The organism is Streptomyces sp. NPDC058401 (genome assembly GCF_042722885.1).
Taxonomy (GTDB): domain Bacteria; phylum Actinomycetota; class Actinomycetes; order Streptomycetales; family Streptomycetaceae; genus Streptomyces.
Map to the genome: position 1 here is coordinate 1 of NZ_JBHXKA010000063.1, position 43,559 is coordinate 43,559.

At 71.2% G+C, this 43,559-nt stretch carries 36 protein-coding genes, 3 tRNA genes and 2 pseudogenes; 16 read left to right on the top strand and 25 right to left on the bottom strand.

Annotated features, from left to right (window positions below; genetic code table 11):
• The 15 genes from ACFWNV_RS22875 to ACFWNV_RS22945 all read right to left on the bottom strand — a co-directional run.
• A partial coding sequence (locus ACFWNV_RS22875; RefSeq protein WP_383950052.1) for an S-adenosylmethionine synthetase N-terminal domain-containing protein occupies positions 1-599 on the bottom strand: 599 nt, incomplete at its 3' end.
• On the bottom strand, positions 596-1,963 hold the full coding sequence (locus ACFWNV_RS22880; RefSeq protein WP_383950055.1) for a PLP-dependent aminotransferase family protein: 1,368 nt from the start codon (positions 1,961-1,963) through the stop codon (positions 596-598). The genes ACFWNV_RS22880 and ACFWNV_RS22875, both read right to left, overlap by 4 nt.
• Before the next feature lie 107 nt (positions 1,964-2,070).
• Positions 2,071-3,300, bottom strand: a complete 1,230-nt coding sequence (locus tag ACFWNV_RS22885) for an acetyl-CoA carboxylase biotin carboxylase subunit family protein (protein ID WP_383950058.1) — start codon at positions 3,298-3,300, stop codon at positions 2,071-2,073.
• Positions 3,297-4,565, bottom strand: coding sequence for an ATP-grasp domain-containing protein (locus ACFWNV_RS22890; RefSeq protein WP_383950061.1), 1,269 nt, complete (start codon positions 4,563-4,565; stop codon positions 3,297-3,299). The genes ACFWNV_RS22885 and ACFWNV_RS22890 overlap by 4 nt, the downstream gene beginning before the upstream one ends.
• A gap of 79 nt (positions 4,566-4,644) precedes the next feature.
• A complete protein-coding gene (locus ACFWNV_RS22895) occupies positions 4,645-5,766 on the bottom strand; it encodes a peptidogalycan biosysnthesis protein (protein ID WP_383950064.1) in 1,122 nt (373 codons plus the stop codon).
• 23 nt (positions 5,767-5,789) lie between these two features.
• Positions 5,790-6,884: an NAD(P)/FAD-dependent oxidoreductase gene (locus tag ACFWNV_RS22900; protein WP_383950067.1), complete on the bottom strand. Its 1,095-nt coding sequence runs from the start codon at positions 6,882-6,884 to the stop codon at positions 5,790-5,792.
• Positions 6,881-7,228: a cupin domain-containing protein gene (locus ACFWNV_RS22905; protein WP_383950070.1), complete on the bottom strand. Its 348-nt coding sequence runs from the start codon at positions 7,226-7,228 to the stop codon at positions 6,881-6,883. The genes ACFWNV_RS22900 and ACFWNV_RS22905 overlap by 4 nt, the downstream gene beginning before the upstream one ends.
• A 58-nt stretch (positions 7,229-7,286) precedes the next feature.
• Entirely contained in the window at positions 7,287-8,585 is a 1,299-nt protein-coding gene (locus tag ACFWNV_RS22910; protein ID WP_383950073.1) for a lysine N(6)-hydroxylase/L-ornithine N(5)-oxygenase family protein, read from the bottom strand.
• A gap of 137 nt (positions 8,586-8,722) precedes the next feature.
• A complete protein-coding gene (locus ACFWNV_RS22915) occupies positions 8,723-10,363 on the bottom strand; it encodes a methionine--tRNA ligase (RefSeq protein WP_383950075.1) in 1,641 nt (546 codons plus the stop codon).
• Between the two features lie 111 nt (positions 10,364-10,474).
• The gene (locus tag ACFWNV_RS22920) at positions 10,475-11,878 is read right to left on the bottom strand and encodes a KamA family radical SAM protein (protein WP_383950078.1); all 1,404 of its coding nucleotides are present in this window, start codon (positions 11,876-11,878) and stop codon (positions 10,475-10,477) included.
• Between the two features lie 102 nt (positions 11,879-11,980).
• Positions 11,981-12,595, bottom strand: coding sequence for an SET domain-containing protein (locus ACFWNV_RS22925; RefSeq protein WP_383950081.1), 615 nt, complete (start codon positions 12,593-12,595; stop codon positions 11,981-11,983).
• Between the two features lie 4 nt (positions 12,596-12,599).
• On the bottom strand, positions 12,600-13,886 hold the full coding sequence (locus ACFWNV_RS22930; protein ID WP_383950084.1) for a peptide ligase PGM1-related protein: 1,287 nt from the start codon (positions 13,884-13,886) through the stop codon (positions 12,600-12,602).
• Positions 13,887-13,896: 10 nt separating this feature from the next.
• Positions 13,897-14,625, bottom strand: a complete 729-nt coding sequence (locus ACFWNV_RS22935; RefSeq protein WP_383950087.1) for a class I SAM-dependent methyltransferase — start codon at positions 14,623-14,625, stop codon at positions 13,897-13,899.
• Positions 14,622-15,485 (bottom strand): alpha/beta hydrolase, encoded by an 864-nt coding sequence (locus tag ACFWNV_RS22940; RefSeq protein ID WP_383950090.1) that lies wholly within the window; start codon positions 15,483-15,485, stop codon positions 14,622-14,624. The genes ACFWNV_RS22935 and ACFWNV_RS22940 overlap by 4 nt, the downstream gene beginning before the upstream one ends.
• A complete protein-coding gene (locus ACFWNV_RS22945) occupies positions 15,482-16,660 on the bottom strand; it encodes an MFS transporter (RefSeq protein WP_383950093.1) in 1,179 nt (392 codons plus the stop codon). The genes ACFWNV_RS22940 and ACFWNV_RS22945 overlap by 4 nt, the downstream gene beginning before the upstream one ends.
• A gap of 509 nt (positions 16,661-17,169) precedes the next feature.
• Between ACFWNV_RS22945 and ACFWNV_RS22950 the strand changes: the two genes are divergently transcribed.
• Complete coding sequence (locus tag ACFWNV_RS22950; RefSeq protein ID WP_383950095.1) at positions 17,170-18,111, top strand: LuxR C-terminal-related transcriptional regulator; 942 nt, start codon at positions 17,170-17,172, stop codon at positions 18,109-18,111.
• A 778-nt stretch (positions 18,112-18,889) separates the two neighbouring features.
• Here the strand turns inward: ACFWNV_RS22950 and ACFWNV_RS22955 are convergent.
• Complete coding sequence (locus ACFWNV_RS22955) at positions 18,890-19,342, bottom strand: response regulator transcription factor (RefSeq protein WP_383950149.1); 453 nt, start codon at positions 19,340-19,342, stop codon at positions 18,890-18,892.
• A gap of 218 nt (positions 19,343-19,560) precedes the next feature.
• On the opposite strand from ACFWNV_RS22955, the gene ACFWNV_RS22960 reads away from it, so the two are divergent.
• Complete coding sequence (locus ACFWNV_RS22960; protein ID WP_383950151.1) at positions 19,561-19,797, top strand: hypothetical protein; 237 nt, start codon at positions 19,561-19,563, stop codon at positions 19,795-19,797.
• On the opposite strand, the pseudogene ACFWNV_RS22965 reads toward ACFWNV_RS22960, so the two are convergent.
• Positions 19,726-19,968: pseudogene (locus ACFWNV_RS22965) on the bottom strand (histidine kinase); the annotation flags it as partial. The gene ACFWNV_RS22960 and the pseudogene ACFWNV_RS22965 sit on opposite strands and share 72 nt — an antisense overlap.
• On the opposite strand from ACFWNV_RS22965, the gene ACFWNV_RS22970 reads away from it, so the two are divergent.
• Entirely contained in the window at positions 19,967-20,158 is a 192-nt protein-coding gene (locus ACFWNV_RS22970; protein ID WP_383950154.1) for a hypothetical protein, read from the top strand. The pseudogene ACFWNV_RS22965 and the gene ACFWNV_RS22970 overlap by 2 nt on opposite strands.
• A 718-nt stretch (positions 20,159-20,876) precedes the next feature.
• Here ACFWNV_RS22970 and ACFWNV_RS22975 read toward each other — a convergent pair.
• The 3 genes from ACFWNV_RS22975 to ACFWNV_RS22985 form a co-directional block, all read right to left on the bottom strand.
• Positions 20,877-20,953: transfer RNA gene (locus tag ACFWNV_RS22975), tRNA-Ile, on the bottom strand.
• A 188-nt stretch (positions 20,954-21,141) separates the two neighbouring features.
• Positions 21,142-21,214 (bottom strand) — tRNA-Asn (locus tag ACFWNV_RS22980).
• 5 nt (positions 21,215-21,219) lie between these two features.
• Positions 21,220-21,292, bottom strand: a tRNA-Asn gene (locus tag ACFWNV_RS22985).
• Positions 21,293-21,438: 146 nt separating this feature from the next.
• Here ACFWNV_RS22985 and ACFWNV_RS22990 point away from each other — a divergent pair.
• The 4 genes from ACFWNV_RS22990 to ACFWNV_RS23005 all read left to right on the top strand — a co-directional run bounded on the left by ACFWNV_RS22990 (position 21,439) and on the right by ACFWNV_RS23005 (position 27,156).
• Positions 21,439-21,747 (top strand): YtxH domain-containing protein, encoded by a 309-nt coding sequence (locus ACFWNV_RS22990; RefSeq protein ID WP_274552054.1) that lies wholly within the window; start codon positions 21,439-21,441, stop codon positions 21,745-21,747.
• Between the two features lie 172 nt (positions 21,748-21,919).
• A complete protein-coding gene (locus ACFWNV_RS22995) occupies positions 21,920-23,371 on the top strand; it encodes an FGGY family carbohydrate kinase (RefSeq protein WP_383950099.1) in 1,452 nt (483 codons plus the stop codon).
• A 129-nt stretch (positions 23,372-23,500) separates the two neighbouring features.
• Positions 23,501-25,234, top strand: coding sequence for an ABC transporter ATP-binding protein (locus ACFWNV_RS23000; RefSeq protein WP_383950102.1), 1,734 nt, complete (start codon positions 23,501-23,503; stop codon positions 25,232-25,234).
• Positions 25,231-27,156, top strand: coding sequence for an ABC transporter ATP-binding protein (locus ACFWNV_RS23005; RefSeq protein ID WP_383950105.1), 1,926 nt, complete (start codon positions 25,231-25,233; stop codon positions 27,154-27,156). Before ACFWNV_RS23000 ends, ACFWNV_RS23005 begins: the two co-directional genes overlap by 4 nt.
• A gap of 79 nt (positions 27,157-27,235) precedes the next feature.
• On the opposite strand, the gene ACFWNV_RS23010 is transcribed toward ACFWNV_RS23005, so the two are convergent.
• Complete coding sequence (locus tag ACFWNV_RS23010) at positions 27,236-28,441, bottom strand: RNA polymerase sigma factor (protein ID WP_383950107.1); 1,206 nt, start codon at positions 28,439-28,441, stop codon at positions 27,236-27,238.
• Between the two features lie 64 nt (positions 28,442-28,505).
• Here ACFWNV_RS23010 and ACFWNV_RS23015 point away from each other — a divergent pair, with 64 nt between their 5' ends.
• Together ACFWNV_RS23015 and ACFWNV_RS23020 are read left to right on the top strand one after the other, a co-directional pair.
• Entirely contained in the window at positions 28,506-29,108 is a 603-nt protein-coding gene (locus ACFWNV_RS23015) for a hypothetical protein (protein WP_383950110.1), read from the top strand.
• Positions 29,105-30,109 carry a nucleotidyl transferase AbiEii/AbiGii toxin family protein gene (locus ACFWNV_RS23020; RefSeq protein WP_383950113.1) on the top strand — a complete coding sequence of 335 codons (1,005 nt, stop codon included), beginning with the start codon at positions 29,105-29,107 and terminating at the stop codon, positions 30,107-30,109. The genes ACFWNV_RS23015 and ACFWNV_RS23020 overlap by 4 nt, the downstream gene beginning before the upstream one ends.
• On the opposite strand, the gene ACFWNV_RS23025 is transcribed toward ACFWNV_RS23020, so the two are convergent.
• The 3 genes from ACFWNV_RS23025 to ACFWNV_RS23035 form a co-directional block, all read right to left on the bottom strand.
• Positions 30,075-32,258: a molybdopterin oxidoreductase family protein gene (locus ACFWNV_RS23025; RefSeq protein ID WP_383950119.1), complete on the bottom strand. Its 2,184-nt coding sequence runs from the start codon at positions 32,256-32,258 to the stop codon at positions 30,075-30,077. The genes ACFWNV_RS23020 and ACFWNV_RS23025 overlap by 35 nt on opposite strands.
• Positions 32,259-32,468: 210 nt before the next feature.
• Positions 32,469-33,290 (bottom strand): glucose 1-dehydrogenase, encoded by an 822-nt coding sequence (locus ACFWNV_RS23030; RefSeq protein WP_383950122.1) that lies wholly within the window; start codon positions 33,288-33,290, stop codon positions 32,469-32,471.
• Positions 33,291-33,305: 15 nt separating this feature from the next.
• A complete protein-coding gene (locus ACFWNV_RS23035; protein ID WP_383950125.1) occupies positions 33,306-34,034 on the bottom strand; it encodes a vancomycin high temperature exclusion protein in 729 nt (242 codons plus the stop codon).
• A 217-nt stretch (positions 34,035-34,251) separates the two neighbouring features.
• Between ACFWNV_RS23035 and ACFWNV_RS23040 the strand changes: the two are divergent.
• From ACFWNV_RS23040 to dnaG, 4 genes and pseudogenes are all read left to right on the top strand, one after another.
• Positions 34,252-35,177, top strand: a pseudogene (locus tag ACFWNV_RS23040) (sirohydrochlorin chelatase).
• A gap of 77 nt (positions 35,178-35,254) precedes the next feature.
• Positions 35,255-36,598: a deoxyguanosinetriphosphate triphosphohydrolase gene (locus ACFWNV_RS23045; RefSeq protein ID WP_383950127.1), complete on the top strand. Its 1,344-nt coding sequence runs from the start codon at positions 35,255-35,257 to the stop codon at positions 36,596-36,598.
• Between the two features lie 93 nt (positions 36,599-36,691).
• Positions 36,692-37,966 (top strand): NAD(P)/FAD-dependent oxidoreductase, encoded by a 1,275-nt coding sequence (locus tag ACFWNV_RS23050; protein ID WP_383950130.1) that lies wholly within the window; start codon positions 36,692-36,694, stop codon positions 37,964-37,966.
• A gap of 34 nt (positions 37,967-38,000) precedes the next feature.
• On the top strand, positions 38,001-39,923 hold the full coding sequence (gene dnaG / locus ACFWNV_RS23055; RefSeq protein ID WP_383950133.1) for a DNA primase: 1,923 nt from the start codon (positions 38,001-38,003) through the stop codon (positions 39,921-39,923).
• 4 nt (positions 39,924-39,927) lie between these two features.
• Here dnaG and ACFWNV_RS23060 read toward each other — a convergent pair whose 3' ends face one another.
• Entirely contained in the window at positions 39,928-40,452 is a 525-nt protein-coding gene (locus ACFWNV_RS23060) for a gamma-glutamylcyclotransferase family protein (RefSeq protein ID WP_383950137.1), read from the bottom strand.
• Positions 40,453-40,654: 202 nt separating this feature from the next.
• Here ACFWNV_RS23060 and ACFWNV_RS23065 point away from each other — a divergent pair, with 202 nt between their 5' ends.
• From ACFWNV_RS23065 to ACFWNV_RS23075, 3 genes are all read left to right on the top strand, one after another.
• On the top strand, positions 40,655-41,401 hold the full coding sequence (locus ACFWNV_RS23065; RefSeq protein WP_383950140.1) for a hypothetical protein: 747 nt from the start codon (positions 40,655-40,657) through the stop codon (positions 41,399-41,401).
• Positions 41,402-41,406: 5 nt separating this feature from the next.
• Entirely contained in the window at positions 41,407-42,684 is a 1,278-nt protein-coding gene (locus ACFWNV_RS23070; RefSeq protein WP_383950143.1) for an ATP-binding protein, read from the top strand.
• Between the two features lie 213 nt (positions 42,685-42,897).
• Complete coding sequence (locus ACFWNV_RS23075; protein WP_383950146.1) at positions 42,898-43,461, top strand: hypothetical protein; 564 nt, start codon at positions 42,898-42,900, stop codon at positions 43,459-43,461.
• The last annotated feature ends 98 nt before the right edge of the window (positions 43,462-43,559 follow it).

Genomic DNA, 43,559 nt, shown 5'->3' on the forward strand with positions numbered 1-43,559 from the left:
CGGACGGCCTTGTCACCGTCGTACTCGATGGTCACCTGGGTCTTGCCGTCGGGACGCAGGTACGGGATGGTCCCGTTCTTGCGGACCTCGGACAGGCGCTTGGAGAGACGGTGCGCGATGTGGATCGGGAGCGGCATGAGCTCGGGCGTCTCGTCGCAGGCGTAGCCGAACATCAGGCCCTGGTCGCCGGCACCCTGCTTGTCGAGCTCGTCGCCTTCCTCACCTGCGGCGGCACCCTCGACCCGCTTCTCGTACGCGGTGTCGACGCCCTGCGCGATGTCCGGGGACTGCGCGCCGATGGACACCGACACGCCGCAGGAAGCACCGTCGAAGCCCTTCTTCGAGGAGTCGTAGCCGATCTCGAGGATCTTGTCGCGGACGAGCTGCGCGATCGGCGCGTACGCCTTCGTCGTCACCTCTCCCGCAATGTGGACGAGACCGGTGGTGATCAGCGTCTCCACGGCGACGCGCGAGTGCGGGTCCTCCCGCAGCAGGGCGTCGAGGATGGTGTCGCTGATCTGGTCGGCGATCTTGTCGGGGTGCCCCTCGGTCACGGACTCCGAGGTGAACAGGCGGTTGGCGGTCATCGTGGCGCTCATCTCTTGGTGGTGCGATCGTGAACGAGTGCGGCAAGTCGGGCCAGGCCCAGGTCGATCCGTTCGGAGTCCAGGACGCTGAAGGACAGCCGGATCTGGTGCGTGCCGCCGACCCCGGCGTAGAAGTGCCGCATCGGCGTCCACAGCACCCCGAAGCGGGCCGCGGAGTATTCGAGCATCGCGTCGTCGGCCTCGAAGGGCAGGGTGAGCACCGCGAACATTCCGCCGCCCGGGATGTTCCAGGTGACCTGCGCTCCGGGCGCGGGGAAGTGGCGGTGCAGGCCGTCGAGCAGGGTCCGTAGATTGCGGGCGTACACCTCGGCTTCGCGCCGGGTGGCGGAGGCCATGCTTCCCTCGTTCGCCAGGAGTTTGCCGCCGATGACGGCTTGCGAGATGGTCGAGGTGTTCAGCGTCAGCATGCTCTTCAGCTTGGCGAGCTGATCGGCGAGGAGGGGGCCCTCCCCGCTGGTCACCCCCTCGACGAGCTGGTCGGCGACGACGTAGCCGACGCGGGCGCCGGGAAAGGCCGTCTTGGCGAACGAGCCGACGTAGACGACGCTCCGGCGCCGGTCCAGGGACTTGAGGGTGGGCAGCCGCCGCCCGTCGGCGTTGAAGAGGGAGTACGGATTGTCCTCGATGAGGAGGACGGATTCCGCGGCGGCGACCTCCAGCAGCCGCTCCCGGTCGGCCAGGCTCATGCTCAGCCCGCTGGGGTTGGCGAAGTCCGGCACCACGTAGCAGGCGCGCGGCCGTAGCCCCTCCGCCCGGGCTCGCCGGATCTGGGTGACGAGGTCGTCGACGTCGATGCCTCCCGCGCCCTCCCGCACCGGGCGTACCGGCATGTCCATCAGCCGGGCGGCCCCGAGGAACCCCACATAGGTGGGGGCGGGGGCCAGGATGACATCGCGGTCGTCCGTGCGCAGGGCGCGCAGCAGGAGGATCATCGCCTCCTGGCAGCCGGTGGTGACCACGATCGACTCGGGGTCGGCGGTGATGCCCTCGTCCACCGCGAGGTTCTGGACGAGCAGGTCGGTCAGCAAGCCCTTGGTGTGCCCGTACTGGAAGAGGGCCGTGCGGACCTGTTCCGGTGTCCGGCCCAGGTCCTCCTCCAGGTGGCGGGTGAACAGCTCCAGGTAGAGGTGCAGTTGGGCGGGGTCGTAGAACTTCTCGTACGGACGTCCCGCCGCGAAGGAGACCGCTTCGGGGTAGCGGCCGGCGATCTCGTTGAGCAGGGTCATCGAGCCCAGTACCGGGTCGGACAGGGAGCCGTGCAGCTCGTCCAGCCGGAGGGGCTTCGGGGTCTCGTACCCGGTCGGTTCCTGCTTCCCGGGCTGCGCCTGGGGGGTACTCAGGATGGTGGTCGTCATGGGGCGGCCCCTTCGGACGCTGCGTTGGAGTTGGCTCCGGAGTTGGTGTGCGTGCCGGATCGGACTGCGTGCTGCAGCAGCCGTGCCGCGGCCGAGCGGTTCGGGCCCTACTCGACGGTGTACCGCAGAGTCGCCCGTACCCGTCGTTCGGCCTCCTGGAGCTCCGGAAGGTCCTCCCCGCCGAGCAGGAACCCGGCGAAGAAGTTCTCTTCATGGGCCGAGGTGAAATCGTCCTCGTCGAGGTAGCAGTCGAGGACCCCGGGGAGCGCCTTGAGCTCCGCCTCGGGCGTCTCCACCCTGACGCGGCCCGTGCGGGTCGTCTCGATGTCCAGCAGCCCGACCGTCTCCGTGCTCCTGCGGACCGATCCCAGCGTGCCGGGGTCGAACCCCGGCAGGGCCATCAGGACCGCCGTTCCGACCGGGTCGATCCCGCAGGTGCGGATGGTCGCGGACTGGTACATGCCGCCGCCCGGACGCGGATTGATTTCGATCAGGCCGACCGTGCCGTCCCGCAGGACCCGGCCCTCGACGTGCAGCCAGCACCGGTCCAGGCCCAGGTCCGTGCAGAGGGCGTCCAGGACCGGCCCGAAGGCCCCTACGGCAGCTGCGACCCGCGCGTTCTGCGGTGGCGACACGCGAATGCCCGAGTCGTGGTGGCGCTGTTCGTCGTGGAAGGGCTTCTCCACGACGAACAGCGGAGTGAAGCCGCCCCGGAGCACCGGACCGTCCACCGAGAACTCGGTCCCCTCCAGGTACTCCTCCACCACGATCTCCATCGCACTGAGGCCGGCCTCCGTCAGTTCCCTCTGGTAGGCGGCCAGTTCCTCCGGCGAATCGACCCGTCGGACCCATCGGGACCCCCCGGAATCCTGGGAGGGTTTGGCGATCGCCGGAAAGAACGTGGGCCCGCCCTCCGCGAGTTCGTCCTCCGTGAGCCGCGCCGCCGGCCCGCCGGTGAAGCGCATCGGGGAGAGCCCGGACTCGCGCATCTGCCGACGCACCAGCAGCTTGCTCAGCAAGACGGCCAGGCCGGAGCTCGCCCCCGGCAGCCCGAACTGCTCGGCGAGTGCTATCTGCCAAGGGATCAGCGGTTCCACGAGGTTGACCACGGCCACCGGCTCGATCCCGCGCTCCTTGAGCCGCAGGAGCAGGTCCTCCAGGGATTCGGTGTCCCAGTCGAGGAGGACGTGCTCGTCGCAGTACGCGCGGTAGCGGTCGTCGGGCAGTGCGGACACCAGGACGGGACGCAGTCCCAGCCTCCTGAGCTGGGTACCGATCAGCCCGACTCCGCCCGCCTCCCGCTTGGACAGCACCAGAACGTCTCCGGCGGAACTCATCGGGTGATCCCTTCTGCCGTGGCCACCCGGGCCCGGGTGGGGAACCATGCGGCGAGCTCTCTGAGCCGTGCGTCCGCTCCTTCGGCGTCCTCCCCGTGGGCGGCGAGCCGGGCCACTCGGATGTGGGAGCCCGAGGTGAGGTCCGGAACCGGTTCGCCGGCCTTTCCCGAGACCTGGGCCAGCACCACACCCGGCTGCTCCATGAGGTCGTCCACCCCGGGCAGGTACTCGATGCGCCCGGCCGGAACGGGGAGGTTGACCCAGCCGTACGAGGCGTTCGAGAACGGGTGCCGCGACCGGACGCCGCTGGGCACGCCCAGGACGGCGCGCGCCCACTCGTCGTAGAGGTCGAGCCCGGAGCTGAACGCGTGCATCTCACGAATGAGTCCGCCGCCGATCCTGCCCGCGCACTCGCTGAACACCAGGGACTCGTCCTGCTGGAAGAACTCCAGGTGGAAGACGCCCTCGTGGTGCGCGAGGGCCGCCAGTGCGGAGGCGGTCAGCCGTTCGACCGCTGCGTAGAGCGGTGCGTGCCCGGCGGGCGGCAGGACGACGGAGCCGACCAGACCGCCGTCCCGGATGCCGATGAGGTTCTGCAGGTAGCGGCACACGCTCAGGAAGATCACCTCCCCTTCCCGCACCACGCCGTCCACGTGCAGCTCGACACCGGCCATGAACTCCTCGACCAGCCAGGGGCCGTTCTGTTCGGCGGCGGGCGTCTCCTGCGTCAGCCGGTCCAGGTCGTCCTGCGACGTGAGGGCGTAGGTGGAGCGGGCGCCTCCGCCGGCGATCGGCTTGACCACCAGGGGAAAGCCGATGTCCGTCGCGGAACACAGCGCCAGGGTCTCGGCAACGGCGCACCGGGCCACGCGCAGGCCGGCCTCCCGGAGCAGGCGCTTCTGTACGAACTTGTCGCGCAGCGCCAGCGCGGTCGGCACGGACATGCTGCGTGCCCCGAGGGTCGCGGCGATGGCCCCGACCGTGACCAGCGCGAACTCCTCCTCACTGGCCACGCGGGACAGGCCCGCCGGATCGACGCCGGCGCGGAACAGACCGGCCAGCACCTCCTCCGCGGAGGTCGGATCCTTGACGACGACCAGGCCGCCGGCGAAGCCGTGCTCGCGGGCCGCGCCGGCGTCCTCGACCGTGACCACACAGGTGACCTCGGCCCCGTGGACCGTCAGGGCATCCGCCGCCTCGGCCTGCCATCCCAGGTACAGAACGTGCTCGGCGACGCCCTGCCCGGGCGTTGCGGATGTTGCCATCACTGTCATGTTCCCCCACACACTCCTTGCTGTTTCGGTCACGTACCCGGAGGGTCCGCGGAGGGTCCGCGGAGGCGGATCAGCCGGTGACCGTGGATGACCGGGTGAGACCGGCTTCGAGGCGCCGCTGCACCTCGGGGCTGGTCGCCTTGAGATAGACGTACTGGTCCAGGGCCGTGGAACCGCGGTTGAGCTTGGCGCGGTCGGAATCGACCCCGTACTCGAGGACCCCGATGGATCCGGCCGAGGCGCAGGCGTAGTCCATCGGCATCCGGTAGGCCGTCTCGAAGTACGTGGGCAGGCCGTCGGACAGCTCGTAGTCCGCTCCGCTGTGGAAGCCGTAGAGGTGCCGGCCCCGGCTCAGCCAGAGCGTGGACGCGCAGCGGGCGCCCTTGCGGTCGGCAGTGAACAGCACGTTGGGAATAGGGGCGGCGGCGATCGCCCGGAACCACTCCTCCAGCTGGTCGCTCGTGGCGTCCATCTCGTACTTGCCCTCCACGGCGCGAGCGAGTCTCGCGACGTCCGCCACGTTGGACCCGTCCATCCGCTCCACGCGCGTGGAGACGTCGGAGTCCAGGATCCGCTGGTGCTCCTTGCGGACCCTGAGCCGCTGGCGGGAGCGCAGGGATCCCAGATAGCCCGCGTACTCGTCCCAGCCGACGGACATCACGTGCCGGGGCCCGGTGGGAAGCGCGAGGTAGCCGGCGTCGGTGAGGACGCTCCGGAGCTCGTGCTGCTGTGCGCCCACGCAGCTGAAGGCGATCGAGCCCGCCGAGGAGTCCGCGGCGAAGTCCTCGGCGGCGGCGACGAGCGACTCCACGGCCTGCCGCCGGGCACCGCCGGACAGCCCCGGAGCGAGCAGGACCCGCGAGTTGAACCAGCCTCCCGCCATGACGCAGGGCAGCAGGTCCCGGCTCAGTGCGTCCTGGTCGAGGGCCGGGTCCAGGCCGGCCACGTACAGGTCCGTCCGGCACAGCGGTTCCGTCACCGACTCGTCGAAGAGCAGGGCGATCAGCCCCGCCTCGGCTCCCCGCGGGCCCACCGCGGCAAGGTACGCCCGGTCCTTGCTGTGCCAGGGACCGACCGGTTCCTCCTCGATCCGCAGCCATTCCGGGGAGGTGAAGAGGTCCTCGTCGGTGACGAGACCGGACCAGCCGAGGGGATTCAGCTCGCGCCAGTTCTTGATCGTTTCAACAGTCATGGGAGTGCCTCACGGATGGCTTCTCAACCCGTCGGAACGGCCCGGCGGGCCGTTGTGGTGATGGCGTCCAGCGCCTGGGCCGCGAGTCCCGGGGACAGCCGGACGCCGGAGCCGGAACCTCCGACGACCGCCGCCAGCCCGGGTGCCGCCGGCGAGACGCGGACCAGGGGAAGCCGGTCGTGGGTGTAGAGGTCGCAGAAGGCCCGCCCCCCGACGACGGAAGCCGCGGCGACCGCGCTCCGGGCCGCCAGCGCTGCCGTACCGTCGCGCAGGTCGTCCTCGTCCGCCGAGCCGTCGACCTGCCCGGGAGACAGGTCCCAGGTCTCGCTGCGGAAGCTGACGAGCGCGGCGCCGTCCGCCAGGGGCAGCACGAAGAGGTCGTCGTCCAGGAAGTAGACGAGCGGATCCCCCCGCCGGACGGGAAGGGTGCTGTGGAGCGCCGCGACACGCTTGCGCCGTGCGCCCTCCCCTCCGAGGAGACCCCATTCGGGTGCGGCGTCGACGGTGGGCAGGTCCCAGGGACCGACGGCCAGGACCGCCTTGCGGGCGTGCCACTCGGCGTGGTCGGTGGTCACCTGGTAGCCGTCGGCCAGCCGGGAGACGGCGCCGACCCGCTGGCAGGTCTGCACTCGAACGGAACCCCGGGCCATGGCCGCCGTCAGCACGGCCTCGGCCATCGGGCGGGCCTGCACGACGGACCCGTCGCCGTCGTGCGTCACGAATCTCTCGTCGGCCCCGACCCGAAGGTCCGGGAACAGCTCGTCCAACCGCTCGCGTTCGGCCTTGTCGAGCCCGCGCAACGGCACGGCGAGCCTCGCCTGGAAGGAGGCGATCCGGTCGCGGTGGGTGAGGTAGATCATCGGCACCGGTCGCTGGAACGCACCGGCCGCGGTGTCCTCAAGGGTGGCGAAGCGTTCCTTGCTCTGCCGTACCAGCTCTCGGTGGGCGGTGGTCGGAACGATCGGAAAGCTCGCGCCGGCGGACCATGCGGTCGTACCGCCTCCGACGGCACCGCGTTCGAGCACGAGGATGTCCCAGTCCGGGTGTCGCAGGCTCGCTTCGTGCGCGACGAACGCTCCGATGATCCCGGCGCCCACGACGACCAGATCCGCACTCACGACAGTGCCTCCGGCCACCACAGGCTGAAGACCTCCAGTGGGCCGGCACCCGTACTGACCACGTGGTGGTGGGTCCAGGGCGGGAAGAACACCGAGTCCCCCGGGCCGATCTCGGTCTTCTTGTCCTCCGAGAGGACGATGCCGGTGCCTGCGCGGACCATCCACAGCTCGGCCACCTCGTGGTGGTCCGGCTCGCTGGTGGCGCCCGGCGGTACGAGGAAGCGGGAGGCCTTGAAGGGCCAGTCCGGCCGCCCCGGTCCGGGCAGCGCCGCCACTTCCTCGACCACCATCCCGGAGGGCATGACCTCCGGCAACTCGAATATCACTCTTCTGGGTACTGACATGGGTGCCCCCGAACTCTGGTGAGAGGTGATGGGAAATCTCTTGCGGACGGACGAGGGGTCAGGGCGCGATCAGATCGCCGTCCCGGTCCCGGTCGGGCACGGACTCCCAGGTGACCGTCGAGGTGACCCTGTCCAGGCGGTAGAGGTCCTCGCCCAGGACGGAGTTGAGGATCCTCGCGCTCCGCCACGAAGCGAGGCTGAGATTGGGGTCCGCGATGCCGTGCGTCGCCTCGGCCGCGTTCTGGACGTACACGCGGAGTCCGGGCGGACCGTCCCAGGACAGCGAGTAGTCCCCCTGCACCTCGAACTCGCCCTGTCTGTTGAGGAGCCGCTGGCGCAGGGGTTCCAGGTAGGCGGGGGCCGCGCTGCTGTATCCCGTGCAGAAGATGACCACGTCCGCGTCGCAGCGTTCCAGGCGGTTGCCGTCCGCGTCGTGCAGCGTGCTGGTGTACCGGTCACCGTCCGGGGCGAGGTCGACCATGCGCCGTGAGGTGAGCAGTTGGTGGCGCAGCCCCGACCGGGCCAGGTCCAGGTCGTAGAGCCGGCGGTAGATGCTCCGCAGCAGCGATTCGGAGATCCCGTCGCTGGCGAGCCGCTGGTGCGACAGCAGCTCCGCGCGCCGGTCCCCGGTCAGACCCTGGAAGTAGTCGACGTACGGAGGCGCGAACCACTCGTTGGTGAAGGGCGAGTCGTCGATGGGAAGGAACCCGACGCGACTCGATATCCAGGTCAGCGACGACGGCAGACCGCCGTCGGTCAGCAAGTAGTTGACGATCTCGGCGCCGCTCTGGCCCGCGCCGACCACCAGGACCTTCTTGCCCTTGGTCTCCGGATTGGCCCGCAGGATGTCGCTTCCGTGCAGGATGCTCCGCCCGACCAGGGGCTGGGCGAAGCTCGGGACCGACGGCTTGCGTCCGGAGCCGAGGACCAGGTTGCGGGTCCTCGTCACCGTTCCGTCGGCGGTCGCGACCTCGAAGCTGTCCCCTCGTACGGACACCTCGCGGACCTCGGAGTTCCAGCGCACGCTCGACAGCTGGCCCGCGGCCCACCGGTAGTAGTCCTCGAACTCCTGCCGCGAGCAGCTGGTGCCGTTGGCCACCAGGGAGCGGAAGATGCGGCCGTTGTGCGCGAGGTAGTTCAGGAAGGAGAACCTGCTGGTGGGGTCGACCAGGGTGACCAGGTCCTTGAGGTAGGAGACCTGGAGTTGGGCGCTCGGCAGCATGATGCCGCTGTGCCAGCGGAATTCCGGCTTCGACTCCAAGAAGCTCGTCCGCAGTGAGCCGGCCGACTCGGCGAGCGCCGCCAGGCTCAGGTTGGCCGGACCCAGTCCGATACCTAGCAAATCGACCTGGTCCATCGGTGTGCCTCTCATCGTTCGCGTCAGTGGTCCGAGCCCTGAACTGTCAGCGGGCACGGTGTGCTGTCTCTCCTGGTGGGCGCCTGGCACAGGCGGCGGGCCGTGACCTCAGTGGCACGGCGGGGTCCGGCGCTAAGTCAGTTCCCACCGGCGGTTCCCCGGAAGACGAACAGGGAGCAGGCGTCGACCAGGTTGCCCACCTTGAGCGGACCCGCCGGGTGGCCGGGCAGCGCGTCCCAGTCGGCGCTCTCCACCGTCCCCGCCAGCCCCAGGGCGGACCAGAGCTGCTGGGCCATCGCGGGAGCGACCGGGTAGAGGGCGGCGGCGAACACCGCCGCGACCGCCAGCTGCGCTTCGACCCCGCGCACGAAGCGTCCGTGCAGCTCCGGTACGTCGCGCAGGTGTGCGTTGCCATGGCCGAACTCGACTGCCGCATCGACCAGCAGGTCCAGTGACCAGACGGCATCGCGCGGCGCGAAGGTGGCCGCCGCGTAGGCCCGGTCGACCCGCCGGAGGGTCTCGCCCGCCAGTTCCAGCAGCCGGTCCGCAGCCGCGTACGGGGCTGCCGGAACGGTCTGCTCGATCGCGGCGGCCGCCTCGGAGCCGTCCGTGAGCCGGCGCAGCCAGTCGGACCAGCGGGGAAGCAGGTCGCCGCCCAGCCGGTCGGCGAAGCCGCGCCAGGTGAAGCTGGTCTGGTGAGTGGCGGGCCGGTCACAGGAGAGGTGGATCCGGAGGTGGTCGGCCGGTACGTCCGGCAGCGCATCGAGCATCCAGATCGCGTGCTGTCGGCTCGTCGAGAACTTCAGGCCGTCCAGCCGGTAGAACTCGTTGGATATCAGCGCCTCGGGCAGCTTCGCGTCCGCGCGGAACGACCGCATGATCGCGGGGAAGAGCACCGCGTGGAAGTAGCCGTTGTCGAAGCCGAAGAACTGCACCACCCGGCTCTCCTCGGTCCACACGTCCGGGCGCTGCGCCCCGAGGAACTCCGACGTGGCCGCGAGGTAGCCGGCCGCCATCTCGAACCAGACGTAGATCCGATGGCCTTCGAAGCCTTCGGTGGGGACCTCGATCCCCCAGTCCGCCGGGTGCGAGACGGCGATCTCCGGCAGACCCTCCGCAGCCATCTGGTGGCAGAGCGCGGTGAGGTGTCCGTCCATCAGGACGGTGTCCCAGTAGGCCGCCAGCTCGCCTCGGAACGGCTCCAGCGGCATGTACAGCCGCTCGCAGGGCCGCAGTTCGCAGGCCTCGCCGCAGATGGTGCACTCCGGGTCGGCGAGGTCCGCGCAGTCGTTCGGCTTCCCGCAGACCTCGCAGGCGTTGCCGCAGGCCCGGACACCGCAGTGCGGGCAGGTTCCGACCACGTAGGCCTCGTACGCCCAGCGGTCGCACGGTACGCAGTACGGCAGCGGCCGCGTGCGCCGGACGATCGTGCCGTTCTCGTACAGGGCCGAGAAGACGCTGCGCGTGAAGTCCACGTGGTGCGGGGAGCGGCGCGGCCGGGCGACGAAGTCGTAGGCCACTCCGGCGTCCGCCCAGGCCTGCTCGATGCGGTTGCCGAAGTGTTCGGCGACGTCCTCGGCCGTCTTGCCCTCGCGGACGGCACGGGATTCGGTGTAGCTCTGGTGGTCGTCGATTCCGGTGAGGTGCGCGACCTCGGTGCCGCGGCGGGCCTGGTGACGGGCGAACACGTCCGCCGCCAGGTAGGGGCCGGAGAAGTGCCCCAGGTGCAGGTCACCGTTGGGGGTGGGCGGAGTCGCGGTGACGATCAGCTTCTGCATGACGAAGTCCTTCACGGGAGAGCGGTGGCGCAACGGCGTCCCGGCGCGGCCGAGCACGGCCGGGCGCGGCGGGGCGCGGCGGGGCGCGGCGGGGCGCGGCTGGGCGCGCGCTCAGCGGGCCATGGGCAGGATGGGGATCCCGGCGTGCGAATCGGGAAGATGCGACTTCCACCACTCCCGCCCCTCGGGAGGCAGCGTGTGGATCGGGTCGTAGTACTCGTGCGTGCGGTCCAGTGCCGACTTGTCGTCGCCGTCGAGCGCCGTCAGGTAGTTCTTCGACCAGTACGAGATGCCGCGGGTCCGGTCGTACTCCGCGATCTGGTGAACCCACCTCTTGCCCACGAAGGGCACGTCACAGACGATCCTGGGAGTGGCGAAGCCGGGCAGGTAGCCCATGATCGCGTGCTGCAGTTCCTGCGCCGCTGCGACCGAGGTCCGCCAGTGCTCACTGAACGGGATCATGTCGCACATGTAGAAGTAGTAGGGCATGATTCCGGCGCCGTCGAGCAGGCCGAAGCAGAGGTCCAGGAGGCGCTCCGGGGTGTCGTTGACCCCGTGGAGCAGGACCGCCTGGTTGCGTACGTCGCGCAACCCGGCGTCCAGCAGGGCCGCCGTGGCCCGGCTCACCGCCGGAGTGATCTGCTGCGCCGCGTTGGCATGCGTGTGCAGGGCGAGTTGGACGCCCCGGCTGCGGGCCGTGGTGCTCAGGCGGGCTATCCCTGAGACGACTTCGTCCGAAGCCCAGTACTGGGGGAGGCCGATCAGGGCCTTGCTCGCCAGCCGCACGTCCCGGATCGACTCGATCTCCAGGAGCGAAGCGACGAAGGCCTCCAGGCGCGGCCACGGCACGTTGGCCACGTCGCCCCCCGAGACGACCACGTCGCGGACCGTGGGGTGCGTGCGCAGGTACGCGAGCATCGCCTCGAGCCGGTCCGCCGGCCTGGCCTCGAAACGCAGCTTCTGCACCTGCGGCGTCGACGTTCCCACGAGGTCCATGCGGGTGCAGTGACCGCAGTACTGGGGGCAGGTGGAGACGAGCTCCGCGAGCACCTTGGTCGGGTAGCGGTGCGTCAGGCCCTCGGTGGCCCACATGTCGCGTTCGTGGAGCGAGTCCCGCTCGGCGTAGGGGTGGGACGGGAAGTCGACGCGCCGGTCGGAGTGGACGGGGAGCATGTAGATCCGCACCGGATCCTCGTAGAACGCGTCCGTGAGATCGGCTCCGGCGCCGGTATCGGCGTGCGGCGCCATGGTGTTCAACATCTGCGGGGTGAGCAGGAGGGACATCGTGGCGAACTCGCGCTGATCGCGCTCGAGGTCCTCGTAGAACCTGTCGGCGAGCAGACCGCCGAGGATGTTCCGCAGCTGGCGGACGTTCTTCACGCAGTGCGCACGCTGCCACTGGGCCGAGGCCCACTGCTCGTCGGTGACGTCGCGCCAGCCCGGGAAGCGGCGCCAATCCGGTTCGACGGGTTCGCGGTACTCATAGGTGTAGGGCTGCTTGGGGTTCGTCGGCATGGGTTCCTCTTGATACGGAGTTCCGGGCACCTCGGCGGCGGCCGTGTTTCGGGGGGCCTGCACAGCAGCCGACGCCGAGGCAGTTGGAGGACGTCCGGTGGGTCAGAGGGCGCGGAACGACGGCGCGCAGACGTTCGCGCCGGTGGCCACCTCGTCAAGCCCACTCGCCCCGCGCAGAATGCGCGCGTAGGGGACGCTGACCTCGTCGAGCACGTCGTGCAGGGGCTGGGGAACCAAGGCCATCAAGGGCAGGACGGGCTCGATCCGGGTCCGCCAGGTCTCCCGCACACCCGGGTCGTGTCCCTGCTCGGTGGTGATCTCGCCCCGGCACGCGGTGCTCGGGCAGTGGCACTGCATGCGCCAGCCCGGGTCCTCGGTGAAGGTGGCGTAGTCACAGGTCACTTCTTCGCCCACCGCTATGTCCTTGACGGCGACACCGAAGTCGAGTCCGAGGTCCAGGACGTTCGCCTCGCACGAGTGGTTCATCAGGAATGCCCCCAGACACGGCAGGAGCATCGCACCGTCCACCAGCATGTGGCCGTACTTGTCGAGCGGTCCGTACCGCTCGGACGGGATCGCGGCGAGCTCCGCACCCGACCAGGTGGAGCACTTGGGACACGGCAGCCAGACGGCGGTGCCGGCGGGTATGGGCTCGGTGGCGAACAGGCCCACGTTGTGCGTGGAGCTTGCATGGATGTCGATACCACTGGTCAGCACGGGGTCACCGGAGCTGGAGCGTGGCCGAGAGCCGGGACTCGATGTCCTCCGCCTGCTCGTACGTCTGCGCGATGACCAGGTACCGCCACTTCCCGTCGTACGCGAGGGTGTCCGCGGTCAGGACCACACCGCTGTCACCGCCGCGTTCGAAGGCAAGACCTGCCTCCCGGACCAGCTCGAGGCCGGTCTTGAAGTCCGGCTCGATGCCTCCCGGGCGCGAGTCGGCCATCCAGACGGCCCGCGCCGCCCGCTCGGTCCCCAGCAGACGCTGGACCAGGAGGTCCAGGTAGGTGGAACCGGTGCGCCGGACGTTGCTCTCGGTCGTGTACAGCACACCGTCCGCGGTGATGCCCCCGTCGATGTCGAAGGCGCCGCGGTATCCGGCCGCGTGCAGGTGGCTCCCGAGCGTCAGCCCGTTGGCCACCAGCTCGTCGACCGCGGGCGATTCCTCCTGCAGCGGCGTGATCTGCCCGCTGAAGCTCCCGTTGGGGGTGCGCATCTCACCGACGTGCAGCACGTGCGGCCCGGCCTCGTCGGTGGCCATCTCGACGGTCACCACACGTGCGAAGGAGAGCTTCTCCTCGACGATCCAGCCGGCCGGCTGCTCACTCACGGTGGGCAGGTACTCGGCGAGCCGCTGCTGGAGCACGGGGAGGTCTTCGGAGCCGAGGAACAGGACGCCGTACCCGTTGGAGCCGCGCGCGGGCTTGACCACCGCTCCGCCCTTGCGGGTGAGGATGCTCCTGACCGACTCCAGGAGCTCCTCCGGGGTGGTGCACGACAGGCCTTCGGCCGTACGGATGCCGAGCTCTGCCGCCAGCTCCCTGAACCCCGGCTTGGTGTTGATCCGATAGGCGGCGGCCAGCGCCTCCTCGGGCTGCACACCGTCCTCGTAGCCGTCGACCGGGAGACCCAGCTCGGCGGCGAGATCGGCCGTCGGCCGGTCCTGGGCGAAGGGCAGCAGGCGGATGCCCGGGCGCTCCGCGGCGAGCGTCTTCAGCTGCTCGACGAGGCCGTTGCGACGGACGGCCTGGGCCAGCGGCACCAGATCATCGGTGAGGGCCACCACCGAGGTGATCTCGGAGCGCTCGAAGCCGAGCAGTTCGCAGGCGTACTCCCACAGCGGCTCGGGAGCGGTCGCCGGGGTGACCACGACGTCGCCCGGCCGGCTCAGCCACACCTTGCGGGGGGACACGGCCACCAGTGCGCCGGAGTGGCGGACGACGGGGACCGTCACCATCAGCTCGTTGACCAGGTTGGCGAAGATGACGAGGGGATAGTCACGACTCATCGGTTGCTCCTCACTGCTCGCTCTTGACGCCGCCGAAGATGGCGTGACCGGCCTTCAGCCAGTACACGTCGACCTGGGCGAATCCGGCCGCACGCATCCAGTCCAGCTGATCGACCAGGGAGGACGGCTGGTCCAGCGGGTCGGGGAACTCGTAGCCGTTCCACTCCAGTTCGCGGAACTTGCGGTGGATCTCCGTGTCGCCGGTGGCCCGGACCACCTGCTCCTCGACGGCCTCGTCCCACATCCGGCGGGCCAGTTCGAGACCGAGCTCGCCCGCCGGCTCGACCAGGTCGATCACGACGAAGGCGCCGCCCGGACGGAGCATCGCGTACACGTCGTCGAAGAGCGCCTGCTTGCCCGGCCCGTCCAGGTGGTGGATGGCGAGCGAGGACACCACCGTGTACGGGGCCACGTCCCGCTTGCGCCAGTCGGCTGCGGGCAGGTCGAACTGCTCGGTGCGGAAGCGCTCACCGTACTGGGACAGCTCCCCCGCGGCCGTGGAGAGCATCGCCGGGCTGATGTCGAGACCGGTCACCGTGACCGAGGGGAAGGACTTCAGCAGCGTGCCGCTCAGGCGCCCCTGACCACAGCAGAGATCGAGGATCTCGGCGGGCCCCTCCGGTGCTCGGACGACCGAGGCGACCACGTCCATCTGGGTCTGCCGCTCGGGGACGAAGTACTCGCCGTAGGTGATGAAGTCGCCGGAGTCCTGCTCCTGCCACTCAGCCTCTGTGCTCACGACTGGGTCCTTTCGGGTGTGTCATCAAGGGTGTCGAGGAAGTTCAGTACGGCGCGGTGCACCGGCCGGGGCGCGTCCACCTGGGACATGTGACCCACCCCGGGGAGCACCTGCACCCGGACGTGCGGGATCAGCGCCGCGAGTTCGTTCGCATGCTCGGGTCCTGCGTACGGGTCGAGGTCTCCCGTGAGGACGAGCGTCGGGCACGCGATCGACCCGGCGATCCGGGCGAGGTCCAGGGAGGGAAAGACCTCTTCGTTGAAGAAGAGCAGGGAGTCGGGATTGACGGTCAGCCCGTCGCTCAGCGCCGCCCAGTCGGGGCCGGCCTCAGCGGGCCGGGCCAGCCAGAGCGGGAGGATCTCGGCGATCCGCAGCCCCAGCTCCCTGGGAGAGGAGAAGGCGTCGTCGTCCGGCTTGTGCAGCGCGGCCAGAGCCTCCGCGACGCTCGGATCGCCCGCACGGGACGCGAAGAACTCGGCGGCCCGCTCCTCGGCCCGGGGACCTCCGTAGGCCGGGGTGTTGAGCAGGATCAGCGCGTTCACCCGGTCGGGATGGGCGGCCGCGTAGTGCGCGGCGACCACGCCGCCGTGCGAGTGCCCGAGCAGGTCCAGCCGCTCGACACCGAGTCGACTACGCGTCAGCTCGATGTCGGCGACGTAGTCCTCCATGCGGTAGGCGTCCCGGTCCGCGGGGGCCTCCGAGTGCCCGGTGCCCCGGGGGTGGAGCAGGGTGAACGTCCGGCTGCCCGACATCTCGCGCAGCCCGTTCATGTATGCGGGAGGAAAGCCGGGGCCACCGGGCATGCAGACCAGCCGCTGCCCACGCCCCTCTTCCTCGAACGCCAGGACGGAGCCGGTCATGATTTCGATCCCTCGGGTATGAGGAAGCGCGCACTCACGGCGGCGAGCAGCGCGGCCACGCCACCGACGAGGAACGCCGAGTTGACGGATGAACCGACGAGCATGCCGGCGATGGCCGACCCCACGGGGAGTCCCGACATGTTGAGGCTGATCGAGACCGCGAGGACCCGTCCGAGCTGCTCGGGATCGGTGCGGCGGTGGCGCAGCGAGAGCACGCCGACATTGACACCGCCCTCCAGCAGACCGACCAGAGCCATGCCGACCCCGAGGCCGATGAGCCCGCCGGAAACACTGATCGGGAAGATCGCGATGGCAGTCGCCAGCGTCCCGAGGATGATGAAGCGCCGCTCCCGGTCGTCCGTGCGCAGGTGGCCGATCAGCAGCGCGCCGCACGCGCCGGCCACTCCCGCGACGGACCAGAGCAGCCCGTTCATCGAGTCGGCATGGGCGAGATCCGCCGTCCGTTCCCGGACGAAGACGGGTACCGCCACCGCGAGGACTCCCCAGCTCACCTGGTAGAGCGAGTACGACATGGCCAGTCCGCGCAGGGTGCGGTGCTTGACCACGTACAGCAGACCCGCGAGGGAGGCCTGGAGCAGTCCGGTCTGCGCCGAGCCGGCCGGTGCGGGGTCGCTCGCCGTCCGGCGCACGATCGGCAACATCGACACCACGGCCCCCGCGTACAGCACCGCTACCACCAGCAGGGTGTTCTCGCCGCCGACGGCCGCGTAGAGCAAACCCCCCAGGAGCGGTCCCAGCACATCGATGCAGGAGTAGCTGCTCATGTCGATGGCGTTGATCCGGTCCAGCGCGTGTTCCGGGGCCAGCCGGGGCAGGAGCACGCGAATGCCCGCCGCGCTGAGCGGGTTCGTGGACGAGAAGACGACCATGAGGGCGAGGAGCAGCGGAACGCTCAGCGCATCCATCAAGGAGGTCGCCACCAGGACGCCGAGAGTGGCGGCGCTGAGCGAGATGTCCAGGGCGATGGAGCGGGCCGCTCCCACTCGGTCGAGCAGAGCGCCGGCGACCGGGCTGATCAGCAGTCCGGGGGCTACTGAGGCGAATGCCGCCCAGCCTGCGATCTCAGCGGATTGGAACCGGTCGAGCGTGAAAAGGATGATGGCGAAGACGAATATTCGGCCTGCGAGACGCGCGAGGCTGGCCGACGCCAACATGTGAAGAATTCCAGGAAGTTTTATCACTTCCCGATATCCCAGTGTCTGTACTGACATTGAGAGCTTGCCTTTCAAATCACCATCGGAGCGTCCACCTGCCCTACGGGCCAGGACTGCTCACCCCCACCCTTGGTCCCCCGCCGGTCCGGCAGCAACGTAGGAAATGTGGGCCGAACCATCGGATTCACTCGCTGTCGAATTGCCGACACACAGAACCGACGTAGAAATTGTTACCAGGAAGCCAAAAAAAAGGCCAACCGCTGATTTCCGCATATCCATATCTCCCCCTCGATAGCCGACAGCTTGGTCTTATATCGCTATCTAGCGAGACCCCGTATGCCGCTCGATTCATCATGCAGCACCGCCGGACGATCGTGCAGGTCAGGATGGGATCATGTTCCTGCCTGACGTATCTATGAGGGGTGTGAAGCGTGACGGAGTGGGAGATAAGTGGTGCTTCGCGGAGCGTTGCCATACGGATCTACGAACACGCCCTGCAGCGTCTTCGGATGAGCCCCGACCGCCTGGTGTCCGAGCTGGGCGTCAGCGAAGCGGAGGCGAATGAAGGGGTCTCCGCACTACTGGCGCTCAACCTGCTCCAGGCCGATCCAAACGGCGGTCCTGAGCTGATGCCGATTAACCCGGACTCCGCCGCCACGCAGCTGACCGGGGCCATGGAGCAGATCCTCATGGACCAGCAGCGCCAAGTCGACCGTATCCGCGCCGAGTTGCAGGCCTTCACGCCGCTGTACCTGCGCAGCATGGAAAGTCACACCCAGCGCCTCGAACCTGTCGAGGTCCTTTCCGATCTCAGCGCGGTGCGCAGGACACTTCAGAAGTTCGCGGCGGACTGCACCGAGGAACTGGTCACCTCGCAGCCCGGCGGCCGAAGGCGTCCGGCCGAGCTCGTCGCCGCCCGGAAGCTGGACGCCGACGTTCTGTCACGAGGTGTCCACATGCGGACGATCTACCACCACACGTCCCGCTACGACCAGGAGACCTACGCGTACGCGGAGCAGAACATGGCAGCCGGTGCGGAAATCCGCACCAGCTCCGTCGCGTTCCCCCGAGCCATCGTCTACGACCGCCGCATCGCGGTCATCTCCCTGGCCGCCGGCTCCCCCAGCGGCGCACTGGTGGTCCGCGAAGAGCACATGGTGGCCTTCATCCTGGACAGCTTCGAACGGGTCTGGGCAGTCGCCGAACCCCTCTACGCGGGCCGGTCCCGAGAACAGCTGCAACTCCTGTCCGACAGCCTCAACCGGAGCCTTCTGCGGATGCTGGCCAACGGAATGGCGGACGAGCACATAGCCCGGAAGCTGGGCATCTCGGTACGGACGTGCCAGCGCCGCATCTCGGAGGTCATGCGCGTCCTCAACGCGAAGACAAGACTCCAGGCAGGCTTCCTGATCAACCAGTCGGGCCTACTCGACGACAACGGCCCGGACTGACCACCGGCCCACCGGGTTCCCGGCCGACTACCGAGACCGTCCGCGCCCGAGCGAGCCGAGACCGGCGTCACCGCCGGCAGGCTGCCGGGGTGACGCCGCCTCAACTGTCGTGCCCGCCCTACGAAGAGCGGCCTGATCGCTTCCCTGCCCGATCATTCGTGAGGTTCTCGGCTTCAACAGCGCCCACCTCGACAGATCCGTCCGGGGTTGACCCACCATCCGGACCCCGCCATGCATCACGCATCCGGCGCCAAGAACGGAGCAGGTCCGAGAACTGATCCAACAACCCCTTCGAGGCAAAGAGCGCGATGCTCACAACGCCTGCGCTACCCAGTACCCAGATGACGGCCGCATCCATCGGTTCGAACAACCTTCCTTGAAAGGTGGTGATCGAACCAGGCATGTGGCAGCGCTCAGCTCGACCACCACGAAACACGTGTGGTCAGCTGAGGCTCTGCCGACGACCAGAACTCAGAGGGCGCGGGGCCAGCGCGACTGGGCCATCTCCCTAGAGGTAATCGGCTAAGGGCGACTGGGGCATCCCCAATGTCTGGTCCAGTTCGTCGGGCCGGACCCCAAGAGCCAATGCAGTACTGCACCACCGTGACACACGAACGATGGCCGAGGGGCCAGAACGAAGAGATCAGGTCGCTCCTGCACGATCGAAGCCGGAGCCGGTGACGCGGACGATCGAGCCGAGCCGGTTTCCGCCCGTGCGCCCTTCCGCTCGCGTGGTGTCGGTTCGGCAGGGCGGTCAGGCGGTCAGGCGGTCAGGCGGTCAGGTTCGGGACTTCCGGGGAGGGTCGGTCCGGGCAGTCACGAGGCCGGATTCGTAGGCGGCGATGACGAGTTGAGGCCGGTCTCGGGCGTGGAGTTTGGCCATGACGCGCGAGACGTGCTTCTTCGCCGTGAGGGGGCTGAGGTCGAGCGCCTCACCGATCTCGGTGTTGTTCGTTCCCCGGCCGACGAGCGTGAGGACTTCTCGCTCGCGCCCGGACAGCTCGTCGGTTCCGGGCCCGGCCGGCGGGGTGGGCGGGGCCTTGAGGACCTGGGCGATGAGCCGGGTCTCCGGCATCCGGATGTCCATGACGATCAGGTCGGCGGGTACGGTCCGGGCCGCTTCCACGGCTTCCTGTCCGGTGCCGGCCTCGGCGACCACCTCCATGTCGGAGGCCGATGTGACGAGCATGGCGAAGGCGCTTCCGACCAGGTGCTGGTCGTCGGCCAGGATCGCCGACGCTGCGGGCGCGTTCCTCCATGCCGACGAGGCCGAAGCGGGAGCCGCTGGTACCCGTGGAGGGGCGGCCGTTGTCGGTGAGGGTCAGGTGCAGGCTTCCGTCCCGGGCGGTGAGGGTGATCTCGGCGCGGGCTTCGGGTCCGCCGTGCCGGGCGGTGTTGGTCAGGGTCTCCTGCGCGATGCGGTAGAAGGCCGCACCGACGGCGGGGCGGATGACGGCGCCCTCCGTCCGCTGGATCAGGCGGGCGTTCGGCCTGCCGGGCGAGCGCGGGCTGGGCGGCGAGGTCCGCCAGCGGCTCTTCGCGCTCGGCGCTCTCGCCGTGGCGGAGCACTTCGAGGGTGGTGCGGACCTCGGCGCGTGCGGTGCGGCAGGTGTCGGCGATGTTGTCGAGGGCTTCGGCGATGGCGGCGCGGTCGAGCTGGTCGGGGGCGACGTTCAGGACGTGTGAGGCGACGGAGGTCTGGACGCCGATCAGGGTGATGGAGTGTGCGAGGAGGTCGTGCAGGTCGCGGGCGATGCGCAGGCGTTCCTCGGCGACCCGGCGGGCGGCCACCTCCTCCTGTGTCCGCTCGGCCCGTTCGGCGCGCTGGCGGTAGGCACGGACGTAGACGCCGGCCATGACCACGGCCGCGATCCAGCCGGAGATCCGCAGGGTGGCCGGGGCGCCGCCGGCATCGGAGATCCAGTTCGCGCCGACGGCCCCGGCGATGACGACGGCCCCGGTGACCAGGGCCCGTCGGGGCGGCCCGGTGACGGCGACGGTGTGGAGCAGGGTCATCGAGCTGAGGGTCGGGGCCACGTGGTTGTAGCCCAGGGCGACGCTTTCCTCGACGTCATGGACCGCTCCGACACCATCGACGGCGCGAGGCACTCGAACGCTCCCTCGGACACTTCATGGCACGCCACCTCGCCCCCGGCTTCAACATCGTGAACGAGTCCCGCGCCTCCGCCACCGAAGAGATGAGCGAACGAGCTGACCGCCCTGAACACCCGTCCTACGACGCATCCCCCGCCGGGCGGAACGCGTCACGGCCGACATCGAAAGGGGAAAGCTCACCCTCAACGTCCGGCTCTTCTCCCACAAGGACGACGAACACGCGGTCGGACGGCTCCTCCAACGAGCCCTGACCACCGTCCTGGCCGCCACCACGGGCATCATGGCCGCGCTCCTGCTCTCCAGCACCGGCGGCCCCGCCCCGCCGTCTCCGAGACCCTCCGCCTCTACGAGGTCCTCGGCCACAACCTGCTCGTCCTCAGCCTCGTCCTCATGCTCCGCGTCATGTTCAACGGCACGCGACGGCACACCCGTACCTGATGTCTTGGCCGGAAAGAGCTCCGGGGGGGGGAGGGGGGACGTGGGCCCAACACCACCATCCGTCCCACCGATGGGCTGACGAAACCCCGGTTCAGAGGCTTCCACGGCCCTCACGAGGCAGCCTTCGCCTCACATTCACCACACTGCGGCGGGAATCCCACGGCCGCAAAAAAGGCGCTCTCGCAGGTCAGAAGGTTTCTTCTAACCTGCCGTGGTGGGGCGGGTGGGACTCGAACCCACGGCCGACGGATTATGAGTCCGCTGCTCTAACCGGCTGAGCTACCGCCCCTTCACGGCGTGGCGCGTACATGTGTGCGCGCCGTCTGCCGCAGCATAGCCGCTCATACGATCTCCTGCCTCGGATGCCTCGCATGATCGGCTTCGCCTGCCCAGAGAGACCGCATCGGGGGCTGCCCGGTTGCGTGCGGAGGGCAGAAAAAGGAAAAAGGACCCACCTGGGGTCCTCGTTCCTTCTTGCTCCCCCGACTGGACTCGAACCAGTAACCTGCCGATTAACAGTCGGCTGCTCTGCCAATTGAGCTACAGGGGACCGCGCTCCCCCGACTGGACTCGAACCAGTAACCTGCCGATTAACAGTCGGCTGCTCTGCCAATTGAGCTACAGGGGATTGCTGCGTTGCACCGAACAGCCCACCTCCGGCCTTGGCCAGGGGGCGAGCGCCCGTTGCGAGTCATAGATTAGCGCAAGCAGGGGGGTGCTCCGCCAATCGGTATCGCCAGCGGGCCGGGCACCACACGACGAAGGGTGACAGGCATGCGGTACAAGGTCACGTTCGCGGTCGGGCTGGCCCTCGGGTACGTGCTCGGAACCAGGGCCGGACGCGAGCGGTATGAACAGTTGAAGAAGTCCGCGCGCGAGTTCGCGCAGAACCCCGCGGTCCGCAACGCCGCCGAGAGCGCTGGTCAGAGCGGCCGGGAGTTCGCCGGCAAGGCCTTCGCCGCGGTGAGCGACAAGGTGGGCGACGCGGTGCCGGACGCCCTCGCCGGACGCGTACGGGGCCTGCGGGCACGGGTCGGCGGCAACGGCGCGGCCGAGGACGACTGGGGCACCAGCAACACCTGACCGGCCCCATCCGGAGCGGGGGCCCTCGCCCGAGGGCCCCTCACCGGGTCCCGCCCGGCCGCGTGCACCGAGCTCCAGCGGGACTCCATCGGGGCTCCGCATAAGGGACGGGGCCCGTTCCGCGGACGCCGGGGCGGTCGAGACCACTCCCGCGTGCGGCAGAATTCACCGCATGGGGATAGTCGCCGGGCTGGACAGCTCTTCCACGTTCACACGCATCGTCGTCTGTGACACCGAGACGGGCGCCGTGCTGCGCCAGGGGTACGCCCCTCATCCGCAGCCCACCGGCGAGGCCGTGCCGCACGAGACCGATCCGCAGGCCTGGCTGCTCTCGCTCGGCGAGGCCGCCGGCGGCGGGCTCCTCGAAGGGGTGCAGGCCATCGGGGTCTCCGCGCAGCAGCACGGGCTGCTGCCGCTGGACGCGCAGGGCGGCCTCGTCCGTCCGGCCCTGATCGGCAACGACAAGCGCGGCCAGGCCGCAGCCGCCGAGCTGATCGAGTCCTTCGGCGGGCGGCAGGCCTGGGCCGAGGCCGTCGGTTCCGTCCCCCATGCGGCGCAGCCCGTGGCGAAGCTCGCCTGGCTGGCCCGTACCGAGCCGGAGGCGGCCCGGCGGGTGGCCGTCCTGATGTCCCCGCACGACTGGCTGGTGTGGCAGCTGCTGGGCCGCCCGGCCCGGCGGACCACCGACCGGGGCGGCGCCTCCGGCACCGGGTACTGGTCGGCGGCCGCCGGCGCCTACCGCCCCGACCTGGTCGAGCTGGCGCTGGGGCACCGGGCGCTGCTGCCCGAGGTGCTCGGTCCGGCCGAAGCCGCCGGGACCACGCCCGAGGGGCTGCTGATCTCCGCCGGTACCGGGGAGACCATGGCGGCCGCGCTCGGGCTGGGCATGGGGCCCGGCGACGCCGTGGTCTCGCTGGGCGCGTCCGGATCGGTGATGGCGGTGCACCGCGAGGCGCTGCCGGAGCCGGGCGGGCTGATCACCTCCCTCGCCGACGCCACCGGGCTGCACCTGCCGGTGGTGAACACCCTGAACGCCGTACGGGCCCTGCGCGGCACCGCCGAACTGCTGGGCACCGATCTGGAGGGGCTGAGCGAGCTCGCGCTGAAGTCGACCCCGGGCGCGCACGGACTCGTACTCCTGCCGTACCTGGAGGGTGAGCGGACGCCGAACCTGCCGCACACCGCCGGAACCCTGTCGGGGCTGCGCCGGGACTCCATGAAGCCGGAGCACCTCGCGCGGGCCGCGTTCGAGGGCATGCTGTGCGGGCTGGTGGACGCGCTCGACGTGCTGCGCAGCCGCGGGGTGGAGATCCGCCGGGTGTTCCTGCTCGGAGCGGCCGCGGAACTGCCGGCCGTGCAGGCCTTCGCGCCGGGACTGTTCGGCACGCAGGTCCTCGTACCGGCGCCGGCGGACTACGCGGCCCTGGGCGCGGCCCGGCAGGCGGCGTGGGCGCTCGGTGTGGCGCAGGGCACGGCGGCCCCGAACACCCCGCCGGTGTGGCCGGCGCCCGCGGCGCAGCTGTTCGAGCCGGACGAGGAGTACCCGGCCTGGCAGGGCGCCCGCCAGCAGTACATCGCGACCCGGGACCAGATCCACCCGGGGGCCTTCCGGAACCCGGCCTGAGCCCGGCCTACGCCCTCCCGCGCCCGGCCTACTCCTTTTGACCGGGCTTTACGAAAACCGGTGGGTTCCGGCCTCCCGTTGGCAGAAGATGGAGTGAACCCCCTCGATCATGCCGACCGGAGCCTGCGCGTGCTCATACGACTTCTGCGGACCCACCTGGGGCCGTACCGGAAACCGATCGCCGTGCTGGTCCTGCTGCAACTGCTGCAGACCAGCGCGAGCCTCTACCTGCCCACGCTGAACGCCGACATCATTGACAACGGTGTCGTCAGCGGCGACACCGGCTACATCCTGCGTTTCGGCGCACTGATGCTCGGCGTCTCGCTGGTCCAGCTCATCTGCAACGTCGGCGCCGTCTACTACGGCGCCCGTACCGCCGCGGCCTTCGGCCGGGACCTGCGGGCCGGCGTCTTCGACCGCGTGCAGAGCTTCTCCGCACGTGAGCTCGGCCACTTCGGCGCCCCGTCGCTGATCACCCGTACGACGAACGACGTGCAGCAGATCCAGATGCTCGTACTGATGACCTTCACCCTGATGGTCTCCGCGCCGATCATGTGCGTCGGTGGCATCTTCATGGCGCTCTCGCTGGACGTGAAGCTCTCGGGCGTACTGCTCGCCGTCGTCCCGATCCTCGGCCTGTCGGTCGGCGCGATCGTGCTGAAGACCCGCCCGCTGTTCCGCAAGATGCAGACACGGCTGGACACGGTCAACCGGGTCCTGCGCGAACAGATCACCGGCAACCGGGTGATCCGCGCCTTCATCCGCGACGACTACGAGAAGGACCGCTTCCGCGAGGCCAACGCCGACCTGACCGGCGTCTCGCTGGCGGCCGGCAAGCTGCTCGCGCTGATGTTCCCGACCGTGATCGTGGTCGTGAACATCTCCAGCGTCGCCGTCATCTGGTTCGGCGCCATGCGCATCGACAGCGGCGGCATGGAGATCGGCCAGCTGACGGCCTTCCTCGCCTACCTGATGCAGATCGTCATGTCCGTGATGATGGCCACCTTCATGTTCATGATGGTGCCGCGCGCCGAGGTCTGCGCCGAGCGCGTCCAGGAGGTCCTGGACACCGACTCCAGCGTGGTCCCGCCCACCGACCCGGTCCGCGAGCTGCGCAGCAGCGGCCGCCTCGAACTGCGCGGCGCCGACTTCCGCTACCCCGGCGCCGAGGTCCCCGTGCTGCGCGGGGTCGACCTCGTGGCCCGCCCCGGCGAGACCACCGCGGTGATCGGCTCGACCGGCAGCGGCAAGTCGACGCTGCTGGGGCTGATCCCCCGGCTCTTCGACGCCACCGGCGGCGACGTGCTGGTCGACGGCGAGGACGTACGGCGCCTCGACCCGGACCTGCTCGCCCGGACGGTCGGCATGGTGCCGCAGAAGCCGTACCTCTTCTCCGGGACGGTCGCCAGCAACCTGCGCTACGGGCGTCCCGACGCCACCGACGAGGAGCTGTGGCACGCGCTGGAGGTCGCGCAGGCCAAGGGCTTCGTCTCCGAGCTGGAGGGCGGGCTCGACGCGCCGATCACCCAGGGCGGGACCAACGTCTCCGGCGGCCAGCGCCAGCGGATCGCGATCGCGCGCACGCTCGTACAGCGCCCGGAGATCTACCTGTTCGACGACTCCTTCTCCGCCCTGGACTACGCCACGGACGCGGCGCTGCGCTCCGCGCTCGCCCGCGAGACCGAGGAGGCGACCGTGGTCATCGTCGCCCAGCGGGTCTCCACCATCCGCGACGCGGACCGGATCATCGTCCTCGACGAGGGGCAGGTGGTGGGCGAGGGGCGCCACCACGAGCTGATGGCCGGCAATGAGACCTACCGGGAGATCGTGCTCTCCCAGCTGACGGAAGCGGAGGCGGCGTGAGCGGGCCCGGAGGACGGATGATGATGGGACCGCCGACGACGCGGTCCATGGACTTCAAGGGCTCGGGCAAGCGGCTGCTGAGCGCGCTGGCACGCGACCGGGTCAAGCTGTGGGGCATGATCATCGCGGTCGTCGGCAGCGTCGCCGCGTCGGTCACCGGTCCGAAGATCCTCGGTGAGGCCACCGACCTCGTCTTCGCGGGGATCGTCGGCCGGAACTTCGACAAGGGCCTCACCAAGCAGCAGGCGCTGGACGCCCTGCGCGCCAGGGGCGAGGGCGGGATGGCGGACATGCTGTCCGGCACCGCTTTCACCCCGGGCAAGGGCATCGACTTCGGCGCGGTCGGATCGGTGGCGCTGTGGGCGCTGGCCGTCTTCACGGTCGCCGGTCTGCTGATGCTGGTGGCCACCCGGCTGTCGAACCACATCATGAACGGCACCGTTTACCGGATGCGCGAGGAGCTCCAGGCGAAGCTGTCGCGGCTGCCGCTGTCGTACTTCGACCAGCAGAAGCGCGGCGAGGTGCTCAGCCGGGCCACGAACGACATCGACAACATCGGGCAGACGATCCAGCAGACGATGGGTCAGCTGCTCAACTCGCTCCTGACGATCGTCGGCGTGCTGGCGATGATGTTCTGGATCTCGCCGCTGCTGGCGCTGGTCGCCCTGGTGACCATCCCGGTGTCCGCGTACGTCGCCGCGAAGATCGGCAAGAAGTCGCAGCCGCAGTTCGTCGCGCAGTGGAAGTCCACCGGCGCCCTGAACGCGCACGTCGAGGAGATGTACTCGGGCCACACCCTGGTCAAGGTCTTCGGCCGGCAGAAGGAGTCCGCGGCCCTGTTCGCCGAGCAGAACGAGGCGCTGTACCGGGCCTCCTTCAAGGCGCAGCTGGTCAGCGGGATCATGCAGCCGGTGATGCTGTTCATCTCGAACATCAACTACGTGCTCGTCGCGGTCGTCGGCGGTCTGCGGGTGGCCTCGGGCACCCTGTCGATCGGTGACGTGCAGGCCTTCATCCAGTACTCGCGGCAGTTCTCGATGCCGCTCACGCAGGTGGCCTCCATGGCGAACCTGGTGCAGTCCGGCGTCGCCTCCGCGGAGCGGGTCTACGAGCTGCTGGACGCGCCGGAGCAGGAAGCGGACGCGCAGGTTCCGGAGCGTCCGGAGAACCTGCGCGGCCAGGTCTCCTTCGACAAGGTCGCCTTCCGCTACGAGCCCGACAAGCCGCTGATCGAGAACCTCTCGCTGAGCGTCGACCCCGGACAGACGGTCGCCATCGTCGGCCCCACCGGCGCCGGCAAGACCACGCTGGTCAACCTGCTGATGCGGTTCTACGAGGTCACCGGCGGGGAGATCGCCCTCGACGGGGTGGACATCGCGAAGATGACCCGCGAGGAACTGCGCAGCGGCATCGGCATGGTGCTCCAGGACACCTGGCTGTTCGGCGGCACCATCGCGGAGAACATCGCCTACGGAGCCACCCGCGAGGTCACCCGCGCCGAGGTCGAGGAAGCCGCGCGGGCGGCCCACGCCGACCGGTTCATCCGCACCCTGCCCGAGGGCTACGACACGGTGCTCGACGACGAGGGCGCCGGCGTCAGCGCGGGCGAGAAGCAGCTGATCACCATCGCGCGGGCGTTCCTGTCCGACCCGGTGATCCTGGTGCTCGACGAGGCGACGAGCTCGGTGGACACCCGTACCGAGGTACTGATCCAGAAGGCGATGGCGCGCCTCGCGCACGGCCGTACGTCCTTCGTGATCGCGCACCGGCTCTCCACGATCCGCGACGCGGACCTGATCCTGGTGATGGAGAGCGGCTCGATCGTGGAACAGGGCACGCACGAGGAGCTGCTGCTCTCGGGCGGCGCGTACGCGCGGCTGTACGCGGCGCAGTTCGCACAGGCGGTGGCCGAGGTCGACTAGGCCGGTCCGGCCGTGCGGCCGGGCATCGGGAGGGGCGCCTTTCGGGGCGCCCCTTTCCCGTACTCCCGTACTCCCGTACTCAGTCCAGGTATCCGCGCAGCTGGTCCGCGAAGGCGTGGTCGCGGAGCTTGTTGAGGGTCTTGGACTCGATCTGGCGGATCCGCTCCCGGGTCACCCCGAAGATCCGCCCGATCTCCTCCAGGGTGCGCGGGCGCCCGTCGGCGAGCCCGTAGCGGAGCTGGACGACCTTGCGCTCCCGCTCCCCCAGGGTCGAGAGCACCGCTTCCAGGTGCTCGCGGAGCAGGAAGAACGCGGCCGATTCGACCGGCGAGGCGGCGTCCCCGTCCTCGATGAGGTCGCCGAGCGCGACATCGTCCTCCTCGCCCACGGGTGCGTGCAGCGAGACCGGCTCCTGCGCGAGGCGCAGCACCTCCAGCACCCGCTCGGGGGTCAGCTCCAGGTGGACGGCGACCTCTTCGGCGGTGGGTTCGTACCCCCGCTCCTGGAGCATGCGGCGCTGGACGCGCACGACGCGGTTGATCAGTTCGACGACGTGGACGGGGACCCGGATGGTGCGGGCCTGGTCGGCGAGGGCGCGGGACATGGCCTGGCGGATCCACCAGGTGGCGTAGGTGGAGAACTTGTAGCCGCGGGCGTAGTCGAACTTCTCGACGGCGCGGATCAGGCCGAGGTTCCCCTCCTGGACCAGGTCGAGCATGGTCAGTCCGCGGCCGACGTAGCGCTTGGCGACGGAGACGACGAGCCGCAGGTTCGACTCGATGAGACGGCGTTTGGCCATGCGGCCCATGACCACGAGCTTGTCGAGGTCGAGCGTGAGCTGCAGGTCGAGCGGGGTCCCGCTGCCGAGCTTCTCCTCCGCGAACAGGCCCGCCTCCACGCGGCGCGCGAGGTCGACCTCCTCCACGGCGGTGAGCAGCGGGATCCGGCCTATCTCGCGCAGGTACTGCCGGAAGAGGTCGGCGGACGGTCCCGCTCCGCCGGAGCCTTCCGCCGGGCGCTTGCGCGGCCGGGGCACCTTCTCCAGCAGCTCCGGGCCCTCCAACTCCTCGGCCCCTCCGGCCTCCTCGGCCTCCTCCTCGTGCATGGCGTCGGCCTCTGCCTCGGGCTCGGGCTCTTCGGCCGCGGGCACTTCGGCGGGCGGGCTGACGGTGACGGTCAGGCTCTGGGTCTGCACGGGGGCGACCTCCACAGGGCTCCGAGGACGGGTGCACCGCACCTCAGTGTGGGGTACGACACATCGCTGCCACGAGGGGCGTGCGACCACTTTCTGGGTCCGGTGCGTGACCCATGGTTACCCCCGGACCAGAACCCCGATGCGGATCGGACGCATGTCCGAGAGGATCCTGGTCATGTCCCCGTACGAATCCCACATCACCGTCCGCTGCGCGCACCCGGCGGAGCTGGCCCGACTCGAATCATGGGCGGCGCAGCGGGAGTTGAAGGTGACCCACATCGTGCTGGCCCGGGGCCGGATGCTCTCGCAGCCGATGCTGACGCTGCCCGACCGGGACGGGCACGAGGTCCTGGTGCATCGGCTGCGCGCGGCCGGCTTCGACCCGGTCCGGGTCAAGGTGGAGACGGTCCCGTGGACCACGGAGCCCCCGGGACCGGGCGGCGGCTACTTCGAGCACCACGTGAAGCTGCGCCTGCCCACCGGCTTCGACCGGGCCGCGCTGGAGGCCTTGGCGGTCCCGCACGGGGCACACGTCTCGTGGAACGCCCGCCGGGTCCTGCCGGGAGCCCGGCAGGAACGCTTCGTCACCCAGCGGTGGCGGGGCACGGCGGCGGAGGCGGGGGCGGCCTGCGACGCGCTGGTCGCTGCGCTGGCGGGGGCCGGGTATGAAATCTGCTCGGAGGAGCGGGAGTTCGTGCTGTACGACAGCGACCTGTCGGTGGACGACGGGTGGATCGAGGAGGGGGATCCCCGATGACGTGGGAGAGGTTCGGGTGGCAGTCCGAGGAGCTGCCCAAGGGGCCGCTGGACGAGGAGACGCGCAGGGAGCGCGACCTGCCCAGGACCCTGCGGGCGGTGGCCGGGGACGACGTCCGTCAGCGGCCCGTCTTCGACCCGGCCATGAAGCAGCACCAGAACGCCTACCGGGCCGGGGACCCCGTCTTCGACGACCCGGAGCGCACTGCCGCCTGGCGGACGGCGCGGCGGGCGGCGTTGGACGCCGCACTGCTGGCGGTGTCGGAATCCCAGTGGGCGGACTCGCTGGTGCTGCGCGGGAGCGTGCTGCTCGCCGACTGGTTCGGGGACTCGGCCCGGGAACCGAGTGACCTGGACTTCGTGGTCGTACCGCGGAGCTGGGACATCGACGACGCGCGAACGGCCCGGATGCTGGAGGAGATCGCCGCCGGGGCGGCCGGGCGGGCCGGCATCAAGGACTCGGGCGCGGTCTGCGACGACATCTGGACGTACGACCGGGTGCCGGGGACCCGGATGGTGCTGCCCTGGCAGGTGCCGGGGCTACCGGCCGGCCAGGTCCAGCTCGACTTCGTGTTCAACGAACGGCTGCCCGAGGAGCCCGAACCGGTCGAACTCGACTGCGGGGCCGTGGTCCTGGCAGCCTCCCCCGCCCTGTCCCTGGCCTGGAAGCTGCTGTGGCTGGTGAGCGACCACCACCCGCAGGGCAAGGACCTCTACGACGCGGTCCTGCTGGCCGAGGCGTTCGCGCTGCCCTACTGGCTGCTGGACCAGGTGTTCCGGCTGGCGCCCGACCATCCGCTGCCCCATCCGGGGGTGACTCTGGAGGACATCGCCGCGTACGGGAACGTCGGCCCCGAGTGGGACCACTTCACGGCCGAGTACCCCCAGCTCTCCGGCCCGGAGGAGGAGTACGCCCGGCGGCTGGTCACAGCGGTGGCGCCGACCTTCGACGGTGCTCCGGACACGCCTAGGCCGGCTCGACGCGGACCGCGCAGACCTTGAACTCCGGCATCCGGGAGACCGGGTCGAGCGCCGGGTTGGTCAGGGTGTTGGCGCGGCCCTCGCCCGGCCAGTGGAAGGGCATGAAGACGGTGTCCGCGCGGATGGTGTCCGTGATGCGCGCCGGGGCGACCGCGCGGCCGCGGCGGGAGGTGACCGCGAGGGGGGCTCCGTCGACCGCGCCGATGCGGGCCGCGAGGCGCGGGTGGAGTTCCACGAAGGGGCCGGGGGCGGCTGCGTTGAGCTCGTCGACCCGGCGGGTCTGCGCGCCCGACTGGTACTGGGCGACGACCCGGCCGGTGGTGAGGAGGAGCGGGTACTCCGTGTCCGGGACCTCGGCGGCGTCCCGGTGGGAGACCGGCACGAAGCGGGCCCGGCCGTCCTCGGTGGCGAAGCGGTCCAGGAAGAGCCGGGGGGTGCCGGGGTGGGGCTCCTCGGGGGAGCCCTCCCCGTGGCCGGGCTCCCCCGAGGAGGGCTGTACGGGATCCGGCTGCGCGGGATCCGGCCGGGCGGGATCCGGCTGGGCGGACCGCGTGGAGGACGGGCAGGGCCAGAAGACGCCCTGTTCGGCTTCGATGCGGGCGTACGTGATGCCCGAATAGTCCGCCGGGCCGCCCGCCGAGGCTCGGCGCAATTCTTCGAAGACCGCCTCGGGTTCGGCCGGGAAGGCCTTCGGCATGCCGAGCCGGGTGGCCAGCCCGTGCAGGACCTCCAGGTCGGTGCGGACCCCCGGCGGCGGGGTCAGGGCCCGGCGGCGGAGCAGGACGCGGCCCTCCAGGTTGGTGGTGGTGCCGGTCTCCTCCGCCCACTGGGTGACCGGGAGGACCACGTCGGCCAGGGCCGCCGTCTCGGAGAGGACCACGTCGGCGACGGCGAGGAAGTCCAGGGAGCGGATGCGTTCCTCGATGTGGGCGGCGCGGGGGGCCGAGACCACCGGGTTGGAGCCCATCAGGAGGAGGGCCTTGACGTCCGAGCCCAGCGCGTCGAGGAGTTCGTACGCGCTGCGGCCCGGGCCGGGCAGGGTGTCGGGGTCCACGCCCCAGACCGCGGCGACGTGGGCGCGGGCCGCCGGGTCGGTGAGTTTGCGGTAGCCGGGGAGCTGGTCGGCCTTCTGGCCGTGCTCGCGGCCGCCCTGGCCGTTGCCCTGGCCGGTGAGGCAGCCGTAGCCGGAGAGCGGGCGGCCGGCCCGGCCGGTGGCGAGGCAGAGGTTGATCCAGGCTCCGACGGTGTCGGTGCCCTTGGACTGCTGCTCGGGGCCGCGTGCGGTGAGCACCATCGCGGAGTCGGGGGCGCAGAACATCGCCACCGCCTCGCGGAGCTTCGGGACCGGGACTCCGGTGATGCGCTCCACGAGCTCCGGCCAGTGCACCATCGCGGCCGCGCGGGCCTCCTGCCAGCCGCTGGTGCGCGCGGCGATGAACTCCTCGTCGGTGTGCCCGCCGGCCACCACGAGGTGCAGCAGGCCGAGCGCCAGCGCCAGGTCCGTGCCGGGGCGCGGGGCCAGGTGCAGGTCGGCCTGTTCGGCGGTGCGGGTGCGGCGCGGGTCCACGACGATCAGCGTGCCGCCGTTCTCGCGGAGTTCCCGGAAGAAGCGGAGGGCGGGGGGCATGGTGTCGGCGGGGTTGGAGCCGACGAGGATGACGCAGCCGGTCCGGGGGATGTCCTCCAGCGGGAAGGGCAGCCCCCGGTCGAGCCCGAAGGCCCGCTGGTGCGCGGCGGCGGCCGAGGACATGCAGAACCGGCCGTTGTAGTCGATCTGCGAGGTCCGCAGGGCGATGCGGGCGAACTTCCCGAGGGCGTACGCCTTCTCGTTGGTCAGCCCGCCGCCGCCGAACACCCCGACCGCGTCGGCCCCGTACGACCGCCGCGTGCGGGCGAGGCCCTCGGCGACGGTGTCGAGGGCCTCCTCCCAGGTGGCCGGCTCCAGCCGCCCGGCGCGGCTCCGGACGAGCGGCTCGGTGAGGCGCACCCGGGAGGAGAGCACGGCGGGGGCGGTGCGGCCCTTGCCGCACAGCGCGCCCCGGTTCACGGGGAAGTCGGCCCGTTCCTCCACCGTCACGCCCGCGCCCCCGGGCTCGGGGCGCAGGTTCATGCCGCACTGCAGCGCGCAGTACGGGCAGTGCGTGGCGGTGACGGACTCCGAGGGGTGCATGCGGCCCAGCGTGCGTCGACGGTGTTACACGGGCCGCAGCCCCGCGTTACAACCCGGCGTGCTCCCCCTCAGCACGGCCCGGCGGCTGCGGTGAGGTGGCCCGGCGCACGGGAGGGGCCGGGGATCCCGGCGTACGCGAGGGGCCGGGGATCCCGGCGTACACGAGGGGCCGGGGATCCCGGCGTACACGATCCGGGCGCCGCCGCCGGGTCACTGCCCCGTCAGGTACTTCACCGTGAGGCCGGCCGTCCAGCCGCCGTCGACGGCCAGTTCGGCGCCGGTGATGTAGCCCGCGGCGTCCGAGAGGAGGAAGGCGACGGCGGCGGCGATCTCCTCGGGGAGGCCGACGCGGCCGAGGGGGGCGCCGGGGTAGTTGCCCTCGCCCGCCTGGATGCCGACCGGGGCCGTCATCGGGGTGAGGGTCATGCCGGGGTGGACGGAGTTCACGCGGATCCGGGATTCCGCGAGCTCGACCGCGCCGATCTTCGACAGTCCGCGCACGCCCCACTTGGAGGCTCCGTAGCCGGCGGTCAGGGCGAGGCCGGTGAGGCCGGCGGCGGAGGAGATGTTGACGATGGAGCCGCCGCCGTTGTCGCGCATCAGCGGGATCGCGGCCTTGATGCCGATGAAGACGCCGACGAGGTTGATCTCGACGACCTTGCGGAAGTGCTCGACGCTCTCGTGTTCCAGGAACTGGCCGGTGGCGATGCCCGCGTTGTTGACCAGTCCGTCGATGCGGCCGAACTCGGCGAGGGCGAAGGCGAGGGCCGCGTCCCAGTCGGCTTCGCTGGTCACGTCGTGGCGCAGGAAGCGCGCCGCGTCGCCGAGCTTCGCCGCCGTCTCGGCGCCCTCGGCCTCCAGGACGTCGGTGATCAGCACCTTGCCGCCGCCGTCCACGACGGCCTGCGCGGCCGCCGCGCCGAGGCCGCGGGCCCCACCGGTGATGACGACGACCTTGCCGCTCAGATCCACAACAGCCACGGTTCCACACCCCTGACGCACGAGACAGATCGGTATATGACTAATCGGCATATGCCGATCGCGGCGTCAGTCTGCCAGAGAGGCCAGGGCGCGCGACACCCCCTCTTCCTTCGGCCCCAGGAACCGCGGCTCCGGCTCGAAGACGGCGTCCAGCGCCGCCTTGCCCGCCGCGAAGACCTCGCGGGCCCCGCCGTAGTACCAGGTCGCGTCGTGCACGTCGGACACCCCGACCCCGTACGAGTCCACGCCCGCGGCCCGGCACAGCGCGACGGCCCGGCGGATGTGGAAGCCCTGGCTGATCAGCACCGCCCGGTGCACGCCGAAGACCTCCCGGGCCCGGACGCAGGAGTCCCACGAGTCGAAGCCGGCGTAGTCGCTGACGACGCGGGCGTCGGGCACCCCGTGGCCCGTCAGGTACGCGCGCATCGCGTCGGGCTCGTCGTAGTCGGTACGGCTGTTGTCGCCGGTGACCAGGACGACCTTGACCTTCCCCGCCCGGTAGAGCTCGACCGCGGCGTCGAGCCGCCGTGCGAGGTACGGGGTGGGCCGGCCGTTCCACAGCCCGGCGCCGAAGACCACGGCCACCTCGGCGGCGGGTGCGTCGGCGGTGGTCCGCAGCCGGGGGCCGGCGGACGCGTGCGTCCACGCCGAGGGCAGCAGGGCCAGCACGCAGCCCGCCATCACCAGCTGCACGGCCCGCCGCCGGGCGCGCACGGTGCGGGGCGGCCCGATCCGTACGGCCCTCAGCCGCCCCCATGCCGCCCGCGGCAGCCCTCGTAGCACTGGACGCCTCAATCGATCCCCCTGTTGGTCGGTCGTGTGGTGACCTGCCCGTTCCGGCCGGTGGTCCCGTCGTCTACGGACGCGTGTACGGTCCCGCCGGTTTCCCGGCGGCCACGCGGCCGCCACCCGCCCGAGCCCACCCTCGCCGTCCACCCCCCTGTGAGCAGCCGGAAAACACCCGTCACCCCGGCGCAACGCAGGGGCAACCTGCCGCACGCAGGATCGGTTCATGACGGAGCCGGCGCACCCTCCCGAGTCCATGCCCCGCCCGCACCTCCCGCCCCTCCCACCGCTTCCGCACCTCCAGCCCCTCCCACCGCTTCCGCCCGCGACCACGGCGGAGCTGCTGACCCGGATCACCGCCCAGCTCGGTACGCAGCTCAGCGGTCTGCGTCCCCGACACCACGCAGGAGTCCTCCCATGCAGCAGCCCGCCCTCGTCGCCGTGGCCCACGGCAGCCGCGATCCGCGCGCCCTCCACACCGTCGAAGCCCTGCTCGAACGGGTCCGTGAGCTCCGCCCCCGCCTCGACGTCCGGCTCGGTCACATCGAGCTGAACCACCCGCTGCTGGACCACACCCTCGAACGGGCCTCCGGAGCCGCCGTGCTGGTGCCGCTGCTGCTCGGCCGCGGCACCCACGTCAAGCGGGACCTCCCGGCCGCCGCCGCCCGCGCCGGGCAGCTGCGGACCCGTGTCGCCGCCCCGCTCGGACCGCATCCGCTGCTCGTCGAGGCCCTGTACGAGCGGCTCGTGGAGGCCGGCTGGAGCGCCGGGTCGGCGGTGGTGCTGGCCGCCGCCGGGTCCCGCGACCCCGACTCCGCGACCGATGTGCGGGCCACCGCCGGCCTGCTCTCGGAGCGCCTCGGCGGGGTGCCCGTGGTGGCCGCCTACGCCTCGGGCAGCGCGCCCGGAGTGCCCGCCGCCGTACGGGCCCTGGCCGCGCGGGGTCTCCACCGGGTCGCGGTCGCCTCCTACTTCACCGCCCCGGGCCGCTTCGCCACCGCGAGCGCCGCCGCCGCCCCGGGCCCGGCCGCCGCCCCGCTGGGCGCGCATCCGGCGCTGGCCCGGCTGGTGCTCCAGCGCTACGACGAAGCCGCCGCCGCGCTCGCAGGACCCGTAGCGCACGAGCAGCCGCTCGAACTGGCCACCGCGTAACGGTCTGGTTGGTTCGCAATCGCTCGGATTGCTCCTCTTGACTCGTCTTGTCGGTTCGTGCGGTTACCGTTTGGACCATGGAAGGCATGGAAGGCACCACCGCACCTGTCCGACCCGGCTCCGCCCCGTCCGGGGAGCCGTACGATCCCGCCGACACCGAGCGGTGGGCCACCGAGCCCGACAAGCGGCCCGGGCGGACCGCCTTCCAGCGCGACCGGGCCCGTGTGCTGCACTCCGCCGCGCTGCGCCGGCTCGCCGGGAAGACCCAGGTGGTGACCCCGGGGACGCGTTCGTACGACTGGGACGCGAGTCCCCGTACCCGGCTGACGCACTCCCTCGAATGCGCCCAGGTCGGCCGCGAGCTCGGCGCCGCGCTCGGCTGCGATCCCGATCTGGTCGAAGCGGCCTGCCTGTCGCACGACATGGGGCACCCGCCCTTCGGGCACAACGGCGAGGAAGCGCTCAACGAGTTCGCCAAGGACTGCGGCGGTTTCGAGGGCAACGCCCAGTCGCTGCGGCTGCTGACCCGGCTGGAGCCCAAGCGGTTCGTCCCCGATCCGGCCAGCGGCGAGCTGGTCAGCGTCGGGCTCAACCTCACCCGGGCCTGCCTGGACGCCGCCACCAAGTACCCCTGGGCGCGCGGGGACCACCCCACCGACCCGGGCTCGGTGAAGTTCGGCGCCTACGAGGACGACCTGCCGGTCTTCGAGTGGCTGCGCCGCGGCGCGCCCGCGGACCGCAAGTGCTTCGAGGCTCAGGTCATGGACTGGTCGGACGACGTGGCGTACTCCGTCCACGACTTCGAGGACGGCCTGCACGCCGGCCACCTCGACCCGAACCTGCTCTTCGCCGAGCCCGAGCGCGCCGAGATCTGGCGGGTGGCCATCGGCCGGTACGTGCCCTCCGACACCGAGCCGGAGGAACTGCGGGAGGCCCTGGACCGTTTGATGGAGCAGGAGTGGTGGCCGCACGGGTACGACGGCTCGGCCGTGGCCCAGGCCCGGCTGAAGGACGCGACCAGCCAGCTGATCGGCCGTTTCTGCCTGGCCGCCGAGGGCGCCACCCGGCAGGCGTACGGGACCGGCCGGCTGACCCGGTACGCGGCGGAGCTGGTGGTGCCGCGCGAGGCGCGCAACGAGTGCGCGGTGCTGAAGGCGGTGGCCGACCTGTACGTCATGCAGCGCGACGAGCAGGAGCGGATCCGCGCCGATCAGCGGATCGTCCTCGCCGAGCTGGCGGAGGCCGTCAGCGCCCGCGCGCCCGAGGGTCTGGACCCGCAGTTCCGTGCGATCTTCGACGCGGCCCCGGACGACCGGGCCAGGAAGCGGGCGGTGGTGGACCAGATCGCGGCCCTCACGGACGCCTCCGCGCGCTCCCTTCACGCCCGCCTCATCCAGCGCGCGCGACGCGCCGAAGGGTGAGCCGATCGGGCCACTCCCCCTTCACGCGGCAGGCTCGGTGCGGGACGCTCGCATGTGGTCGCATGTGGCGCAGAGGTTATGAGGAGGCATCAGGTGGTCGACGCACACCGGACGTTCGTCATCGTCGGCGCAGGGCTCGCCGGGGCTAAGGCGGCCGAAACGCTGAGGTCGGAGGGGTTCACGGGCCGGGTGATCCTGATCGGAGACGAGCGCGAGCATCCCTACGAGCGACCCCCGCTCTCCAAGGGCTACCTGTCGGGCAAGGAGGAGCGCGAGAGCGTCTTCGTCCACGAGGCGTCCTGGTACGCGGCCTCCGACATCGAGCTGCACCTCGGCCAGCCCGCGGTCCAGCTCGACCGGGAGGCCAAGAAGGTGGTCCTCGGCGACGGCACGGCGCTGCCCTACGACAAGCTGCTCCTCGCCACCGGCGCCGAGCCGCGCCGGCTGGACATCCCGGGCACCGAGCTGGTCGGGGTGCACCACCTGCGCCGGCTCTCGCACGCGGAGCGGCTGCGCAAGGCCCTGGCGGGCCTGGGCCGGGACAACGGGCACCTGCTGATCGCGGGCGCCGGCTGGATCGGCCTGGAGGTCGCGGCGGCCGCCCGCGGGTACGGGGCCGAGGTCACCGTGATCGAACCGGCGCCGACCCCGCTGCACGCGGTGCTCGGTCCGGAGGTCGGCCGGCTCTTCGCCGACCTGCACACCGAGCACGGGGTCCGCTTCCACTTCGGCTCCCACCTGACGGAGATCGTCGGACACGACGGCATGGTGCTGGCGGCCCGTACGGACGACGGGGAGGAGCATCCGGCGCACGCGGTCCTCGCGGCGATCGGGGCCTCCCCGCGGACCGCGCTGGCGGAGACCTCGGGGCTGGCCCTCGTCGACCGGGAGCACGGGGGCGGGATCGCCGTGGACGCCTCGCTGCGCACCTCCGACCCGGACGTCTTCGCGGTCGGGGACGTGGCGGCCGCGCACCACCCGGTGCTGGGGACCCGGCTGCGGGTGGAGCACTGGGCGAACGCGCTCAACGGAGGGCCGGCCGCCGCCCGGGCGATGCTGGGGCAGGAGGTCTCGTACGACCGGGTCCCGTACTTCTTCTCCGACCAGTACGACGTGGGTCTGGAGTACTCGGGGTACGCCCCGTCGGGCGGCTACGACCAGGTGCTGATCCGCGGGGACGCGGGCAAGCGGGAGTTCATCGCCTTCTGGCTCTCGGACGGCCGGGTGCTGGCCGGGATGAACGTGAACGTGTGGGACGTCACCGACGACATCCAGGCCCTGATCAGGTCGAAGGCGCCGGTGGACCGCGAGAAGCTGGCGGATCCCTCCATTCCGCTTTCGGCCCTGGTTCCGGCGGAAGGGGCCTGACGGGATTGTCTCCGCCCGGCCGTAGACTGGCGCGGTGGCAGGACGGATCAACGACGACGACGTGAAGGCGGTACGGGACGCGGTCCCGATCGACGCCGTGGTCTCCGAGTACCTCCAGCTGCGCAACGCGGGCGGCGGCAACCTCAAGGGCCTCTGCCCCTTCCACGACGAGAAGTCCCCGTCCTTCCAGGTCAGCCCCAGCAAGGGCTTCTACCACTGCTTCGGCTGCCAGGCGGGCGGGGACACCCTCGACTTCGTCATGAAGATCGACCACCTCTCCTTCTCGGAGGCGGTGGAACGGCTCGCCGGCCTGGCCGGCATCACCCTGCGCTACGAAGAGGGCGGCTACACCGCCGGCAGCAGCGGGCGCGGCGAGCGCATCCGGCTGGTCGAGGCGCACAAGGCCGCGGCCGCGTTCTACATGGACCAGCTCGGCAGCGCCGAGGCGGAGATCGGCCGCAAGTTCCTGGCCGAGCGCGGCTTCGACCAGGCCGCCGCCCAGCACTTCAGCGTGGGCTACAGCCCGGCCGGCTGGGACCACTTGACGCGCTTCCTGCGCGGCAAGGGCTTCAGCGACAAGGAACTGATCACCTCGGGCCTGTCCCAGGACAGCCGCAGCGGCAAGCCCATCGACCGCTTCCGCGGCCGGCTCATGTGGCCCATCCGCGACATCAGCGGCGAGGTCGTCGGCTTCGGCGCGCGCAAGCTGCGCGACGACGACAACGGGCCCAAGTACCTGAACACCCCCGAGACGGCGATCTACAAGAAGTCCCAGGTGCTCTACGGCATCGACCTGGCCAAGAAGGAGATCGCCAAGACCTCCCGGGCCGTCGTCGTCGAGGGCTACACCGACGTCATGGCCTGCCACATGGCCGGGGTCACCACCGCGATCGCCACCTGCGGCACCGCCTTCGGCGGCGACCACATCAAGATCCTGCGCCGGCTGCTCATGGACAACGCGACCGCCGAGGTGATCTTCACCTTCGACGGGGACGCGGCCGGGCAGAAGGCCGCGCTACGGGCCTTCGAGGACGACCAGAAGTTCGCCGCGGAGACCTCCATCACCATCGCCCCGGGCGGCATGGACCCCTGCGACCTGCGCCTGGCCAAGGGCGACGCGGCCGTCTCGGGGCTGGTCGAGGCCCGCACCCCGCTGTTCGAGTTCGCGCTGAAGCACATCGTGGCCCGGCACAACCTGGAGAACCCGGCGGGGCGGGCCGCCGCGCTGGAGGAAGCCGCCCCGATCATCAAGAAGATCAAGAACGTCGCGATCCAGCACGAGTCGGCGGTCCAGCTGGCCGGCATGCTCGGCATGCGCGACGAGCAGTTCGTCGTCAAGCGGATCGCCCAGCTCGACCGCTGGGCCCGCGAGCGCGGCAACCAGCCCCAGCAGCAGCGCCGGGGGCAGTCGTCCGGCGGCAACGGCTCCGGTCACTCGTACGAAGACATCGCGGCTCCGTCCGGCACGCCCACGGGCCCCGCGCTGAACCTGCGCAGTCCCGCCCACATCACCGAGCGCGAGCTGCTCAAGCTGGCGCTCCAGCGCCCGGCCCTGGTCTCCCCCGCCTTCGACGCGTACGGGATGGACGAGTTCACCGCCCCGCCCTACGCGGCCGTCCGCCAGGCCATCCTGGACGCCGGCGGCGCGTCCCTCGGCACCGAGGACTACGTGACCCGGGTCCGGGACGCCGCACCGAACGACACCGTCCGCGCGCTGGTCACCGAACTCGTCGTGGAGGCCATCCGCGCGAAGACCGTGGACGAGATCTACGCCGGGGTCCAGCTGGTCCAGGTCAGGCTCCGCGCGGTGGACCGCCGGGTGCGCGAGATCCAGGGCACGATGGCCCGACTCGGCCACCAGGGGTCGCCCGAGCAGCTGGCGGCCGTCCAGGAGGAGCTGTGGGTCCTCCAGCAGTACGAGCAGCGCCTGCGCAACCGCGGCGCGGAAGGCCTGTAGCGGCTCAGCGGCGCAGCCAGTCGCCGCCCGGGATGGGGGTGCCGGAGCGGGCCAGGTGGTGGGCCAGGGGCGGGGCGGCCAGGTAGACCCAGGCGCGGACCGGGGTGCCGTCGGGGCGCAGGGCCTCGCGGGCGGTGCGGTCGTAGATGTTGGCGGGGTGTCCGGGGCCCGCGTACTCCTCCAGCAGGTCGAGCGCCACGAGGAGTTCCCCGTACGCCCCGGGGGCCGGGGTGATCAGCTCTCCGGCTATCGCGGAGCCGGAGCCGGGGCGGTCCACGGCGTACGGGTATCCGGGGCCCTGGTACAGGGCCGCGTCCGGAAGGCGGGCGGGCTCCTCGGCGGCGGTGCGGCCGCGCAGGAACAGGTCGTGGTTGACCTCGCCGGGGCGCAGGGTCCCGTAGACGAAGAACGGGAGCTCCTCGCCCGACGGGACCGCTCCCGGCGGGACCGCTCCCGGCGGGGTCCTTTCGCGCAGGCCCTGAGGAATCGTTCCTTCGCCGTGGCCTTCCGGCCGATCGGCCGATGTCATGCGGGTCCCCCTCGATCCAGACTGAGCTGCTGACCGGAGTCCCGCCGGCCGCGGGCCTGGACCAAAGTCCCGACTTCGGCCGCGGGAGCCCGCCTACGCACCGCTGTTACACGACCGCCCGGTCCCTGTGACCGACGCCGCCTACCGTCAGTCTGCCTCCCCGCGCCCCGCCCTCCCCCACCACCCGACGGTTCCGCCTTCCATGACTCGACCGACCCTCCGCCGCCTCGCCGCGGCCGCCCTGCTCTGCATCGGCCTGGGCGGTTGCGGCACGCCCGGGGGCCTCGGACCCGGCGAGGCCGCGCCGCCCGTTTCCTCCCAGCCCCGGCCGGAAGCGCTGTGGCCCTCGTGGACCGATTCGCCGAGCTCCTCCGGGACCGCGGTGGCGGGCAGGGTTCCGGCGCCACGACCGCTCGACGGCGCCCCGACGGTGGGGCCGGAGGGGATCGGGAAGGTCGACGTGATGGCCGTGATCCGGGCGGACAAGGCGATGAAGCGCTTCAGCGGAGGGAAGCAGATCCCGGGTCCGGGCAAGGCCGGGATACGGCCGCCCCGGTACGCGGACCTGACGGGCGACGGGAAACCCGAGCTGATCGTCGCCGCGGACAGCGAGACGGGTCGTTCGGTGCTGAGCGTCTACACGGCCGCGGCCGACGGGAGGATCGTTCCGATCCTGTTCACCAGCGGCCGGCGGATGAGCGCCGAGACCCTCGGCACCGACCTGCTGGTCCGCACCAACGACGACGACGGATCCGCGCACGACATCCGCTACCACTGGGACGGGCAGCGGATGAGCGTCCTCAGCGACGAGCACAAATTCGGCAACGCCATCTCCGGCTCCGGCTCCGGCTCCGGCGAATGCCCGGCTCCGCGGTCGTCCGCCCCCACATCCCCGGCATCCCCCGTATCCCCTGAATCCCCCGCCCCGACGAACCAGGCCGCCAGGTGAGGCGGGTGAGGCGTTGCCTGCTCCGCTGCCGCCGCCTCCTGCACTCCCTCGGCCTGCGCTGGAAGATCGCCGTCCTGCTCGCCGTCGGCTGCTCCCTCGTCGCGCTCACCATCGGCGTCCTGATCCACGAGGCCCGCGCGAACCAGGTGGCCGACGCGGCGCGCAAGAGCGCCCTCGCGCAGCTCGTCCGGGTGCGTCAGGTGTACGAGCTCACGGGCCAGCTCGACTTCGACAAGGTCGGGGAGGCCGACGCGCGCCTCGACTGCCCGAGCCTGCCGGAACCCCTGCGCCAGGCCGCCCTGTCCGGACGGCGCACCACCTACCTCGACCTGGGCGGCGCCCACCCCGCGGTGTGGGCGGCCCGGCCGGTCGGCGGCGACCACGTGCTCTCCGTACGCCAGGCGCTGATCGCGGAGCAGGGCGAACTGTGGGAGCTGGACCAGAAGTTGATGGCCTTCGGGGTGGTCGTCGTCACCCTCGCGGCGATCGGCGGGGCGGGGCTGGCCAGCCGGCTGAGCAAGGACCTGCGCTCCGCGGCCGAAACGGCCCGGCGGATCAGCACGGGCGAACTGGACGCCCGGATAGGCCCGTCGGGGGTGCCGGGGTCACGGAACGAGGTGGCCGAACTGTCCGCGGCGGTCGACACGATGGCGGCGAGCCTGCAGCGGCGGCTGGTGGCGGAGCAGCGGTTCACGGCGGACGTGGCGCACGAGCTGCGGACCCCGCTGACCGGTCTGCACACGGCCGCCGAACTGCTCCCTCCGGGGCGGCCCACGGAGCTGGTGCGCGACCGGGTCGCGGCCCTGTGCAGTCTGACGGAGGACCTCCTGGAGGTGGCCCGGCTGGACGGGGACCGGGAGGTGGCCCAGCTGGACGTCCACCTCCTGGGGCCGCTGGTGGAGGCGGTCACCCGGCGTTCGGGGGTGGAGGCGCGGGTCCTGGGCGCCGCCGACCCCACGGCCCGTGTCCGCACGGACGTCCGGCGACTGGAGCGGATCCTGACGAACCTGCTGGTCAACGCCCGCAAGCACGGCGGGGACCCGATCACCGTGACGGTGGCCGGGAACACGGTGACCGTACGGGACCAGGGCCCGGGCTTCCCGGAGACGCTGCTGCGGGACGGCCCGCAGCGGTTCCTCACGGGCGCGACCGAACGCGGCCAGGGCACGGGCCTGGGCCTGACCATCGCCCTGGGCCAGTCCCAGGTCATCGGCGCCCGCCTCACCCTCACCAACCCCACCCCCACCGGAGCCGCGGCCACCCTCACCCTCCCCCCGGCGTAGCCCCGCCGGCCCCACCCAGCCGCGCCGACCCCGCGCGGCCACCGTCACCCGGACGGGGTGGGGCCCCACGAATGCCCCCACACCCACCCCCACCTGCGAGAACACCGCTCCACCCGCACCCCCCGCCACCAATCTGACACCGCATCAGCAGGCGCAGCCCCCCGCACCCGGGTTACCTCGGAACCACGACCCCGTGTCCCCAGGAGACCCGCCATGCGCCGTCGCACCGCCCACGTCCTCACCGCCACCGTGCTGACCGGCTTCGCGTTCGCCGGCCCGGTGGCCGGCGCGGTCGCCGCCGCGGACCTGGGCATGACGGGCTTCGGCATGACGGGCTTCGCGGCCGGCGACTTCGCCCCGCTGGAGGTCTGGCCCAAGTCCGCCGCCCCCGGCACCACCGTCACGGTGAACACGAAGGCCTGCGGCCCGGACAGCCACGCCGAGGGCGATGCCACCACCGTCGGGGGCGGCCGCTTCAAGCTGTCCCCGGGCACCCACAAGGAGGTGGTCGTGGGACAGTTCCAGGTCGCCCGCGGAGCCCACCCCGGCACCCACGCGATCGGCGCCACCTGCGCGAACGGCAAGTTCGCCACCGGCGACCTGATCGTCACCGAGCACGACCGCGCCCCCCAGGGCCACGTGCGCACCGGGGTGGGCGGTGGCACGACCACCACCACCGACCCCGCCAAGATCGCGGCGGGAGCGGCAGTGCTGGCCGCGACCGCCGTCGGCGGTACCTGGTTCCTGCGTCGCCGGGCGAGCGGCACGCGGAACTGACGGACGCCCACCGCGGCCCCGGCCGCGGTCCGACCGGTACCGTCCCCCGTCGCCCGCCCCGCGAGGTCTCCCCCGGCGAGGCGCTGAGCGCCCAGGCC

Excerpts from the sequence above, each read along its gene's own strand:
- ACFWNV_RS22915 (WP_383950075.1), bottom strand. The coding sequence starts at position 10,363 with ATGCAGAAGCTGATCGTCACCGCGACTCCGCCCACCCCCAACGGTGAC.
- ACFWNV_RS22930 (WP_383950084.1), bottom strand. The coding sequence starts at position 13,886 with ATGAGTCGTGACTATCCCCTCGTCATCTTCGCCAACCTGGTCAACGAG.
- ACFWNV_RS23065 (WP_383950140.1), top strand. The coding sequence starts at position 40,655 with ATGACTCGACCGACCCTCCGCCGCCTCGCCGCGGCCGCCCTGCTCTGC.
- ACFWNV_RS22920 (WP_383950078.1), bottom strand. The coding sequence starts at position 11,878 with ATGCCGACGAACCCCAAGCAGCCCTACACCTATGAGTACCGCGAACCC.
- ACFWNV_RS22895 (WP_383950064.1), bottom strand. The coding sequence starts at position 5,766 with ATGACTGTTGAAACGATCAAGAACTGGCGCGAGCTGAATCCCCTCGGC.
- ACFWNV_RS23025 (WP_383950119.1), bottom strand. The coding sequence starts at position 32,258 with ATGCACCCCTCGGAGTCCGTCACCGCCACGCACTGCCCGTACTGCGCG.
- ACFWNV_RS22880 (WP_383950055.1), bottom strand. The coding sequence starts at position 1,963 with ATGACGACCACCATCCTGAGTACCCCCCAGGCGCAGCCCGGGAAGCAG.
- ACFWNV_RS22990 (WP_274552054.1), top strand. The coding sequence starts at position 21,439 with ATGCGGTACAAGGTCACGTTCGCGGTCGGGCTGGCCCTCGGGTACGTG.
- ACFWNV_RS23030 (WP_383950122.1), bottom strand. The coding sequence starts at position 33,290 with ATGCCGATTAGTCATATACCGATCTGTCTCGTGCGTCAGGGGTGTGGA.
- ACFWNV_RS23020 (WP_383950113.1), top strand. The coding sequence starts at position 29,105 with ATGACGTGGGAGAGGTTCGGGTGGCAGTCCGAGGAGCTGCCCAAGGGG.
- ACFWNV_RS22970 (WP_383950154.1), top strand. The coding sequence starts at position 19,967 with ATGACCACGGCCGCGATCCAGCCGGAGATCCGCAGGGTGGCCGGGGCG.
- ACFWNV_RS22940 (WP_383950090.1), bottom strand. The coding sequence starts at position 15,485 with ATGACCGGCTCCGTCCTGGCGTTCGAGGAAGAGGGGCGTGGGCAGCGG.
- ACFWNV_RS22950 (WP_383950095.1), top strand. The coding sequence starts at position 17,170 with ATGAGCCCCGACCGCCTGGTGTCCGAGCTGGGCGTCAGCGAAGCGGAG.
- ACFWNV_RS22995 (WP_383950099.1), top strand. The coding sequence starts at position 21,920 with ATGGGGATAGTCGCCGGGCTGGACAGCTCTTCCACGTTCACACGCATC.
- ACFWNV_RS23060 (WP_383950137.1), bottom strand. The coding sequence starts at position 40,452 with ATGACATCGGCCGATCGGCCGGAAGGCCACGGCGAAGGAACGATTCCT.
- ACFWNV_RS22890 (WP_383950061.1), bottom strand. The coding sequence starts at position 4,565 with ATGGCAACATCCGCAACGCCCGGGCAGGGCGTCGCCGAGCACGTTCTG.
- ACFWNV_RS23075 (WP_383950146.1), top strand. The coding sequence starts at position 42,898 with ATGCGCCGTCGCACCGCCCACGTCCTCACCGCCACCGTGCTGACCGGC.
- ACFWNV_RS22945 (WP_383950093.1), bottom strand. The coding sequence starts at position 16,660 with ATGTTGGCGTCGGCCAGCCTCGCGCGTCTCGCAGGCCGAATATTCGTC.
- ACFWNV_RS22910 (WP_383950073.1), bottom strand. The coding sequence starts at position 8,585 with ATGGACCAGGTCGATTTGCTAGGTATCGGACTGGGTCCGGCCAACCTG.
- ACFWNV_RS22905 (WP_383950070.1), bottom strand. The coding sequence starts at position 7,228 with ATGTCAGTACCCAGAAGAGTGATATTCGAGTTGCCGGAGGTCATGCCC.
- ACFWNV_RS23045 (WP_383950127.1), top strand. The coding sequence starts at position 35,255 with ATGGAAGGCATGGAAGGCACCACCGCACCTGTCCGACCCGGCTCCGCC.
- ACFWNV_RS23015 (WP_383950110.1), top strand. The coding sequence starts at position 28,506 with ATGTCCGAGAGGATCCTGGTCATGTCCCCGTACGAATCCCACATCACC.
- ACFWNV_RS22960 (WP_383950151.1), top strand. The coding sequence starts at position 19,561 with ATGACGGCGCCCTCCGTCCGCTGGATCAGGCGGGCGTTCGGCCTGCCG.
- ACFWNV_RS22885 (WP_383950058.1), bottom strand. The coding sequence starts at position 3,300 with ATGAGTTCCGCCGGAGACGTTCTGGTGCTGTCCAAGCGGGAGGCGGGC.